Origin of the sequence: Microbacterium elymi, from assembly GCF_021582895.2 — a bacterium.
Classification (GTDB): Bacteria; Actinomycetota; Actinomycetes; order Actinomycetales; family Microbacteriaceae; genus Microbacterium; species Microbacterium humicola.
The window spans coordinates 1,998,215-2,055,885 of the sequence record NZ_CP091139.2 but is presented as its reverse complement, the minus strand read 5'-3'; the positions used below and the strand labels follow the sequence as shown (position 1 = coordinate 2,055,885).

Sequence of the window (57,671 nt, the reverse complement as noted above, 5' to 3'; positions counted from 1 at the left end):
CGTGTAGTCCAGCGTCCACTTCAGCGCGGCCTCGCCGGCAGCCGCGGCCGCGACGCCGATCGACAGCCGCTCCAGCGGCAGGTTCATCATCAGCTGGATGAAGCCCTTGCCCTCGACGCCGCCGATCAGGTTCTCCTCCGGCACGAACACATCGGTGAAGCTGAGCTCGGCGGTGTCCCAGCCGTGGAAGCCCACCTTGTTCAGCTTCTTGCCGTGATCGAAGCCCTCCATCCCGTCCTCGATCAGGACGAGGCTGAACGCGTCCGGGCGATTGCCCTCGCCCGTCTTGACGAACGTCACGACGACATCGGCGGTCTTGCCGCTGGAGATGAACGTCTTCGCGCCGTTGACGAGGTAGCCGCCGTCGACCTTCTTGGCGGTGGTCTTGATGCCGCGCAGGTCCGAGCCCGCGCCCGGCTCGGTCATCGCGAGCGCGCCGAGCACCTCGCCGGTGGCCATCTTCGGCAGCCACTTCTGCTTCTGCGCGTCGGTGCCCATGTGCACCAGGTAGGGCACTGCGAGGTCGTCCTGGATGCCGAACGCGCCGGCCAGCGAGCCGTTGCCGGACTGGATGGTCTCTTCGAGCACGATCGCCCGGAAGCGGTAGTCCTGCAGCATCCCGGCGCCGCCGAACTCCTCCGGGACCGACAGGCCGATGATCCCGGCCTCGCCCGCGGCGAGCATCGTCGCCCGGTCGATCTCACCGTCGGCATCCCACTGCTCGCGCTTCTCGTTCGTGGCGTAGCGCTTGATGAACTCCTTGACGACGTCGCGGAACGCCTCGTGGTCCTCGTCGTAGATCTCCCGGTCCATGGCGGGCAGCCCTCTCTCTTCACCGAGTGTTCAATGGGCGGCGCGCTGCCGCGCCGCGGCACGTCGATCCTACGCGGCATCCAGTGTCATCGTCGATGGCATTCAGTGCCACCGACAAGGAAACGACGGATGCCGCGCCCCGGCCGCACCGGAGTGCACAAACGACCGGCGTCAGCCCGCGTAGTCGGGCGCCGCCGGCAGGTCGAAGAACTCCTCGAGCGTGTGGCAGCCGCCGTCGTGGTAAGCCTTCGCCAAGTCGATGCCGATGTAGCGCAGGTGCCACGGCTCGGGCAGATAGCCCGAGACGTCGGTGTGGCCCTTCTCGTAGCGGATGATCCAGCCGTACTGCCACGCGTGGTCGACGATCCAGTCGCCCTGCGGCGTCCCGGCCAGGTCATCGAGCGTGCCGCAGGTGCCGCCGTCGCACGGCACGAGGTCACCCGCGAGCCCGGACTGGTGCTCGCTGTACCCGGGGCGCGCGCTGACCAGGTCGGCCTTCGCCGTCCCCCGCATCCGGACCTGCTGCCCGTAGGAACTCTGCCTGCGTCTTGTACGAGCGATACCCGCTCTCCAACGCGATCTCGCCGGCGCCGTCGGATTTCGCCGCCTTCACCATCCGGGTCAGGGCGGTCGCGGCATCCGCCCGCAGCCCGTCACCCTCGATGCCTGCGCACGTCGACGGGCCCCCGCACGGGCGACGGCGTGTAGTCGACCGGCTCGAACGGTCGGGTCTTGTCGACCACGGTCCACAACCGGGTCGGGTCGGACAACGACACGCACGGCGCCTGCCCGTCGACGACCGCCGTGCGGAACCGTTCGCCGCCGCCGGCCGCCGCGATCGCGGCGACATCGTCGTGCGCGGCGAGGGCTTTGGTGAAGCTCGGGGTCTCGCACAGGGCGAGGGATGCCGGGGCGGCGACGGTCCCGTCGACCTGACCGGTGATGGGGCTCGGCGTGCGGGCGGCAGAGGTCGGGGCCTGGGCGGCGGTCTCGGTCGGGGCAGCCAGGAGCTTCGAGGCGGTGATGTCTGCGGTTGCCGAGATCGGCTCGTCGGCGGGGCCGGGGCTCAGCGCGAGGGCGCCGGCGGCTCCCCCGCCGCCGATGACGAGGAGGGATGCCGCAGCCATCGCCACCCGGGCTGCCACGCGGTGCCGGGGGCGCCGGGCGTGCCGGGGCCGGCTCGCCTCGGCGGGGCGCATGGCGATCAGCGGCACCGGACGCGTGCGGACGGGCGCGGTCTGCGCGCGCAGCGGCGGGGGCGGCGGCTTGAAGATCGGTGGATGCGACGGGGTGTCGGAACCGGCTGAGACGATCGGAATCGGAGCAGTCGGCGTCTCGGCCGCAGCATCCGCCCTCTCGTGCGCGGCGCGCAGCGCACGCCGCGTCATCGGGGCACGATCGATCGGGGGGTCGTGCGGGTCGGGAACCGTCACCCGCCCCATTCTGCCCCGCTCGGCCTGAGGATGCGAGGAGAACGCGCGCTCTTCGAGAGTCGGATTCCGCTGCTTGACATGCGTTCGTAATTCTGTTCCCATGGGAGCATGCGGTGGCAGGGTCAGGAACTGGGTGCGGTGGACGCCGCCGCGCTGCCCGGCCTCGACCGCATGGACGGGTTCGTCCGCTCGGTGACCACGCCCGACTTCGCCGGCATGACATTCCACGAGGTGATGGCCAAGAGCGCCCTCAACCGCGTGCCCGGCATGTCGGCCATGCCGTTCGACTGGACCGTCAATCCGTATCGGGGATGCAGCCATGCCTGTGCATACTGCTTGTCACCAGACACCCTCGTCCTGATGGCCGATGGACGACAGCGCCCGATCGCCGATTTGCGGGTCGGCGACGAGATCATCGGCACCCAGAGTGAAGGCGACTATCGCCGCTACGTCCGCACCCAAGTGAAGGCGAAGTGGTCCACGCGCAAGCGTGCGTTCCGAATCACACTCGCTGACGGCACGGTACTGGTCGCGAGTGGCGACCATCGCTTCTTGACTGAGCGAGGTTGGAAGCACGTGAGCGGCGCGATGAGTGGGAGTGGCCGGCGCCCTTACCTCACCACGCGCAACCGGCTCCTCGGCTTCGGCATGGCGGCGACGGTCGGAGCCGACGAGTCGAGCTCGGATTACCGGCGTGGATATCTCGCCGGAATGATCCGCGGTGACGGCATGATCTTCCACAAGACGTACGATGACGGCGTTCGGGTACGCCCTGTCCACAGGTTCCGTCTTGCCCTGACGGATGTCGAAGCGCTGGACCGCGTCCGCCTCATGTTGCTTGCGGAGGATGTACAGACGTACACGCGCCCATTCACGCCGGCAACGGTGGTTCGCCGCGAGCTCACCGCTATCCACACCGCGAAGCAACGCGACGTCGCGCGCATTTCCGCACTCATCGCCACCCCACTCAGGACGAATGCCGCATGGTATGCAGGGTTCCTTGCGGGGGCCTTCGACGCCGAAGGTTCCTGCTCTCGGGGAGTGCTTCGGATCTTCAACAAGGACGCGGACTATCTCCGGCTGCTGGAGGAAGCGTTCACCACGCATGACATTCCGTTCGTTCGAGAACCACCCCGCCCGAACGGCGTCCATGTCGTGCGGACCGTGGGTGGCTTGCCAGTGCGACAGCGCTTCTTCCACCTCGTTCACCCAGCCATCACCCGCAAGATGGGCATCATCGGTACTGCGCTGAAGTCCGTCGCCGACCTTCGCATCGTCAGCATCGAGGATCTCGGCACCACCATCGACATGGTCGACATCACGACCGGAACGGGAGACTTCATCGCGAACGGTGTCGTGAGCCACAACTGCTTCGCTCGAGGCACGCACGAGTACCTCGACCTGGACGCCGGGCACGACTTCGACTCGCAGATCGTGGTGAAGGTGAACGTCGCCGAGGTGCTGCGGCGCGAGTTGGCCCGCGGCAGCTGGGCACGCGAGCCGGTCATGCTCGGCACCAACACCGATCCGTACCAGCGCGCCGAGGGCCGGTACCGGCTGATGCCGGACATCATCGCCGCGCTGGCCGACTCGGGCACGCCGTTCTCGATCCTCACGAAGGGGTCGCTCCTGCGCCGCGACCTGCCGATCCTGACCGACGCCGCGTCCCGCGTGCGCGTCTCGCTGGCGATGTCGATCGCGGTGTTCGACGACGCCCTGCAGCACTCGATCGAGCCGGGGACTCCGACCGCGACGGCGCGGCTGCAGACGGTGCGGGCGGCGACCGACGCCGGGTTCGCGGTGACGGTGTTCCTGATGCCGATCCTGCCGCACCTGACCGACTCCATCCCGCAGCTCGATGACGCGTTGTCCCGGATCAGGGCCGCCGGAGCGGTGCGCGTGGTCTTCGGCGCGCTGCACCTGCGGCCCGGAGCGAAGCAGTGGTTCCTGCAGTGGCTCGAGCGCGAGCATCCCGAGCTCGTGTCGTCGTATCGCGGGCTGTACCCGGGCGCCTCCGCCTACGCGCCGAAGGGGTATCGCACCTGGCTGAACAAGCGGGTCCGGCCCCTGCTGCGCGTGCACGGGCTCGGCGGCCACGCCGAAGAGGACGATCCGCCGCGCCGGCCATCGGCCCCGTCGGCCGCGGCGGCCCGGGTCGGGGTCGTCACGACGTCGCGCGGCCGCGCCGTCGAGGCGGACCGGCTCTTCTGAACCGGCCACCCGCCACTCTTCCCCGCTCCTCCGCCTCCCACCCGCCACTCTTCCCGCCCGCCGCCTCGGGCCTCCCACCCGCGACGCTTCCTGCCCGCAGCCTCCGGCCTCCCACCCACCGCTCTTCCTGCCCGCAGCCTCCGGACTCTCGCTTTCTCCACGCGAGATCGGGAAGATGTCCCGCCGCACGCCGGCGTTCGTGACATTTCCCCGATCTCGCACATCCATCGACTTCAGCCTGTGGATAACCGCCGCACGCAATCGGCCGGTTTCGCGATGATCGAGGGATGCCGCGCAGACTTCCGGACGAACCGCTGGGATCGACCTTCACCTACGCCGATGCGCGTCAGGCCGGCGTCTCGCGTCGACGTCTCGCACACGCCGACCTCGGGCATCCGTTCCACGGCGTCTACACGAACGGCGTCGATCTGAGGCCTCACCGAGCGGTGCGAGACGCTGCTGCCGGTGATGCGAGCCGACCATTGGTTCAGTCATCGGACGGCCGTCAGGCTGCGGGCGGCCCGCTCCCCGACGGCGACGATGCTGCCGACGACCTGGACGTGCTCGTCATCGGCTCGCACCATCGGTTGGAGCGTGCAGGCGTCCGCAGGCTGGGGAAGCTCCGACGCGGCGATCGAACGCGAAGTGCGCGGCGGCCTGCCGATCGTCGCCGCGCACGAGGCCTGGTGCCAGCTCGCCGCATTGCCGCCGGAAGACGCCCTCGGCGAGGAATGGCTGGTCGCGGTCGCCGATCATCTCCTCAGCGGGACCTACGACGGTCGGAGGTGGCATCCCCTCTGCACGGCGAAGCAGCTCGCCGACGCCGTCGCCCGTCGCGGCCGCGGCCGCGGCACGCGGGTCATGCGCGCGGCCCTGGCCCGCGCACGGCACCCGGTCGGCTCGGCGATGGAGACCCTGCTGCGTCTCGGTCTCGTCGACCGCGGGCTGCCCGAACCCGACGTGCAGGTGCCCGTCGCGACACCGGTCGGGGTGCTCCACGCCGACCTCGGCTGGCCGCGGGCGAGGCTGCTGATCGAGTACCAGGGCGACGAGCACCGCGTCTCGCGGTCCCGCTGGCTCAAGGATCTCACCCGGGTGCAGATGTTCGAGGATGCCGGATACAAGACCCTGCTCGTCGGCCACGACGACATCTCTCCCGACTGCACTGCCCTGGCCGCACGGATCTCGCGCGCGCTGGCGGCCCGCTGACCCGCGGCATCCACTTCACCTGCGGCATCCATGCCCCTGCGACATCCACGCCCTGCGAGATCGGGAGAATGTCTCATGACAGACGCGAAGGCGAGACATCCTCCCGATCTCGCGTGGTGAATGGATGGATGCCGGGCGGAACGGCGGGTCAGCGCTGCCAGGGACCCCAGACGGGGCCGGGCGTCTGATCGCGCGTCCACCAGCGGGCGGTGTACGTCGCCCCACGGAAGGTGACCTTGTCGCCCGTGTTGTAGACGCGGTCGGCGTACCACGGTTGCACGGTCGACGGATTCACCCCGCATGCGGTCAGGGTGCTCCACGGGCCGGTGTTCGAGGCGCCCGGCACCTGCCGCTTCGCATACCAGCGGGCCTCGTAGACGTGTCCGTCGAGGTACACGCGGTCACCGGAGTGATACGTGGTCTGCGCGTTCCAGGCGTGGGATGCCGCATCCGGCGTGTTCTGGCAGAGCACAGCCGGCGAGCCGCTCACCGGGCCGCGGTCGGCGTGGCGCAGCACGGTCGCCGCGGCCGACGACAGGTTGCCGTCGACATCCTGGGCGAGGTCCCAGAAGTCGATGCCGCCGAGTCCCTGCGCGGTCGCCCAGGTCGTCTTCTCGGCCACCGCGAACGGGTCGTCGAACGACCAGAACTCCTTCGTGGCGGGGTCGAATCCCCACGTCGCGTTGAAGTCGCCCTCGGCGGTGTAGTCGTGATGGATCTGGAGCTTCCGATCCTTCAGCGCGTCCCAGGACTGCTGGGGGATGCCGGTACCCGGCGCCCACGGCTGGGCCGTGGCATCCTTCCACCCCTGGCCGTATGCGGGGATGCCGAGGTTCAGCTTGCGCGGGATCGACGCCCGCGTCGGTGTATGAGGCGACGATCGTGTCGAGCCCGAGATTCCAGTTGTGCGCCGAGTCGCCGTGGATGTTGCCCTGGTAGCCGGTGGTGTCGGCCCACGACCCCCACAGGTCGTAGCCCTGCAGGTTGCCGTAGTCGAGGTATTGGAACAGGTCGGCCGCGTTCCAGCCGCCGGCGGTGATCACGGTCGGACTCGCCGGCAGGAACGCCGAGATCTGGTACGGCGAACCGGTCCGGGCGGTGAGGGCGTTCAGCTGGGTGCGCAGCTCCTTCACGAAGGCGAGGAAGTTCGCGGCATCCTTGTGCTCATCGACCGTGTTGCCGACCTCCTGCGCCCAGTCCGGCGCGCCCGGCCACTCCCAGTCGAGGTCGATGCCGTCGAAGATCCCGGCGGCGGCGCCGTCGCCGCCACGCCCGTCGATGGTCGGCAGATTGCCCTTGATGTACAGGTCGATGCGAGCCTGCTCGCCAGCGCCGCCCGACTCTCGGGGTGGCCACGGCGGTCGAGAACGACTTCGACCACGACCAGCCGCCCAGCGAGATGTTGATCTTCAGATCCGGGTACAGGCGCTTGAGCTCACGCAGCTGGTTGAAGTTGCCGGCGAGCTTCTGCGTCTTCGTGTCGGCCACGCCCAGCACCGACTCATCCGCCGAGTACGCCCGCACGAAGTCGTTGCCCGCATCTCCGGCCGCGTCGGTCTGGCCCGCGGCCGGGGCGGCCTGATCCGAGATGAAGCAGGTGCCGGGCTCGACGTCGTCCAGGCCCTGCGCGCCCGCCGTGCGTGCGGCATCCAGCGCCTTCTGCGTGCCGGCGATGTTGCCGAACGCGTAGTTCAGGTGCGTGATGTTCTTGGCCGCCGGGGTGTCGACGAACAGCTTCTTCACGGTGGCCTTGGCGTCGCCGGTGGCCTGCCACCCGCCGTAGTAGCCGACGTTGCGGTAGCCGTTCAGCGTGGTGGTCACCGCCTGCTCGGAGGCGGCGGCGGGAGCGGAGGACGCCGCCGCGGGGGCCGCCATGAGTGCCCCGCCGACCAGCACGCCCACGACAGCGGTGACCGCTCCGGTGAATCGGGAGGACACGTCCACAAGCTCCTTCGGCTGCGCGCGCTCGGGCAACCGGGTCCGAGCCGGACGCCTGCGCCGGGTAACGCACGCCGTCCTGACAAACGCTCGCGCCCCATCCTGGCAGAGACCCGGCTCGGACGGAACCCCTCTTCCCGCTCCGTGAGAGCGCGCCCACCCGCCCCGCTAGGAGGCGACCGGGTCGACCTGGCGGCCGGCGAGCTCCTCGAGCAGGTCGTCCCCGGGGCGGACCTCGTCGAACGGCGCGTCGATCTCGGCGCGGTCGAGCATCTCGGTCATCCGCCGGCGACGCTGGCGCGGGATCATCGTGACCACCGTTCCGGTGCGCCCGGCACGGCCGGTGCGGCCCGCGCGATGCAGATACGTCTTGTACTCGTCCGGCGCGTCGGCCTGGATCACCAGGTCGATGTCGTCGACATGGATGCCGCGGGCCGCGACATCCGTCGCCACCAGCACGTCCACCTTGCCGTCGGTCAGACGCTTCAGGTTGCGGGTGCGCTTGGCCTGGTTCAGGTCGCCGTGCAGGGCGACGGCGCGGATCCCGGCATCCTCGAACTGCTCGGCGAGCATCTCGGTGTAGGCGCGGGTACGGGCGAACACCAGCGTCTTGCCCTCGCGATCGACCAGCGACGTGAGGATCTCGGCCTTGTCGCGGTGGTCGATGACGAGCACCCGGTGGTCGATCGTGCTCGAGGCCTGGTCTTCGCCGGCGACCTCGTAGACGGCCGGGTCGACGAGGAACTCGTCGACCAGCGCGGCGACCTCGCGGTCGAGCGTGGCAGAGAACATCAGCTTCTGGGCGCCGTTCGGGACGAGCCGCAGGATCCGCTGCATCGGCTCGAGGAACCCGAGCTCGGACATGTGGTCGGCCTCGTCCAGGACGACGGAGTGGATGTCGGAGAGAACCAGTCGACCCTGCTCGATGAGGTCTTCGATGCGGCCGGGGGTGCCGATCACGATGTCGACGCCCTTCTTCAGCGCACCGACCTGGCGCGCCTGCGGCACGCCGCCGTAGATCTGGGTGGTGAACAGGCCCACGCTGCGGGCGATCGGCTTGCACGGTGCGGTCGATCTGCAGCGCGAGCTCGCGGGTCGGGGCGAGGATGATCGCCCGGGGTGCACGGCCGAACTCACGCTTCTGGCCGGCCTGCGCGCGCAAGCGCCTCGACCAGCGGAGCGCCGAAGGCGATCGTCTTGCCCGAGCCGGTGCGACCGCGGCCGAGCACGTCCTTGCCCTCGAGGATCGGGGCGATCGTCGCCGCCTGGATGGGGAACGGATGCGCCGCGCCGAGGTCGGCGAGCGCGCTCACGATGTTCTGGCCGAGGCCCAGGTCAGCGAACGACGCGGTCGCACCCTCATCGGCCTGCACCGCGTTGGCCTGCAGGCGCTCGTGGACGACGTCCACCTGCTGCTCCTGCTTCGCATCGCGCTGCGGTGCACGCGACGCGTCGCGTGCCGGGCGCCTGTCGTCGCGGAACGGCGCACGCTCGCGCCGGTCGTCGCGGAAGGTCGAGCGTGCGGCCGGACGTCCCGTGCGACGCTCGCCACGGTCGTCGAAGGAACGCTGGGGCCGGTCGCCGTAGGAGCGCTGGGGCCGGTCATCCTGCGAACGCTGCGGGCGGTCCCCGTACGAACGCTGCGGCCGGTCGCCGTACGAGCGCTGACCCCGGTCATCCTGCGAACGCTGCGGGCGATCCGCGTAGGAACGCTGCGGGCGATCCCCGAACGAACGCTGCGGACGGTCACCATAGGAGCGCTGCGGCCGGTCATCCTGCGAACGCTGCGGGCGATCCCCGAACGAACGCTGGGGTCGGTCACCGTAGGAACGCTGACCCCGGTCATCCTGCGAACGCTGCGGGCGGTCACCATAGGAGCGCTGCGGCCGGTCATCCTGCGAACGCTGCGGGCGATCCCCGAACGAACGCTTCGGCCGGTCACCGTAAGAGCGCTGGGGCCGGTCATCCTGCGAACGCTCCGGGCGCTCCGCATAGGAACGCTGCGGGCGGTCGCCGTAACGCGCGGTCCGATCATCGGATCGGGGCGCGCGGTCGCGCCGCTCGGCGCCGCCGCGGATGCTGCGGGCCTCGTCGCGTCCGGCGCGCTCCTGGGCGGTCCAGCGCTGCTTGCGCTCCGCGCCCTCCGACTCGGCCGGCCGGTATCCGCGGTGGTGCGGGCTTGCGGCTGCCGGGCTTGCCGGTGGAGGAGTCGCCGGGTCGGCGCTTGGCGGTGCTCGCGTAGCGGGGGTCGAAGTTCTGCGCCGGACGTCCGCCGGCGGGCTTCTTGTTCTTGGGCATGGGAGCGTCCTTCTGGGTTCTCTCGCACGAGAACAGCGCCCGAGATCGTCGCTCGGGCTGCCCGGACATCCGTCGGCCGGGGCCATTCATGTGATGGTCATGTGCGTCGATCGACGCTCACCATCGGCCCCTGAGACTCACAAACCCACCCGCGTTCACCGCGGTGTCTCGAGCCGACCGATCCAGCCTAGCGGCCCCGACCTGTGAGCTCGCCTGGCCGAGGCCGGGCAGGCCGAAATCAGCCCCGCCCGACGATCCCCGAAACATCGGATATCGCGGAAGGGTGCTTTTCTCAGGAGAACCCGCATAATATCGTTTCGACGGCTTGCCGTCGTGCTGGGGAGCTTTGGGACGACTGCTACCCGGCGCCGCATACGTTACCGGGAGGCTGGGGAGCCAGGGGGCCGGGGGCGGATGAGGCGCCCCGAACACTGTGGGCTACCCGAATGGCTCTGCTTCTACCCGTATCGCCGACACCCGTTTCCGGCGACATACACCCCCCGACGTTCGACGTGCGCGCCGCGATGACCAGTCCCGCCCTGGCGGGGATCGTCATCGCGTTCCTCACGCTCGGCACCTCGCTGTCGATCGTGACCACACCCGACCGCAGCTGGTCGGAGCTCCACTTCAGCGAGCTGGGCACCTTCCGCGATTTCTCCGGCGATGTGTTCAATGCCACGATGGGTGCCACCGGCCTGCTCATCGTGGTCCTCGCCGTCCGACTGCGCCGCGACATGCACGCCCTCCAGGACCTGCGGGGCGTCAAGCGCTCGCGGCTTTTCAGCGCCTTCGTCGCCTCGGCCGGGCTTCATCTGGCGGCGGTGGGCGCGATCCCGCTGAACGTGAACGGATTCCTGCACGACCGCGCCGCCTCCGGGATCATGCTGTCATTCCTCGGGTTGCTGATCGTGGTCGCCGTCCGGCGACGCCAGTACTCGGCGCTGATGCTGCGCGTCACCCTCGGCGTGGGCATCGTCCTGGTCGCGGCGATCACCGTGTTCCTGTGCGGCGGACTGACCCTGGCCGCCCTCGAGCTGGTCGGCTTCGTCCTGATCTTCGGCTGGATGGGCGTGTTCTCCACCCGGTTGCACCGCACCCTCGCGCAGGCGCGCCGGACGGCTCAGTCCTCGCGCCCCGTCCGCCGCTCCCGCCGCAGCTTGCCCTCGTTCAACTGGATCGGCGCCGCCGGCGGCAACCCGCCCAGGAACGGCTCCTGCACCGCTCCGCCGTGGTCGACCACGCTCCCGTCGGATGCCGTCGTGCGCCGCGTCGTCCCGGATGAGACGGATGCCGTACCCACGCCGACCTGGACATCCTCCGGCACCGCCTCGGTGTCGCTCGCCGCGCCCGCGGCCCGTCCCGCCCGCCGCGCCGTCCGGCGCTCGCGCGCACCCTCGACCAGGTTGTACAGCGTGGGCAGCACCAGCAGCGTCAGCACGGTGGACGAGATCAGCCCGCCGATCACCACGATCGCCAGCGGCTGGGAGATGAACCCGCCGTGGCCGGTGATCCCCAGCGCCATCGGGGTCAACGCGAAGATGGTCGCCAGCGCCGTCATCAGGATCGGGCGCAGTCGCCGAGAGCCGCCGGCCAGCACCGCGTCGTGCGCGGACAGCCCCTTCACGCGGTACTGGTTGACCAGGTCGACGAGCACGATGGCGTTCGTGACCACGATGCCGATGAGCATGAGCACGCCGATGAGGGATGCCACGCCCAGCGGGACGCCGGTGGCCAGCTTGGAGCAGGATCGCGCCGGTGGCCGCGAACGGCACCGACACCAGCAGGCAGCGGCTGCCGGCAGCGACTTGAAGGTCGCCACCATCACGATGTAGACGATCAGGATCGCAGCGAGCATCGCCAGGCCGAGCTCGAGAACGCGGTGCCCTGCTGCGAGAGCACCCCGCCGATCTGGGCGTCGGCCGACTCCGGCAGGTCGACGGTCTCCAGGGCGGTGCTGATGGTGGCGGATGCCGCGGTCAGGTCGTCGGTGGACGGGGTGACCGTCACCGTGGCGGTGCGCACGCCGCGTTCGGTGCTGATCGAGGTCGGGCCGGTGGTCTGCTTCACCGTGGCGACGCTGTCCAGCCGGACCGGACCGGTCGCGGTGGGCACGGTCATGGCCTTCAGCGCGTCGAGCGAGTCCGGCGTCTCGGATGCCGCGAGGTAGACGGTCAGACCGGTGTCGTCGATGTCGACGGTCCCGATCGACTGCGCCTGCATCGTGTTCGAGACGAGCCCGCCGACGGCGACCTCGCTCAGACCGAGGGCTGCGGCCTTGTCGTGGTCGACCTCCACCGCGATGTACGGCAGCGAGGCCGACAGGTTGGTGGTGACCTGACCGACGCCGTCCTTGCCGGTCACGGCATCCACCACCGCGTCCGTCGCGGTGTTCAGCGTCTGGCCGTCCGGCGCGGTCACGTCGATCTCGACGTCGCTGGAGCCGAATCCGCCACCCGAGGTCGAGACGGTCAGGGTGCCGACGTCGTCGAGGTCGGCGACCGCGGCCTGGACGTCCGCGCGCACCTTCTCCTGGTCGGCGGCGGGGTCGGTGGTGATCGAATAGGTGACGCCGCTGCCGCCGCCCGAGAACGCGTCCCGCAGCGCCGAGCCGGAGGATCCGATCGAGACCTGCACGGTCTGGATGCCGTCCACGTCCTTCAGCGCGTCCTCGACCTTCTTCGCCGCGGCATTCTCCACGTCCAGCGAGGCGGCCTGCCCGAGGTCCTGCGTCATGGTGAACGTGTTCTGGCCCGAGTCGCCGAGGAAGTTCGTCTTCATCTGGGGGGCCAGGGCCGCCGTGCCGCCGAGGACCAGGATCGCCAGCAGCACCGTCACCCAGGAGTGCTTGAGCGTCCACCGCAGGATCGGCAGGTACGACTTCTGGAGGCGGGAGGGCGGGGCATCCGGCGATTCCGGGTCGATCGGGGCCCCGGCGGCGTCGGTGATCGCCTTGCCCGGCTTGAGGAACCAGTACGCGAGCACCGGCACGATCGTCAGCGCCACCAGGAGCGAGGCGACCATCGCGATCGTCACGGTGAGCGCGAACGGGCGGAACAGCTCGCCGGTCATGTCGCCCACGAACGCGATCGGCAGGAACACCGCCACCGTGGTGATGGTGGATGCCGAGACCGCCATCGCGACCTCGCGCACGGCGCGGATGATCGCGGTGAGCTTGTCGGCGCCCTCGACGTAATGTCGCTTGATGTTCTCGATCACCACGATCGAGTCGTCCACCACCCGCCCGATCGCGATGGTCAGCGCGCCGAGCGTGAGGATGTTCAGCGAGTAGCCGAACGCCTGGATGCCGATGAAGGTGATCAGCACGCTGGTGGGGATCGAGATCGCCGTGACGAGGGTGGAGCGCACCGACAGCAGGAAGATCAGGATGATGATCACGGCGAACAGCAGGCCGAGCAGGCCCTCCTGTGCGAGCGCGTCGATCGACTGCTGGATGTAGGGCGCCTGGTCGAACACCACGGTGAACGTGGCGCCGTCCAGCTTGTTCTCCAGATCGGGCAGCGCGTCCTGCACGGCCTTGGAGACGTCCACCGTGTTCGCCGAGGGCAGCTTGGTGATCGCCAGCGTCAGGGCATCCTTGCCGTCGACCCGCGAGATGGTGGTGACCGGGTCCTGACCCAGCACGACATCGGCCACATCCGAGATCGTCTGCTCGCCGCCGGCCGCCTGCGCGGGCGAGGTGGGCACCAGCGGCAGCGCGGCGATCTGCTTCACCGAGTCGAGCTTCGTGCCGGTCTGCACGGTGAGGGTCTTGCCGCCCTCGGTGATGTCGCCGCCGGGGAACAGCATCCCGTTCTGCGCGAGGGCGTCCTTGATCGCCTGGGTGGTGAAGCCGGATGCCGCGAGCTTGTCGTCGTCCGGGGTGATGGTCACCCGCTGCCCGCGGCCGCCGACGATCTGCGCGGCGTTGACCCCGGGCAGGTCTTCGATCTCGGGCACGATGGTGGACTGCAGCCGCGACTGCACCGCCTCTTGATCGTCGTAGCCGGTGACGGCGAGCTGGATCACCGGGAAGTCGTCGATGCTGGCCGAGATGACGTTCGGATCGACCCCGTCGGGCAGCGAGTCCTTGATCCGGCCGATGGCCAGCGAGATCTTCTGCTCGGCGGTGGCCAGGTTCGTGCCGTAGGTGAACTGCGCCTGGACGATCGACGAGTTCGTCGTGCTGGTGGCGCTGGTCTGCTCCAGACCCGGGACCCCCTGGATCGCGGTCTCGATCGGGGTGGACACGTCGTTCTCGACCACGGCCGGCGAGGCGCCGGGGTAGGTGGAGACGACGACCAGCTGGGGGAACTCGATCGACGGGATGAGCTCCTGTTTGAGGTTCACCAGCGCGAGCGAGCCGAACACGGCGGCGACGATCGTCACGAGGGCGATGAGCGCGCGGTTGCGCAGGCTCAGGACGGCGAGCTTCGACACGGAAGACCTTCGATCGAGGGGGATGCGACGGCACGACGGCGCGGCGCGGGCCGCGCTCGGCTCAGTATTCCACGCGGGCATATGTGCGTTCGCCGCGAGCCCCCGTCCCGGCCGGGCAGCCCGGTTCTCCCCCGCTTCGGTGCGCCCCCTTGCGGGGAGGGTCCGGGTTTGCCACGGTGGGTCCAGACCGCGGATCCGTTCCGCGGACGGAACGAGGAGATGCTGCTATGAACATCGCCCTGATCATCATCATCGTGGTCGCGATCATCGTCGCGATCGTCAGCGGACTGAACGCCGCGCTGCAGTGGCTGCTGTGGGTCGCGCTGATCGTCGGGGTGATCGCCCTGATCGCCTTCCTGTTCCGGGTGATCAGCGGCCGCAACCGCACCTGACGCCGCATCTCCCCCGGCGGAACGTCATGTTCCGTCATCTGCGGTCATGCAGTGACAGGGAGGCCGCAGGCGGCGCGCGACCGGAATAGCGTCCTGCCATGGCCTCTCCTGCTGCGCGTCCCGGACCGATCATCGATCGCGCCCTCGGGATGTCGCTGTCGGCGGCCGAGTTCAAGGCGCTGTTCCGCGGCCATCCCGGCGGCGTGGCGGTGATCACCGCCGACGCGGGCGACGGGCCGGTCGCGCTGACCGCGACATCCGTCGCCTCGGTGAGCGCCGAGCCGCCGCTGCTGATCTTCTCGATCTCGGGCCAGTCCTCGGCATCCCCCGTGCTGGCGCGTGCCGAGACGGTCATCGTGCACCTGCTGGATGCGCACGATCTGCCGCTGGCCACCCTGGCCGCCACCAGCGGCGTCGACCGGTTCGCCGACGCCTCGGCCTGGTCGCGTCTGACCACCGGTGAGCCGGTCTATCACGGCGTGCGGGCCTGGGTGCGCTGCGCGGTCATCGGGCGGATGGATGCCGGCGGCTCGACCGTGATCGCCGCGCACGCCCTGCAGTCGCGGGTCTCGCGCGACGTCGAGCCGGGTGCCCACGGCGACGCGCTCGTCTACCACAACCGCACCTGGCATCGCCTGGGCGATCGGTCCCGGATCGACTGAGCGGGGCTCCGCTCCGGCGGATTCGCCGGGCCCCGCGGCCGGGGCATAGCCTGGCACGGTGCCCGACGCCTCCCTCTCCTCCCGCGGGGACGCGGTGGCCCGTTCCGGGCTGATCCTGGCCGGGGTCCTGCTGCTGGCGATGAACCTGCGCGCGGGCATCACCTCGGTCGGCCCGGTGCTGGGCGAGATCCGCGCCGACCTCGGGATCGGCGGGGCCGCGGCATCCTTCCTCATCAGCCTTCCGCTGATCGGGTTCGCCGTGATCTCGCCGATCGCCCCGCTGGTGGCCCGCCGCATCGGGCTGGAGTGGTCGCTCGGCGGCTCGGTGCTGGTGCTGGCGGGGGCCATCGTCCTGCGTTCGATGCCCGTCCCGGGCGCGATCTGGGTGGGCACCGCCGTGCTGGGCATGTCGATCGCGATGCTCAACGTGCTGATCCCGGCCCTGGTCAAGCGCGAGTATCCGGCGCGCGTGGGAGCGATGACCGGCATCTACTCGGCCGCGCAGAGCACGATGGCCGCGCTCGCGGCCGGGCTGGCGGTGCCGATCGCGGGGCTGACCCCGGCGGGCTGGCGGCTCTCGCTCGGCGTCTGGGCGGCGCTGGGCCTCATCGGCTTCGCCGTGTTCCTGCCGCAGATCCGGCGCCGGCACGATCGGGCAGCGGATGCCGCGGCCGTGGCCGCGGCGGATGCCCCGGCCGCCCCCGCGCAGGTCGGATCGATGTGGGGCTCACCGCTGGCCTGGTTCGTGACGGTGTTCCTCGGCCTGCAGTCCACGGTGTACTACACGGTGATCACGTGGTGGCCCACGATCGAGCACGATGCCGGGGTGAGCGTCGCGACCGCGGGCGTGCATCAGTTCGTGTTCCAGGCGTTCGGCATCGCCGGGAGCCTGTCCGGCGCGTGGCTGCTGCATCGGTCTGCGAGCCAGAGCGGACTGAACGCCGTGCTGGCGGTGGTGGCGATGCTGGGCATCGTCGGCCAGATGCTGCTGCCCGCGCTCGGTCTGCTGTGGGTGATGCTGCTGGGCATCGCCGGCGGCGCGGCCATCACCAGCGCGCTGTCGCTGTTCGGCCTGCGCACGCGCAACCACCATCAGGCCGCCGCCCTGTCCGGGATGGCGCAGTCGATCGGGTACCTGCTGGCCTCGCTCGGACCCGTCCTGGTGGGTGTGCCTGCACGATGCGACCGGCTCGTGGACCATCGCCCTGATGGTGGTGGTGATCGGCATCGTCGGCATGTTCTTCTCCGGCATCCTCGCCGGCCGCCCCCGCTTCGTCGGCGACCGGCCCCGCTGAGCCCGCTCACTCCTCCTGGCTGGCCATCGCCGCCGCACGACGCTGGATCTCGTCCACGACGGTCGGGTCGGCCAGCGTCGTGGTGTCGCCCAGCGTGCGGTTCTCGGCGACATCCTTCAGCAGCCGCCGCATGATCTTGCCGGACCGGGTCTTGGGCAGCTCCGGGGTGAACACGATGTTCGCCGGCTTCGCGATCGCGCCGATCACCTTCGCGACGTGGTCGCGCAGCTCGGACGCCTTCGCGGCGTCGCCCTCGACATCCCCCTTCAGCGTGACGTAGGCGACGACCGCCCGGCCGGTGACCTCGTCGGGCCGGCTGGTGACGGCCGCCTCGGCCACTTCGGGGTGGTCGACGATGGCGCTCTCGATCTCGATCGTCGAGAGCCGGTGCCCCGACACGTTCATGACGTCGTCGATCCGGCCCATCAGCCAGAAGTCGCCGTCGGCGTCGACGCGTGCGCCGTCGCCGGCGAGATAGCGACCGGGGAACCGGCTCCAGTACACCTGCTCGTACCGCTCGTTGTCGCCGTACAGGCCGCGCAGCATCGACGGCCAGACGCTCGTGAGAGTCAGGTAGCCGGCGGCGCCTCCCGGCGCGATGGCGTTGCCCTCCTCGTCGAGCACCTCGGCGGTCACACCGGGGAACGGGCGCAGCGCGGCGCCCGGCTTCAGCGTGGAGATGCCGGGCAGCGGCGTGATCATGATCATCCCGGTCTCGGTCTGCCACCACGTGTCGACGACCGGCGTGCGCCCGCCGCCGATGGTGTCGCGGTACCAGATCCACGCCTCGGGGTTGATCGGCTCGCCCACCGAGCCGATCACCTTCAGCGAGCTCAGGTCGTGCTTGTCGGCGTACTGCGTGCCCCACTTCATGTGCGTGCGCACGGCGGTCGGGGCGGTGTACAGCACGGTCACCCGGTAGCGCTCGATGATGTCCCACCACCGGTCCCGCTCGGGGAAGTCGGGGGTGCCCTCGTACATCACCGAGGTGGTCGCGTTCACCAGCGGACCGAACACGATATAGCTGTGCCCGGTGATCCAGCCGATGTCGGCCGCGCACCAGTACACGCTCTCCGGCTTGATGTCGAAGACGTAGCTGTGCGTGGTGGACGTGCCCAGCAGGTAGCCGGCGGTCGTGTGCATCACGCCCTTGGGCTTGCCCGTCGTGCCGCTGGAGTACATCACGAACAGCAGATCCTCGCTGTCCATCTCGGCGCACGGACAGGATGCCGCATCCTCGCTCTGCCCGGCGATCACGTCGTGCCACCAGAGGTCTCGATCCTCGGCCATCACCACGTCGTTGCCCGTGCGGCGCACCACGATCGTCGTGGTCACCGACGGGCATCCGGCCACCGCCGTGTCGACGTTGGACTTCAGATCGACCACCTTGCCGCGCCGCCAGGAGCCGTCCTGGGTGATCACGTGCGTGCACTGCATGTCGTCGATGCGACCGGCCAGCGAGTCGGGGCTGAACCCGCCGAACACCACGGTGAACGGCGCGCCGAGGCGGGCCAGTGCGAGCATCGTCACGACCAGTTCGGGCACCATGCCCATGTAGACGGCGACGTGCGTGCCGCGGGTGATGCCGGCGCTGCCGAAGCCGTTGGCCGCGCGCACCACCTCGCGCTGCAGATCGGCGTAGGTGATCGTGCGCTTGTCGTCGGCCGGCTCCCCTTCCCAGTAGAACGCGACCTTGTCGCCGATGCCGGCTTCCACGTGCCGGTCCACGCAGTTGTAGCAGGCGTTCAACCTGCCGCCGGTGAACCAGGTGACGTACGGGACGGCGCCCTCCTTCAGCGCCGTGAACGGGGTGGACCAGCTCAGCCGGTTCCGCGCCTCGGTCTCCCAGAACTCGTCGGGGTCGCGGTCGTAGATGTCGGGCCGGGCGTTGGCCTGCTCGGCGAGCTCGGCCGGCGGCGGGAAGGTCCGCGCCTCGTGCATCAGGTTGGCGATGGTGCTGCTTCATCAGACATGTCGATGTCTCCTTCCGCGGTCAGCGCGCAGCCGGCGCGAGCGGCCACAGCGGGAGCAGCGTGCGCTTGTAGGTGAAGTTGGTGACGGTGGCGAACGAGCCGTACCAGGCGAAGATCGCGGTGATGATCCCCAGCCAGCCGCCGATGATCGTCCAGGTCGACGATCCGGCGAACTCGCCGGCCGCCAGTGCGAAGTAGGTCAGCGTCAGCGCGATGAACACCAGGAGCACCACGAGGTTCGTGCGGCTGGCGGCGATCGCCATGTACAGCGTGAAGATCCCCCAGGCCAGGAGGTAGATGCCGATCGCCGATCCCGCGCTGTCGGCCGGCAGCTTGGTCGCCGTCAGCAGATACCAGAACGACATCCAGAATCCGCCGTACGAGCAGAACGCCACCGCCCCGAACGTGTTGCGGTTCGCGAACTCCCACAGGCCGGCCAGGATCTGCACGGCGCCGCCGTAGAACAGGGCGAGGCCGAGCACGACGCTGGAGGCCGCTTCGGGGAACCATCCGGCGTTGAAGCTGCTGAGCACGAACGTGGTCAGCGCGAACGCGGCGAGCCCCAGACCGGCCGGATCGCCGAACGCGGCCGGCGGCGGGGCAGGGATGTGGCCCTCGGGAACGTGTGAACGCAGCGGTTGTTCTGATGTTGACATGATGACAACTCCTCATGCCGCCGGCGCCGTCGCCGGCGATCCGACCGTCACGCTACTCCTGTGGCGCAGGCGTGTACCAGGGGTGGTGAAAGCCACAGCAGAGTCATATAGTCCGCGACGCGGTCGGGGCTCAGCGGGCGGACAGGGCCTGGCCCATCCGCTCGATGGCGGCGCGCAGGATCGGGCGGGGTGTCGCGAAGTTCAGCCGGAGGTGCCCGGCGCCGACCTGCCCGCAGTCCGCGCCGTCGGTGCACGCCACCTGCGCCCGCTCCAGGAAGAAGGCGGCGGGGTGATCGCCGAGGTCGAGCGCGCGGCAGTCCAGCCAGGCCAGGTAGGTGCCGTCGGGCGGGCGGTGGACGACCCCGGGCAGATGCTCGGCGACGAGCTCGGCGAGCAGCCGGCGGCTGCCGTCGAGGTAGTCCAGGACCTCGGCCAGCCACGGGCCGCCGCCGGCGTACGCGGCCGTGTTGGCGAGGATGCCGGGGATGCTGGCCCCGTGCTCGATGAAGTGCGCCTTCGCGGAGTCGGCCCAGGCCGCGGCATCCTCGTCGTTGGAGAGGATGAGCTTGCGCGCACTTCAGCCCCGGCAGATTCCATGCCTTCGAGGCGGATGCCGCGGTGATCGTGTGCGCGGCGGTCATCGGCGAGACCGACGCGTACGGAGTGTGGCGGGTGCCTTCGTACACCAGCGGCGCGTGGATCTCGTCCGAGAACACCCGCCCGCCGTGGCGCTCCACGATCTCGGCGACCGCCCCCATCTCGTCGGGCCGGTACACGCGGCCGACCGGATTGTGCGGGTTGCAGAGGATGAGCATGCCCCCGCCCGCGGCGAACGCGCGGTCGATGCCGTTCAGATCGAGCACGAGCTCGCCGTCCTCGAGGAGCATCGGAACCTCGATGACCTCGCGGCCGACCGTGGCCGGGACCGTGAGGAACGGCATGTAGGCGGGCGTGGGCAGGATGATCGCGCTCCCGGGAGCGGTGAACAGCTCGATCGCGGCGGTCAGCCCGGTGAGCACGTCCGCGAGGGGACGCACGCGCTCGGCCGGAACGTCCCAGCCGTAGCGGTCGCGCTGCCAGGCGGCGCAGGCCGCGGACAGCGCGTCCACGATGCGCGGCGGCGGGTAGCCGAACAGTGCGTCGTCGACCGCGCCCTGGACCGCGGCGCGCACCGGCTCGGCGACGCCGAAGTCCATCTCGGCGACGAACATCCCGGTCGCCTCGGGGTACAGCGACCACTTCATGCCGCCGATCTCGCGCAACCGGTCCTCGGTGGTCGCGTCGAACGCTGTCATCTCTGCCGTCATCCCTGCTGTCTCCTCGTGGTCGGCGGCTCGGGCACGCGGATCGCGGCGGTCACGGCATCCAGCGGCACCTCGACGAGGCCGCGGCGGGTGTCCACCACGCAGGTGTCGTCGGTGATCTCGCGCAGGTAGCCGAGTGCGTCCGTGTAGCCGCTGTCGATGCGGCGGCGCACCGTCACCCGGGTGCCGGGTGCGCACGCGCGCAGGAATTCGACCGGGTCGCCCATAGGTCTCAGCCTACGGGCGGCCCGGTCGATCGGCGGCGGCGGACGGCCCGGGGTCACCGGTGATGTGCCGTGGCGCTACAGGTGCGCCTCGGGATTACAGGTGCGCCTCGGCGTACACGCGCAGCGCATCGCGCACCAGGGTGGCGCCGTCGAGCCCGCCGTAGTTGGCGGCGAACCGCGGGTCGGCCACGTACATGTCGCCGAGCCCGGTGACGTATCCGCGGACGTCGCCGCCGGGGGTGCCCGCGGGCGTGCCGGGGATGCCGATGAGCCACTGCACGTGCCGCTCGGCCAAGGCCTGGGCCTCGGCGCTGTCCGGGGCGATGCCGCGGGCCGCGGCATCCGTCCAGTCCCGGCCCAGGTCGCGGGCGCGCCTGCCACGCGGTCCTCTCGTCGGCGCTCAGGCCGCGCCACCAGGCGTCGCTGCGCGCGTACGCGTCGGCGCCCCAGCGGGTCTCGACCTCTTCCCGGTACTGGGTGTGGTCGAATCCGTCGAACATCTTCTCTGCCATGGGGGTCTCTCCTTCGGTCAAGGCGTGGATGGTGGAGGTGACGGCGGCGATGCGCCGGGCCAGCCGGTCCTGCTCCTGCCGCAGCAGGGCCAGGTGGGTGGTCAGCGCGTCGGTCTCGCTCGTCTGGCGGGCCAGGACGTCGGCGATCTGCGGCAGTCCCAGCCCGAGCTCGCGCAGCGGCAGGATGCGCTGCAGGCGCACGAGCGCGCCCTCGTCGTACCGGCGGTAGCCGTTCGAGCCGATGCGGGTCGGGGCCAGCAGCCCGATGTCGTCGTAGTGACGCAGCGTGCGGCTCGTCGTGCCCGCGAGCTTCGCGACCTCCTGGATCGACCAGTCCATGCCCCTCCTCCTCGCCGTGCCCTCGACGCTAAACCTTGCCGCAACGTCAATGTCAAGCCCGCGAAATCGTACGATTTGGCCGAGTGCACATCAATTTCGGTCCAGGGTGATGTGCAGCCGGCCAAATCGTACGATCCCGCGAAGGGAACGGGGGGGTGGTGGGACGCGATATATCGTGTTAGGGTCGGTGAACGCGATATATCGCGAAGTGGAACCAACCGGGAGGAACCCATGACCCTTGAGAAGTGGCTCATCGAGCCGGGGCAGACGCGCGTGATCGACATCGAAGACGTACGCAAGCTCAAGATCAGCCTCGTCGGCGGGCAGGTGGATGTCGTCGCGCACGACGAGCCCGGCGCCCGGATCGAGGTGCACGCCGTCACCGGCAAGGAGCTGCGCGTCGAAGTCACCGGCGACACCGTCGAGATCGACCATCCTCAGCTGCGCTGGGACAACTTCCTCGAGGTGTTCCGCAACTTCGGCTCGGGCGGGCCGAAGGCCGAGATCAGCGTCGCCGTCCCCCGCAGGCATCGCCCTCACCCTCGGCGTGGTCAGCGCCAGCGCGCTCGTGACGGGCATCCGCAACGACGCCAAGCTGAACACCGTCTCGGGCGACATCATCGTGGACGGCCTGGTCGGCGACCTGGGCGTGAACGCCGTCTCCGGCGACGTGCAGGTGCGCGGCCTGACCGGCACGCTGTCGGCCAACAGCGTCTCCGGCGACGTCGCCGCGACCGGCAGCATCCGCAAGACCGTGATCGACACCGTTTCAGGCGGGATGCTGGTGGACTCGACCGGTGAGGTGCACCAGGTGAGCCTGAACACGGTCAGCGGCGCGTCAACGGTGCGGCTCGACGAGGACCTGGCGGTCAAGTACGCGGCCCGGTCGGTGAGTGGACGCGTCCTGGTCGACAACGTCGTGCGCTCGGGCAGCGGGTTCACCACGAACTTCACCGGCTCGACCGGCGAACTGTCCGGCTCGTTCGCGGATGTCCGGGTCAACTCGGTCTCGGGTGACCTGACGGTCGTGCGGCGGCCCGCGCCGGACGGCGGCGCGAACCCGGCCTCGCAGCACGAGGAGCAAGCTGTGATGGCCCCGGTCTTCTCGCACGGCGACCTGCGGCTGTACCTGCTGAACCTTCTCGATGAGGAGCCGCGCCACGGCTACGACCTGATGCAGGCGCTGTCGGATCGCACCGGCGGGACGTACACGCCCAGCGCCGGGACGGTCTACCCCCGCCTGGCCAAGCTCGAAGAGGAGGGCCTGGTCACCAAGGCGGTCGACGGCCGCAAGACGGTCTACCGCATCACCGACGCCGGCCGCGCCGAGGTGGCCGCCCGTTCCGGCGAGCTGGAGGGCATCGAATCGCACCTCGCCGATTCGGTGCGTCTGATCGCGGACGAGGTGCGCGGCAGCGTGCGCGCGGCGATGAAGAGCCTGCGTGCCGATCTGGCCGCCGCCACACAGGAGGAGCGCCGGACCGGCGGCTCCGCCGGCGCGCCGGCCGGAGCATCCCGCTACGACGATGCGCGCGTGATCAGTCGCGAGGCAGCTCAGCGGGCGGATGCCGCGGTCAACGGCTTCCGGGCGCAGGTGCGCGCCGAGCTGCGCGGGCATGTGGCGCGGGGCGGCGAGCTGGCGGCGTCCGTCGTGGACGAGCTCGGTCGCGCCCTGGACGAGGTGAGCCGCACGATCTCGCGCGACCTGCGTCGGTAGGCGTCGGCCGGTGTCGTCAGCGCCGGCCGGTCACCAATCGAAGTCCTGGTCGTCCGGGATGATCTCACTGATCGGCACCACGAGCACGGGCCGGGTCTGACGGTGCGCGAGGCGGACGGCGACCGACCCGGTGAAGAACTCCCGGATCGACTCGCCGATGCCGCCCTTGCGGGTCCCGACCACGATGAGCCGGCCGTGCACCTCGTCGGCGAGCTTCTTGATCGCCAGCGCCGGGTCGCCGACCAGCTGGCGGAACGACCACGGCACGCCGCAGCCCTCGAGCGCCGCGGTGGTCTCGCTCGTGAGCTGCTCGACCTCGCTCTCGCGACCGGCGATGCTCAGTTCCAGCGGGGCGGTCTGCACGAAGCCGTCGGGGTCCTCGTAGGCCACGAACCGGGTGACGTCGACGTTCACGACCAGCAGCGGAGCGCCGAAGGCCTTCGCATAGCGCGCGGCCTCCTTCACGACGCGCGGCGGCTCTCCGGGGACGACGCCGACGATCACCGCACCCGTGAGCGCGGGGTCGACGGGACCGTCGGCGGGGACGTCGGATGCCGCTTCGGACATATATCGCTCACCTCTCGTATCGGCCGGACGAACACCCTGCCAGGACAGGGCCGGTCATCGCCCCGCGTGTTATCCTGAATGCTACTCTTACCGGTTTGAAGCCGGATATCGTGAACGCGTCGGGCCATGCACTGCCCGCGACTTGACCATGAGGGGGTCTCGCATGGGGCGTGGCCGTCAGAAGGCGAAGCACACCAAGATCGCCCGGGAACTCAAGTACGACACCTACTCTCCGAACTTCGGGGCGCTGGAGCGCGAGCTCGGCCATCCCGACGGCTCGGAGAACGAGTACGTCGACAAGTGGGCCGACGAGTACGGTGACGAAGACGAGGACGAGGCCGACCCCTCGTACCCTCAGCGCCAGCAGGCCTGAACTGTCGGCGGCCGCGGACCTCAGGACTCCTGCGAGCCCTCGACCCAGGCCAGGTATTCGTCGGTGACCGTCCCGGTGATGTAGCGACCGTCGAAGCAGCTCATGTCGAGGTCTTCGATCTCGGAGCCCTCGAGGATCGCGGCGCGCAGATCGTCGATCTCCTGGAAGACCATGTAGTCGGCACCGAGCTCCTCGGCGATCTCGGGGATCGTGCGCCCGTGCGCGACCAGCTCGAGCCGGGACGGCATGTTGATGCCATACACGTGCGGGTATCGCACGGGCGGCGCAAGCAGAGGCGAACGTGACCGATTCTGCCCCGGCATCCCGCGCCATCTGGATGATCTGCTTGCTCGTGGTGCCGCGCACGATCGAGTCGTCGATCAGCAGCACGTTCTTGCCCTTGAACTCGCTGGACATCGCGTTCAGCTTCTGTCGCACGCTCTTCTTGCGCACCGCCTGCCCGGGCATGATGAACGTGCGCCCCACATAGCGGTTCTTGTAGAAGCCCTCGCGGTACTCGATGCCGAGCTTGCGGGCGACCTGCATCGCCGCCGGTCGCGCCGAGTCCGGGATCGGCATGACCACGTCGATCTTCTCGCGCGGCACGTGCTTGGCGATCGTGTCGGCCAGCCGCTCCCCCATCCGCAGCCGTGATTCGTACACCGAGATGCCGTTCATCACCGAGTCGGGGCGGGCCAGGTACACGTACTCGAACGAGCACGGGAACAGCTGCGGGTTCGCGGCGCACTGCCGGGTGTGCAGCTGTCCGTCGAGGTCGATGAACACGGCTTCGCCAGGCTCGACATCCCGCACTACCTCGAAGCCGGCGTTCTCCATCACCAGCGACTCACTGGCCACGATCCACTCGTACCCGCCGCCGGCCGCCTCGCGCACGCCGAGGATCAGCGGACGGATGCCGAACGGATCGCGGAACGCGAGCAGTCCGTAGCCGGCGATCAGCGCGATGGCCGCGTACGAGCCCTCGGCCCGCTCGTGCACGCGGGTGACGGCCTGGAACAGCTCGTCCGGTCCGAGCTCGAGACCCGAGATCGAGGACTGCAGCTCGTTGGCCAGCACGTTGACCAGCAGCTCGGTGTCCGAGCTCGTGTTCAGATGGCGCCGGTCCTTGTGGAACAGCTCGTCGGTCAGCTCACGGGTGTTGGTGAGGTTGCCGTTGTGCACCAGCACGATGCCGTAGGGGGCGTTCACATAGAACGGCTGCGCCTCTTCCTCACTGGATGCCGTGCCCTTGGTCGCGTACCGGCAGTGCCCGAGTCCGATGTTTCCCAGCAGGGTGCGCATGTCGCGGGTGCGGAAGCCCTCGCGCACCATGCCCTCGGCCTTGTGCAGGTGGAACACGCCCGACGGCTCGGCCGTGGCGATGCCGGTCGAGTCCTGGCCGCGGTGCTGCAGGAGGAGCAGCGAGTCGTAGATGTCCTGATTGACCGGGCCGCGCCCGACCATGCCGACGATGCCGCACATATGCTCTTACTTCGCCCCGTCTTCCGCGTCGTCCGCGTAGCTGCCGACCAGCCGCACCGCGCCGCCGTCCACGCCCTTCGCGCCCTGGCTGAACTGCCCGGCCGGGCGCGCGCCGTCACCGACCACGCCCACCTGCCAGGTGGCGATCCCCGCCGCGGAAAGGGCGGATGCGGCATCCGCCGCGGTCGCCGCGTCCACGACCGCGAGGAACCCGATGCCGAGGTTCCAGGTCTCCTCGGTCGCCTGCAGCGCGATGTCGCCCAGCTCTGCCAGCACCCGGAAGACCGGCGCCGGCGACCAGGTCGCCCGATCGAGCTCGACCCAGGTGCCCTGCGGCAGCACGCGCGCGAGGTTCGCGGCGATGCCGCCCCCGGTCACGTGGCTGAGGGCGTGGATGCCGTCGCCGAACTGATCGATCAGCGCCAGCAGCGGGCTGGTGTACAGGCGCGTGGGCTCGAGCAGTGCCTCACCCCAGGTCGTGCCCAGGTCGGCGGAATGCTGCCCGTACGAGATGCCGGCACCGGCGGCGATGTGGCGCACCAGGGAGTATCCGTTGGAGTGCAGTCCGGAGGATGCCAGGGCCAGCACCGCGTCGCCGGGGCGGACCCGGTCCGCACCCAGCACGCGGTCGGCCTCGACCACGCCGGTCGCGGCCCCCGCGACGTCGTAGTCGTGCGCGCCCAGCAGGCCCGGGTGCTCGGCCGTCTCGCCGCCGACCAGGGCCGTCCCGGTGAGCTCGCAGCCGCGCGCGATGCCGGACACGATGTCGGCGATGCGCTCCGGCACGACCTTGCCGCAGGCGATGTAGTCGGTCAGGAACAGCGGCCTGGCACCGACCACCACGATGTCGTCGACGACCATGCCGACGAGGTCCTCGCCGATCGTGTCGTGCTTGTCGAGCGCCTGGGCGATGGCGACCTTGGTGCCGACGCCATCGGTGCTCGAGGCCAGCAGCGGACGGGTGTATCCGCGCAGGGCGGACGCGTCGAACAGCCCGGCGAAACCGCCCACGCCGCCCATCACCTCGGGGCCGTGGGTGCGGCGGACGGCCGACTTCATCAACTCGACCGCGAGATCACCGGCGGCGGTGTCGACTCCGGCTTGGGCATAGGGATTCGCAGAGGGGGATGCGGCCACGTGACCAGCCTACCGGCGCGGTGGCTGGACGGATGCCGCGTGACCGGCCCCGCCCTACAATGGCGGCATGCAGAGCGCCGGCGGTCCGGAGTGGGTGATTCGCGAGGACGCGAGTCACCCGGTGCTGCTCGCCCTGTGTCTGCGACAGCTGGTGGGGATCCGCGCACCCGACGAGCTTCCGCACCTTCGCGGCATCCGCCCTCGCGTGAACGACCGCAGCCCCGACGCGCAGGCGATCCTGGAACGGCAGTGGAGCGCGTACTGGGACCTCACGGTCGAGCCGCAGGCCCACCCCTCGGCGGTGCCGCTCGAGCTGGTCGACGGGTTCGAGACGCTGATCGCGCTGCCGGTGGACGGCTTCGACGAGCTGCGGGCGGCGATCACGCCGCACGCCGCCGAGGCGCTCGCGGTGTCGCAGACGATGCACGCCCGGCACACGAAGAACGCCGGGGCGAATCCGGGCACGTCCTATCGCGCGTACGCGAGCGCGATCGCCGAGCACGAGCGCACGGTCGGGCGGCGGGCGCATTCGTTCGAGCTGAACGTGCAGGTGCTGCCGCTGACCCAGCGGGGCGTGTGGTGGATCGGCGCGCTGACCATCGCCGTGACCGACGGGCTTGCGTCAGGATGTGGCGGCGTTCGACGCCGCCATCCATCCGATCATCGCCGAGCTGGCGTGAGCGTCACTCGACGTTGGTGACCGTCTCGCGGTCGACGCGGACCCGGCGCGCACGACGGCCGGCGGTCCAGTCGAAGACCAGCGCGACGATGCCGCCCAGCGCGACTCCGGCCACACCGCAGACCAGCACGAGGAACCCGAACACCTGGCCCTTCGAATAGCTGACGGCGCTCATGCTGCTCGCCTCCATGCCCGACCCGTCGGCGATGCCGAACGCGAAGGTCAGGATGGCGGCGACGATGACGCCGAGCGCTGCTCCCAGGACGAGGAACACCGCGATCTTCGGCGCGCGCCGCAGGGTCGCCTGCTCGAGGCTCTCCTCGATCAGCTCCGCGGATGCCGTCGGTCGGCGCTGCGCGGGCGGGGAAGGACTCACCGGATCGGCCATGTCTCCATTGTCGCACCAGGCGCGAGCACTGTCCCCTGCTCTTCGTGACGGAGCTCTTCGTGACGGAGCTCTTCGTGACGGAGCTCTTCGTGACGGAGCGGGCGTGCAGAACTCCGGAGATTCCCACGCCGACCGCGGTGAGCGACGGCGCGTCGCGGGCGCGGGCGCGATTGTTCCGGAGTTCTGCACACGGCAGAACTCGCGGCAGTGGCCTCAGGGGCGCAAGCGGCAGCAGGTCCGAGATGTCGGCGCGCACCCCGGAGCTGAGGATCCGGCCGTCGCCGGCGGCATCCTGCCACTGCTGATTCCCGAGGGCGAGCGAGATCCACGTCATCGGGTCGGTCTCCACGACGTTCGGCGGGGTGCCGCGGGTGTGGCGGGGGCCCTCGATGATCTGGACCGCGCCGAACGGCGGAACCCGCACCTCGACGGTGTGGCCGGGTGCCTTCTCGGCCAACAGCTCGAGCAGGTAGCGCACGGCCGTCGCCAGATCCGTGCGCCCGGGGTCGCCGCTGTTCACGCCGGCGAGGGCGGCTCTGCCCTCCTCCGTGTCGATCTTGCGAGGCATGCGTTCACGCTACTCCGGATGCCGTCACGACCGGGCGGCGGATCGGCCCCGCCGATAGGCTGAGGGGTGAGAATCCTCGTCCTCGGCTCGGGCGCGCGCGAGCACGCCATCATCCTGGCGCTGCGCGCGGAGGGCACCGCGCACGAGATCTTCGCCGCTCCCGGCAACGCCGGCATCGCGCAGGACGCGGTCGTCGTGGCGCTCGACCCGAACGACCCGGGTGCGGTCACCGGATATGCCAACGACGCACGCATCGACCTGGTCGTGATCGGCCCCGAGGCTCCCCTGGTCGCCGGTGTCGCCGACGCGCTGCGCGAGCGCGGCATCCCGGTCTTCGGGCCGGGCCGGGCCGCCGCGCAGCTGGAGGGCTCGAAGGCCTTCGCCAAGCGGATCATGGATGCCGCCGGCGTGCCGACCGGTCGTGCAGTGCGCGCGCACACGGCCGACGAGATCGGCGTCGCGCTGGACGAGCTGGGTGCCCCCTATGTCGTGAAGGCCGACGGGCTGGCGGCGGGCAAGGGCGTCATCGTGACCTCCGACCGTGACGCGGCGCTCGCGCACGCCGCGCAGTATCTGGGGTCTGCGCCGGTGCTGGTCGAGGAGTTCCTGTCCGGTCCCGAGGTGTCGCTGTTCTTCCTGGCCGACGGCGACCACGTGCTGCCATTGAGCCCCGCCCAGGACTACAAGCGTCTGCGCGACGGCGATGAGGGACCGAACACCGGCGGCATGGGCGCTTACTCGCCGCTGCCGTGGCCGCTCGAACACTTCGGCGGAGAGGACGCGTTCGTCGACCTGGTCACCCGCACGATCGCCGAGCCGGTGATCCGGCAGCTGGATGCCGAGGGCACGCCGTTCATCGGACTCCTCTACGCCGGACTCGTGCTCACCGACGGCGGCGTGAAGGTCATCGAGTTCAACGCCCGCTTCGGCGACCCCGAGACCCAGGTGGTGCTGCCCCGGCTGGTCGACCCCCTCTCGGAAGCCCTGCTGGCTGCGGCATCCGGTCATCTCGAGGACTGCCCGCGACCGGCCTTCGCCGACGCGACCGCGGTCAGCGTCGTGCTGGCCAGCGAGGGCTATCCGGCTGATCCGATCACCGGTCGGGCGCTGCGGGGGCTGGATGCCGCGGCCGCCGTGGACGGCGTGCATCTGGCGCATGCGGCCACCGGGAGGAGCGATGAGGGGATCGTCGCGACCGGCGGACGCGTGCTGAACGTCGTCGCGCTGGGCACGACGTTCGCCGAGTCGACGCAAGCGCGCATACGAGGCGCTGGCGAAGATCGAACTCGCCGGCGGCCAATACCGCACCGACATCGCCGCGCGCGTCGTCGAGGACTGACGCGGCCCCGTCAGGACTCGACGAGTGTCAGGCCGTGAGCCTGCGCGGCGGCGTTGAGCTCGGCGTCGTATGACAGGAATCCGGTGACGATATCGCCCAGCTCCAGCGCGGTGGCCAGGTGCAGCGCGTCGAGCGTGCGCAAGCCCGAACGAAGAATGATCGCTCGATCAGCGACGGCATCATCCAGTGAGGCGAGCGCGATCCTGTCGACCACGCGGGCTGCCGCATCCGCGTCGATACCTCGCCGATCGACGACCGCCTGCAGTTCGACCGCGAACAGCCGCGATGAGATCAACGGCGCATCGCCCGAGAGCAGCGCGCGCATCTGCACGCTGCCGGACTCGTCGACGAGCGCCTTCACAGCGGCCGACGTGTCGAGATAGATCACGAGCGGTCCGCGCGGATGTCGGCGATGATCTCCTCTGTGCTGGCGTCGACTCCGCCACCGACGACGGTCACGCCACCGGGCACACGAGCCGGGATGATCTTGCCCGCCGCCACGAGTTCATCCCAACGCGATCGCAGCGGAGGAGTCAGTTCAGCGATCGGTCGGCCGCGATCGGTGATCGTGATGCGCTCGCCGGCCACGACCCGCGCGAGCACCCGCGCGGTCTGCTGATTCAACTCGGTCCGACTCACCCTGCCCACGCCAATGAGTCTACTACTTCTAGTATTCGGCGGTCAGAATGGTGCGGGGTCGCGGGCGAGGGCGTTCGCAGTGATGGGTTGGAATCTGACGGTGCCGGGTGGTCGGGTGTGGTGGATGCGTCCGGTGGGTGCGGTCCATTCCAGGATCCCGCCGGGCCGCTGGATCACGGTCCAGTCGGTCTCGTGCTTGAGGGTGTGGTGCCGTTTGCACAGGTGTGCCAGATTGCACAGGCACGTCTGCCCGCCCTCGGCGTACGCGAGGGTGTGGTCGATGTCGCATTTGTGGGCGGGGCGGCGGCAGGCCGGGGAACCGGCAGTGCTCATCCCGCACCTGCAACAACAGCCGTTGTCGCTTCGAGGGCCGGTACCGGTCCACACGGGTGGGGACCCCGGTGCACGGGTCGGTGAACACCCGGGTCCACGCCCGCGCCGCCCCGGCCAGGTCCCGGGCGGTGTCATCATCGATCGCCCCGAACCCGACCACGGTCGCCCCGCCGACCGTCTGCCCGGTCAGGGTGCCGGCCGGGATGGTGACCTGCACCGTCCCGGTGATCGCCCCGAGGTTCTCTCTGGCCTGGTCGGTGGCACCGTGCCCGTCGGGGATGTTGGTCAGCAGCAGGTCGCTGAACACGTCCGCCATGATCTGCGACCGCGTCCGCTCATCAACCACCAGGCCGCCCGCATCGACGCCGGCGTCGGCTTGAGCTGCGGCTTGGTCGGTTTGGTTCTGTTCGTACAGGTCGGTGGCCATCTGCTGGACCCGGTTGTATGCGCCCACGGCCTGCACGGTGGGCAGGTCGGCGGTGATCCGGGCAAGCCCCGGTTCCAGCTCCCGCACCGTCACCTTCCGGCGTTTCACGGCGTCCCGGACCCGCTGCTGGGTGCCTTCCGGGTCCAGCCGGGACACCAGCCCGGACAGCGCCGGCCGCAACTGGGCCGGGGTCATCTCCCCCGCCATATCCACCGCGACCGCCTCGTACTGACGGCGCACCTGATCGTCCTCGATCACCGCACCGGTCTCCGCGATCAGGGTCGCATGCTCCAGCCAGATCCGGCCGTCGCTGGCCTCGCACAGCGTCTGGTAGAACCGGTGGGTCAGGCTCCACGCCTGTGACACCTTCCGCGCCACCTGCCACTCACTGAGCCGCAACGCGGCCGCGACCTCGGCATACACCTCCCGCATCCCCAGCTGCGACGAGCAGGTGACCGCCCCGTCCCCGTCCCGTGCGGCGCGTTCCCGTTCCCGCTCCTGGACCACCCCGGCGACCCGTTCGAAGAAGAACATCTCCGCCGCGAACGCCCGCGCCGCCAGGGCCCGCGACCCGGTCAGGTCCTCGACCAGCTGATCCAACTCCGACAGCACCGCAGACCGGCCCGCAGACGATGATGACATCAGCGAAACCTCCGGTCTGCTCCTCGGGTGAACTACCCCCAGTGTATCGAACGCACCTTCGCTATGTCAATGGTCTACCGCTGATTATCCTGCCGAATCCGTCACCCTCGACATCCCCGTCCTTGCCCTGAGATCTGGCCCAGATACGAACACAGCAGCGGCTCACCGAGCCCCATCGCGCCGACGTCAGAGCTCGCGCAAGCCGCGGCAGCACGTCGGCGGCGAGCGTCTCCACCGACGCGAGCTGACGGTCAGGCCGCACGCCGAACACCACCAGGTCGATGCCGAGAGCGGCGAAGCGCTCCATGGTGGGCCAGAACTCCGGGCTCGACGGGTCGAGTCGGCTGCCCATCACCTGCTTCTCGATCGCGTCGTAGTCGGTGCCGACCGCGTCGCAGTGCCGCCGCAGCACGTCCAGCAGGTGCGCGGTCTCATCGGGGTCGCCGGTCATCAGATTGACGATCTGCCCGTACTGGGCGGCGATGCGCAGGGTCTTGCGCTCGCCCTTGCCGCCGATCATCAGGGGCGGATGCGGCCGCTGCACCGGCGCCGGACTGTTGAGCGTCTCAGCCAGCGCGTAGTGCTTCCCCTCGAACGGACCGGTCTGATCGCTCCACATCTGCAGCGCGATCCGGATCGCCTCCTCCAGGCGTTCGAAACGCTCGGCGATCGCCGGATACGGCACGCCCAGCGCATGGTGCTCGCGCTCGTACCAGGCCGCGCCGATGCCGAGCGCCGCCCGGCCGCCGCTGAGCACATCGAGCGTGGTGACCGTCTTGGCCAGCAAGCCCGGGTGCCGATACGTCACGCCGACGACGAGCGGGGCCAGCCGCATCCGCTTGCGTCTGCCCGGCGACGAACGCCAGCGCCGAGAACGCCTCGAGCATCGGCTCGGCGGGGTCGCCGGCAGCCTCCATCTGGAACCAGTGGTCCATGACGGTGAACTGTTCGAAGCCACCGAATTCGGCGGCGCGGGCGGTGTCGGCGAGCACCGTGGGGATGGATGCCGACGCCTGCGGCATCGTGTAGTTCCAGAAGTGGATTCCTGCATGCATGTCGTCAGGCTATGCCCGGGTACGACCGGTGTCACTGACAGTCCGCCGCGCGCTCCACGCATCCGCGCATCCGGGTGCGGACCTCCCCCGGCTCCGTCGCTGTCTCATTCAGTGCGGCGCCGGCGCACGGCGACCAGCAGGACGAGGCCGGCGCCGAGTGCCACCGCCAGCGCACCCAGCGTGGCAGCCCCACCGCGTTCAGAGCCGAGCCGGTGATGGCCAGGATGCCCGGCGTGGCGGGGTCTGCACCGGCCGAGCTCCCGGCACCGGCACCGGCCGAGCTCCCGGACGACCCGGCCGGCGCGGCCACGACGGTCAGCGGCGCGGTCTGCTCGAGCTGCGTGCCGTCGGGCAGGGTGGCCACGGCCTGCATCTCGTGTGCCCCGGCGACCGTCCCCGCCGGCACCGTGAACGGGCGCGCGAACGTGCCGTCCGAACCCGTCCTCGCGACCCCCGCGGCGACCGGGTCGGAGTGGAACGTGAACGCCACCGTCGTGCCCGGAGGCAGCACGCCGCCGCTCATGTCCACACCATCCCCGTCGAAGACCGTGGACGGGGCGACGAACAGGCGGAACGAGGTCGGGTCCAGGATCGTGAGCGTCGCGGGGTCGGCGAGCCCCACGAACACGTAGTTCGCGGCATCCCCGCCGTTGCAGGTGATCGGGTAGACGCCCGGCCGTGACAGCGGTGTGATCGGGGTGAGTGCGGCATCGAACACGGCGCACGTCGATGCTGTCGTGACGACCGTGGCGTCGTCGCCGGCGACGAAGCCGTCGTAGCCGATCGTCAGCGGCGGCACGGGAGAGTTGAACGCCATCGTCACGTCCGCCGGATGCACGGTCAGCGGCGCGGGCACCACCGTGAGGTGCCCGACCGCGTAGGTGATCGTGTAGTTGTCGGATGTCGCGCCGCTGCACGTGCTCTCGTAGTCGCCGATCGCATCGCCGGCCGCATACGCCGTCGTCTCGCAGGTCGGCGATGTCGACAGGTCGGCGGCGTCGTCCGAGTTGACGAACCCGCTGTAGACGGGGTCGACCGGCGGGGCGGCGTCACCATAGGTGGCCTGCGTGCCCGACGCCGTCACCGTCAGGGGTGCGCGCGTCACCTGCAGAAGTCCGCCCACGTAGGTGTAGGCGTAGTTCCCGTCGGCATCCGTCGCGGGGCCCGTGCATGAATCGGTGTCCATGCGGTAGAACGCCACGCCCAGACCAGTCATCGACTGGCCGTCGACCGTCGTGCACGACACGGCGGCGTCACTCGGAAGGGCGGCGCGGTCAGACGGGTCGCTCGACGACACCTTGGCGGAGAAGACCGGCGTGCCTCCATATGTCTGGGTCGCACTGATCGTCACCGACAGCGACTTCGCTGCCACGGTGAAGTTCGCCGAGTTGTAGTGGAGCGTGTAGTCGTTCGCGGAGCCGCCTGTGCAGTTCGCCGTGTAGGAGCCGATCGGCATTCCCGCCGCGTAGTCGGACGAGCAGGTGGGGGCCGGGTCCAGCACCGAGGCATCCTCGCCGTTCACGAACCCGCTGTAGCTGGGGGTGACGTTCGCGTCCGAGCCGTACACCGCATCTGTGATGCTCGGGGTGACGGACAGGGGTGCGGTCGTGACGGTGAAGGTGCCGCTCGTGTAATTGGGGCTGTAGTTGCCGGTCGTGTCACTGGCAGGTCCGTTGCAGGAGTTCGGATCGATGCGATAGCCGCCGAGCAGGTAGTGCAGGCCGGTCAGCGTGTCGCCGTCGGTGTCCTTCGTGCAGGTGAGACCGTCAGAGAGGTCGAAGGAGAGCCCCGTATACGCGGGGTACAGATGGAACTCCGGAGCCTCGCCGTAGCGCATGGTGCCGCCGATGCCGACATCGACCGACTGCGGATCGACGGTGACGTGGCCGGTGCCGCTGACGATGACATAGTTGCGCGCTGCCGCGCCCGTGCATGAGGTCGCATAGGTCCCGACATCCGATGCCCTGGTGTAGTCGGTGCTGCACGAGGTCGGCGCGGTCAGATCGCCGGCATCGATCAGGTCGGCGGCCGTCTCGTCGTTGACGAAGCCGCTGTAGACCGGGGTGATCGTCGGCACGGCGTCCTGGTAGGTGACCGTCGCGTCCGAGCCCGAGACCGTCAGGGATGCCTTGCCCTGAGTGAAGCCGCCGTCGGTGAACGTGAGCTGGTAGTGGGTCGCTCCCGTGCCGTCCAACGACCCGCTGCAGGTCGACGGATCGATCGCGTAGTCGTCGGCATCCAGCGAGCTTGCTCCACGTGACGCCGTCCAGATCGCACGATACAGTGCCCTGGCTCAGGCCGTCGGGGATGTCGCTGGACCGGATGCGGAAGACCGGGGCCTGATCGCCATACGTCGCAGAACCCGACACCTGCACGTCCAGGTCCACGGACTGGGTGGATGCCTGCACCGCGCCGATGTCACAGCCCGAGGTGGGCTTTTCCTGCCCGGCCTGATCGAGACCGGCGTCGCCGTCGGCAGCGCCGTCGGTGCATTCGCTGCCGTTGCCGAGGGCGGCCGCATGCGGCGTGTAGCCATAGGCCTCCCACCCTCCCGGCAGGGCGTACGTGGTCAGCAGGGTGTCGTACTCGGCCGGCACGACGGCCGGGTCAGCGGCATCCGCCGTCAGGTGCGTGTCGCCGCTGCCACCGGTCATACACGCTGCGGAAGCGTTCGCAGATGCGGCGTAGATGACGTTGTGCCCGCCGGAGGACACCGTCATCGACCGAACGCCGTAGCCCGGATCGGCGTTTTCGGTGCCCGGGTCGCCGCCGGTCTGATCCACGACCGTGCGGCAGTCGGCCGGCAGGTGCCGCGCCCCGTCCGTGGTCTTGAGGTAGTTCGGACCGACGATGCTGCTGCTCACCGACACCGACCGGGTCGGCACCCAGCCCAGCGGCGTCCAGGGCTTGCTGTGCCAGTTCGGGCTGTCCGGACCCCGAGCCAGGATGAAGGTGTCGGAATCCCACGCCTGCATGATGCCGGCGTTCAGCTGCCAGGCATCGTCGAACTCGTCGGCGTCCAGCTTCAGAGTCGTGGTGTTGTCGGTGATGGTGGATGCCACGACCGACATCGCGCCGTCACCGGCGACCGCCGAGCCGACGCCGTGGTCACGCCACATCGCATCGCAGACCTGCATGTTGTGCGTGGTGGACTGTCCGGATTCCTTGTACTTCTCGCAATCGGTGTACCGGTTCGGGTTGCTGGCACCCCCACCCGGCTCGGCGGCCGTCTTGGCGACGGTCGACTCGGCGAGCGTGAAGCTCCCAGGGCATTGCCCGTGGTCGCATCGTCGGAGTATCCGTCGAAGAACACCGCCGCGCCCAATGCGTCGCCCGCGATGCCAGGTGCCCCCGTGTGCCCATCGTCGCCCGCCGTCCCGGCGGCACCGCCTGCGGCGCTCGTGCCGCCGGCGCCGACCCCGGCACAGGCGATGTCCTCGCCGCCACTCACGTCGCCGGCGGCGCCCGCCGCGCCACGGGATCCGGCGTCGCCTGCGTGCGCCGTGTTCTGGACGATCGAGGTGCGCTCGATGCGCACGTCGCCGAACCGCGCATAGACGGCCGCCCCGAACGCGCGGCCACCGAGGCTGCCGGCGCCGCCGTCGCCGCCCCAGCCGGAATCGCCGCCGTCGGTGCCGGAGTGGGCGCCCCCGAGGGAGGTGCAGTACGCATCGGTCCCCGGGGCACCGTCGCCGCCATCGCCGGCGTCACCACCGGCACCGCCGTCACCGCCGGTCACCGTGTTGTCGGAGAACACCGAGTCGGAGATCGTGACGGTCGACCGAATCGCGTACAACCCGGCGCCGAAGGCCGACCCACCGCCGGCGCCCTCTCCGCCCCAACCGCCCCAGCGGCCGGAGTCGGTGACGGTCCCGGCCGTCCCATCGCGCCCGATGCCGCCATCACCACCCGCGCCGCCGACGGCAGTGCTGCCGGTGACGACGACGCGGGTCAGCGTCAGGGTTGAACCGTCGACCGAGATGGCCCCGCCGTACACCGAGGCGCCGTCCGCCCCGTTCTTCCCCGAGCATCCCGAGGGGTGACCGCCGTCGACGGAGCAGAGCAGATCCGGGTCGCCGTCCGCCCCGTCCGTGCCGGACGCGCCGGTCACCTTGCCACCCTTCAGCACCGCATCGGTGATCGTGAGGTCGCCGGGGTTGTTCACCGCACCACCATCAGTGACCGTGAACAGACGGAAGGGACCCGCACTCTGGGCACGCGCGATCGTGTGACCGTGGCCCTGGATCACGACGGGAGCGCCGAAGAGTTCAGGGAGCGGGCTCGTCAGGGTGACATCGTCGGTGAGACTCATGATCACCGGCGTGGCCTGGTTTCCCGCGCCGTGTTGGGCGCCGCACGAGACCGCCTGAGAACCGCCGTAGTAGCGGCTCAGAGCGACCGCGACCGCCATTCCCCGCGACAGCGTGCAGTCGCCGTCGATCGTGAAGTGGATCTCGTCCGCCGCCCGCGCCGGCGCGGCGGGGGCCACCAATGCGAGGCCGGCAGCGGCCGTGAGCGCGGCCGTGCCGACGATCAATGCGCGGTGCAGCATCCGACGGATGCCGCGGACAGACGATCTCGGACGCGTGCGCACGTATGCTCCCCAGCTCGGTGACAGACGGCTCACACGGTACGCACCGCCGGCCTTCGGCACCTCAGTAGTCCGGTACTGGTTTCCTCCGACCCGATAACAGCCCCGTAACGGCCCGGTGCACCCGAAGGCGGCTCACAGCGCATCGTCCTACGCTCGGTTGTCGTGAGACTTCCCCTGCCCGGTCGCCTGAACCGCTACGTCGCGCGCGCCGGCCGGGCGGTGCAGTCCGAGCGGATCGCGTACAGCCGATCCAAGCCGATCCAGCACGACGTCGTCCTGTACGAGTCGTTCGCCGGCAACGGAGTGCTCTGCAACCCCGAGGCGATCTTCCGCTACCTGCTGAACCGACCCGAGTTCGACCATCTGTGGCACGTCTGGTCGATCGCCGACGAGGCCGCGATCGCCCGGTTCGAAGCGGAGTTCGGTGCGCATCCCCGTGTCTCGTTCGTCCACCGGGCAGCTTCGAGTACTGGCGGGTGCTGTCCACGGCCGGCTACCTGGTCAACAACGCGACCTTCCCGCCGGCGTTCGGCAAGCGCCCCGGCCAGGTGTATCTGAACACCTGGCACGGCACCCCGCTGAAGCTCATGGGCTTCGATATGCCGGACGGCGCCATCGAATCGGCGAACACGCTGCGCAACCTGCTCGCCGCCGACTATCTGCTCGCGGCGAATGCGTTCATGGCCGAGACCATGTACGAGGACGCGTACCGGCTGCGCAACGTCTACCAGGGTCGCATCATCGAAGAGGGCTACCCGCGCATCGACCGGCAGCGCCTCACCGACGCGCAGACCGCCGATGTCCGGCTCGAGCTCGAGCGGGCCGGAGTCGAGCTCGGCGAGCGCCGCATCGTGCTGTTCGCTCCGACCTGGCGCGGCGCCTCCTTCAGCGACCCCGACGCCGACCTCGACGAGCTGGCCGCGCAGGTCGCCGCCATCCAGGCCCGTCTGGACGACGACACGGTGGTGCTGCTGAAGACGCATCAGATCGTGCACGCGCTGGCCGCCGCCCGGCCCCGGATGCGCGAGATCCTGGTGCCGAACACGATTCCCACCAACGTGCTGCTGGGTGCGGCATCCGCCCTCATCACCGACTACTCGTCGATCTTCTTCGACTACCTGGCCACCGGGCGCCCGATCGTGTTCTTCACACCGGATGCCGATGCCTACGCCACCGGTCGCGGCACGTATCTGCCGTTGGACGAGCTGCCGGGCCCGGTCACCGCCGATCCGGTCGAGGCCGGCCGGCTGACCGCCACCCTGCTGGCCGGCGCCCGGGCGCACCCGCGGTATGACGAGTGGGCGCAAGCGGTTCGCCCCGTACGAGGACGGAGAGGTCACCCGACGCGTGACCGACATCGTCTTCCGCGGCCGCATGGTCGGCCGCCGCGTGCGCACCGCGCGCAACGACGGCCGCACGCGCCTGCTGTTCTTCCTGGGCGGGATGCGCTCCAACGGCATCACCACGTCGGTGCTGAACCTGCTGAACGCGATCGACCACTCGCGGTACGACGTGACCGCGCTGATGCCGCGCTTCCGCGCGGAGGACCCGCTGGCCAACCGGGCGCTGATCCACCCCGCCGTGCGGCAGGTGTTCCGCATCGGCGGGATGAACGGGTCGAAGGCGCTGCAGCTGCGCCGGCACGCCCGCGACCGCCGAGGCCTGCCGCCCGCGCCCCGCGACGAGCGGTGGCACGCCCAGCTGTGGGACAGCGAATGGGCGCGCGTCTTCGGCTCGGCCACGTTCGACTGGCTCGCCGACTTCAGCGGCTACAGCCCGATCTGGACCAACCTGCTGCTGCACTCGCCGTACGCCGCCCGCGCGATCTGGCTGCACAACGAGATGGCCGCCGATCAGCAGCGGACGGTGGCCGGCAAACAGCCGCACCGCCGCTCGCTGGGACTCGTGTTCGCGCAGTACGCCGCGTTCGACCACCTGGTGTCGGTGTCGCCGAGCCTGACCGAGCTGAACCGCGCCGAGCTTGCCGACTACGCCGCGCCGGAGAAGTTCGTGACGGTGCGCAACCTGCCCAACGTGGCGCGGGTCTCGGAAGGCATGCGGGCGCCGCTCGCGAGCGTGCTGGACCCGGACGAAGTCGCCCCGGAGTGGCTGACACAGCTGGAGCAGCCCGGACACGACACCGTCTGGTTCGTGACGGTGGGGCGACTGTCCACCGAGAAGGACCATGCGCGGCTGATCCGCGCGTTCGCCCAGGTGCACGCGCAGGACGCGCGGGCCCGGCTCCTGATCGTCGGCACCGGGCCGCTCCAGGACGAGCTCGAGCGGCTGATCCACCACCTCGGCCTGGGCGGTGCGGCGTTCCTGGCCGGCCTGCGGCGCAATCCGTTCGCGATCCTGGCGGCGGCCGACTGCTTCGTGCTCTCCAGCACCTACGAGGGCCAGCCCATGGTGCTGCTGGAGGCGGCCCTGTGCGAGCTGCCGATCGTCTCGACCGCCTTCAGCTCGGTGCGCGATGCGCTGCCCGGAGACACCATCCGCATCGTCGCGCAGGACGACGACGCGCTGCGCGACGGGATGCTCGCCCACCTGGCCGGCGAGGTCCCGGTGACCCGATTGGATGCCGCGGCCTACGCCGCCGAGGTCGCCACCGAGCTGGCGGCCGTGATCGACGCCGGCCGCGCGGCGGCCGCGACCGGGTCGATCCGCACGATCCGGCACAGCTGAGGCATCCGCCCGCCCCGGCACCGCGATTCGCCGAAACCGGGTGATCCCCGCGAAACCGGGGACACCACCCTCGGCCTCGCGAAGAATCCCCGGTCTCGACGCCGGCGCCCGCCCCGTCGGGTCTCATGATTGGCTAGGGATGTCGCGATCTGCGCGGCACGAGGAGGGATGTCATGACGGATGTCGTTGCCGACGAGTCGGCGCTGTTCCACCGTGAGGGCGGCCGCAACCGCTTCACCGCACGCGAGGCGACGGTCGTGGCGGTCAGCACCCCGGCGCCGGAGTACATCCGGGTCACCCTGACCGGCCCCGACTTCGGCGACTTCGTCAGCGCCGGCCCGAGCGACCACACCCGCACGTTCTTCCCCGACCCGTCCACCGGCGAGCTCGTCGCCCCGCACGCCGCACCCGACGGGGACGGCATCGTCCGCCCCGCCGAGGCGACGTTCGGGCGCGATTTCACCCCGCTGAACGTCCGCGACGAAGACGGGTCGCGCCTGGTCGACCTCGACATCCTGCGCCACGCCGATGCCGGCCCGGCCGCGCAGTGGGGAGCGAAGGCGGCCGTCGGCGACCGCCTCGTGCTCGTCGGCCCGCGCGGTTCCAAGCGCGCCACCCAGAACGCCCCGCGCATCGTGCTCGTCGTGGACGGCACGTCGCTGCCTTCGGCGGGACGCTGGCTGGCCGAAGTGCCGACCTCGACCGCCGTGGAGATCATCGCGCAGGTCGACGACCTCTCCGCGGCGCGCGGCTACCTCGCCGGATTCCTCTCCCGACAGGGCTCCGACCGCACGTTCGGCCTGCACTCCCCGAGCCCGGCGCCGACCTCGTCGGCACCCTCACCGCGGTGGGGGTGGATGCCTCGACCTACGTGTTCGCGGCGGGCGAGGCATCCGCTCTCGTGCCCGTGCGCCGCCACCTGCGGCACACTCTGCATCTGCCGCGGGAGCAGTACAGCGTGTCCGGCTACTGGCGGGTCGGCGTGCAGGCGTGGGATCACCACGCCCCGATCGACCCCGTCGACCCGGACTGAGACCGAGCGAAGCGGCCCCGCTTTGAAGGGCCGGCACCCCGCACAGCGGGGGCCGGCCCTTCGCGTCGTGCGCTACTGGTGCGCGTCGTGCCAGGCGGCCGAGTCGGTCGGCTTCATGAACAGCACGACGATGACGCCCACGGCCATCACGATCGCCGGCAGCAGCATCGCCTGCGCCATCGCGTCCGAGAATCCGCCGGCGATGACCGCCGGCAGCTGGCCGCCCGTCCCCATCGCGCCCGCGTGCTCGCTCGCGCCCGGCAGGTTGGACTCGAGCCGCGCCTGCATGAACGAGGCGATGGCCGCCGACCCGAGCACCGAGCCCATGGTGCGGGTGGTGTTGTAGATGCCGGCACCGGCCCCCGCCTGCCGCGGCTGGAGGCTGCGCGTGGCGGTGGTGGCCAGGGGTCCCCAGACCCCCGCGCTGCCCAGGCCCATCAGGGCGGAGGGGAGCAGGAACATCCAGATCGGCGAGTCCATGTTCATCAGCGCGGCGTACCAGAACAGCGCGGCCGCGAACAGGCCGACGCCCGGAACGAGCAGGAATCGTGCGTCGATGCGGTCCAGCAGCCGCCCGGCGAACGGGGCGAGCACGCCCGCGAGCACGGCCATCGGGATCATCAGCAGCGCCGACTGGGTCGGCGTGAGCCCGCGTGCGAGCTGGATGAAGAACATCATCGGCAGGGTCATCGACGTCACGGTGAACCCGACGATCGCGATCCCGAGGTTCGACACCGAGAAATTGCGGTCGGCGAACAGCACCATCGGCACGAGCGCTTCGCTCTTGGTCTTGGCCTGCTGCCAGATGAACACCCCAGCAGCACGGCGCCGAACAGGATCAGCTCCCAGACCGTGATCGGTCCCCAGATGGCGCCCCAGTCGTACTTCTCGCCCTCCTGCAGGCCGAACACGATGAAGAACAGCGCGGCCGCCGACAGGAACACCCCGACCATGTCGAACCGGTGCGGATGCGTGGGCAGCTTGGGCACGAGGATCCAGGCCAACACGAATCCGATCACGCCGACCGGAAGGTTGATGAAGAAGATCCACTCCCACCCGAAGCCGTCCACGAGCAGGCCGCCGGCCAGCGGCCCCACGAGCATCGCAACGCCGGAGGTGGCGCCCCACAGCCCCATGGCGGCACCGCGCTGGTTCGGCGGGAAGGTGCGGGTGATCACGGCCATCGTCTGCGGGGTCATCAGCGCAGCGCCCAGGCCCTGCACCGCGCGGAACGCGATCAGCATCGGCAGCGTGGCCGACATCCCCGCGCCGAACGAGGCGAGGGTGAACACGGCCAGACCGATGAGGTAGATGTTCTTCGGGCCGAACCGGTCGCCCAGGCGCCCGGTGATCAGCAGCGGGACGGCGTAGGCGAGCAGGTAGGCGCTCGTGACCCAGACCACGTTGTCGAGGTTGTTGGTGTCCGGATCCAGCGCAGCCTTGATCGCGGGGTTGGCCACCGAGACGATCGTGGTGTCGACGAGGATCATGAAGAACCCGATGACCAGGGCCCACAGGGCCGGCCACGGGCTTGCGCGGAGTGGCGCCGCGGCGGACGGATGTCGTCGGGGCGGTGCCGTTCGCGGCGGTGCCGTCGGGGACGGATGCCGTCGGCGGGGGCGTCTGTGTCATTTCTGGGCTGCCTTTCGCAGTTCCTGATGGTGCGCGATCTGAGCGGGGCTGAGATCGGCGACGCCCCAGAGGTAGTCTTCGTCGGCGAGCCGCGCGAGGAAGGAATCGGTCCACTCGAGTTCGGCCCCGAGCAGATGCAGATGGCGTTCGACCTCGACCATGAACTGGCCGGCCGTCCCGCGCGCACGTGCAGACTGCAACCCGATGCGCAGCGCCTCGTATTCCTCGGCGAGTCCGGCGCGTCGCGTCGCGAGCTGGGCGGCGACCTCCGTCCGGCTGAGGTTGTGCGCCTCGGCGAGCGCGACGCGGAAACTGGCGGCGCCGTCCGTGCGCGAGAGGTGGGCGCTCACCCACTCGGCCAGCGCCGGCGGGCCCGCCGGCGTCAGCGCGTACGTCGTCCGCTCGGGGCGGTTGCCCTCGCGGTCGGTGCCGGCCTCGGCGATCAGCCCGTCCCGCTCGAGGCGGGCGACCGTGTGGTAGAACGTGCCGTTGGTGAGCTTGACCATCCGGTCGTCGCGGCGGTGCCGCAGCATCCGGATCATCTCGTACGGGTGCATGTCGCCCTCGTGCAGCAGCGCGAGCACCATCGCCCCGAGGGGCGTGAGCGCGGCATCCGTCACCATATGCTCCTTATCGACTAGTCCAGATGGACTATACACGTTCCGACCCCTCGCTGAAAGTGCGGTCCGACGGAAGTGGGAGGATGGGCGGGTGACCGCCCCTCTCGAACTTCCCGGCTGGACGCACACTTACTCCGGCAAGGTGCGCGACCTCTACGTCCCCGCCGATCTGCCGGCCGGCGGCGAGCCGGACCGGATGCTGGTGGTCGCCAGCGACCGGGTGAGCTCGTTCGACGTGCTGCTCGAGCCGCCGATCCCCGGCAAGGGCGAACTGCTCACGACGCTGACACTGTGGTGGTTCGATCGACTTGCCGGAGGCGACGGCGGACCCGGCATCCCCAATCATCTGATCCCGGATGCCGAGATCCCGGCCGCCGTCCGGGGACGCGCGATGGTGGTGCGAGCGCTGCGGATGCTCCCGATCGAATGCGTGGTGCGCGGCTACCTCACCGGATCGGGATGGGGCGAGTACCAGGCGAGCCAGACTGTGTGCGGCATCCATCTGCCGGACGGTCTGCGCAACGGCGACCGGCTGCCGGCGCCGATCTTCACCCCCGCCTACAAGGCCCCGCAGGGCGCCCATGACGAGAACATCTCGTTCGAGCGGACCGTCGAGCTCGTCGGCGTCGAGCACGCCGAGCGGATCCGGACGCTGTCGCTGCAGATCTACGAGCGGGGGGCCGCCACCGCCGATGCGCGCGGCCTGATCCTGGCCGACACGAAGTTCGAGTTCGGCGTCGACGCCGACGGCGTGGTCACGCTGGCCGACGAGGTGCTCACCGCGGACTCGTCGCGGTATTGGGATGCCGCGGCCTGGGCGGCCGGCCAGACACCGGCCGAGCGGATGGCGAGCTTCGACAAGCAGATCGTGCGCGACTGGCTCGCCGCACACTGGTCCCGGGAAGGCGAGCCGCCGACGCTGCCCGCCGACGTGGTCGAGCGGACCGCCGCCCGCTACCGCGAGCTGATCGAGCGCCTCGCCGGATAGTCGGGCTCAGGAGGTGCGGCTCACAGCATCCTCCCAGTAAAGTCGTCTGGGCGGCATCTGCGTCGTCCCCCGACCCCCTGGAGCCCGCATGCCCCTCTGGACCCTGCACGGAAACGGCCGCACCGTCGCCCCCGGCGAGGTGGTGCACCCCGGTGAGCGGCTGAACTGGCCCGCGACCATCGCGATCGGGGCGCAGCACGTCGTCGCGATGTTCGGCGCGACGTTCCTGGTCCCGATCCTGACCGGCTTCCCCGTCTCGACCACGCTGCTGTTCTCCGGCATCGGCACGATCCTGTTCCTGCTGGTCACCCGCAACAGCTGCCCAGCTACCTGGGATCGTCGTTCGCGTTCATCGCGCCGGTGACAGCGGCCACGGCATCCGCCGGCATGGGCACGGCGCTGGCCGGCATCGTGGCCGTCGGCATCCTGCTGGCCGTCATCGGTCTCGTGGTGCAGTTCGCGGGGATCTCGTGGGTCGACCGGTTCATGCCGCCGGTGGTCGCTGGTGCCATCGTCGCCCTCATCGGCTTCAACCTCGCGCCGGCGGCGTGGGGCAACGTCGAGAAGCAGCCGCTGACCGCCGGGATCACGCTGGCCGCCGTCATCCTGTTCAGCGTGCTGTTCCGGGGATTCCTCGGACGCATCTCGATCTTCCTCGGCGTGCTGGTCGGATACGTGGCCGCCGGGATCCAGGGGCAGATCGACTGGAAGGCGGTGTCGGATGCCGCGTGGGTCGGGCTGCCCGAGTTCCACTTCGCGAACTTCGCCGCGCCCGGCACCTGGGCTGCGATCGCGATGTTCCTGCCGGTCGTGCTCGTCCTGATCGCCGAGAACGTCGGGCACGTGCGCGCGGTGGCGACCATGACCGACAACTCGGTGAACAGGCAGACCGGACGGGCCCTGATCGCCGACGGCGTCTCGACCGCGATCGCGGGCACGTTCGGCGGCTCGGGCACGACGACCTACGGCGAGAACATCGGGGTGATGGCCGCGACCCGCGTCTATTCGACCGCGGCGTACTGGGTGGCCGGCATCGTGGCGATCCTGCTGGCGCTGTCGCCGAAGATCGGCGCGCTGTTCAACACCATCCCGGCCGGCGTGCTGGGCGGGGCGACCACGGCGCTGTACGGCCTGATCGGGATCATCGGGATCAAGATCTGGGTCGACAACCGCGTGGATTTCTCGCGCCCGGTCAACCAGTACACCGGGGCGGTGGCCCTGGTGATCGCGATCGCGAACTTCACGATGGGCTGGGGCGACTTCCAGCTCACCGGGATCGTGCTCGGCGCAGCCGCGGCGCTGGTCATCTACCACGGGGGCAACGCGATCGCGCGGGCTCGGAAGACCGGCGCCGACGATGGCGGACCGATCCCGGCCGTCGGCCCGCTCGGCGGCGACCCCGAGTAGCCTCCCGCCTCGTCGAAATCGTACGATCCGGCCGAGTGAACATCATTCTGGGCCGAGTTTCATGTGCAGTCGGCCAGATCGTACGATTTCGCGGACAGGAGGGCGGGGAATGCGGGGGGCGGGCCACCGGTTGTCTATTCATATGAATACGCAGCTCGCCGCGGCCGACCGCATCGCCGCCGCCACGGCCATGGGGGCGGTCACCCTGCTGGTGGCCGACCTCGACGCACAGACCCGCTTCTACCGCGATGCGGTGACGCTGCAGGTGCTGGACGCCTCCGGCGACACCGTCACGCTCGGACGCGCCGGCCGCCCGATCGTCATCCTGCGGCACGAGCCGAGCCTGCGCCACGCGGCCGCCGGGTCGGCCGGGCTGTACCACACCGCCATCCTGTTCGAGTCGCAGCCGGCGCTGGCCGCCGCGCTGTACTCGGTCGCCCAGCATGCCCCGGGCACGTTCACCGGCAGCGCGGATCACCTGGTCAGCCAGGCCTTCTACTTCACCGACCCGGAGGGCAACGGCGTCGAGCTGTACTGGGACCGCGCCCGCACCGAGTGGTCGTGGACGCACGGGCAGGTCGAGATGTCCACGCTCTTCCTCGACCCGAACGGCTATCTGCGCGAGCATCTGACCGAAGAGGTGCTGGCCGGATCCACCGCGCAGGACGCGGCATCCGTCGGCCACGTCCACCTCTCGGTGGGGGATGTCGCGACCGCCCGCGCCTTCTACGTCGACGCGCTGGGGTTCGACACGACCGCCACGCTCGGCAACACCGCCCTGTTCGTCAGCGCCGGCGGGTACCACCATCACATGGCGATGAACGTCTGGGATTCGCGCGGCGCCGGCCCGCGGATGCCGGCGCTCGGCCTGGGCCGGATCGACCTGACCCTGCCGGACGCCGACGCGCTCGGCGCGCTGCACGAGCGGCTGCGCCACTACGGCTTCGCGGTGCGCGACGACGGCCGCACGCTCGGCTTCGACGATCCGTGGAACAACGCCCTGCACGCAACGGTGCAGGCAGACTTTGCAGCGGGCGGCATAGACCCGCGGAAGCCCCCTCAGGCCGAGGCGCGGACCACGAGCTCGGTGGGCAGGACCGTCTCGTGCGGCGGCTCGCCGCCGGCCAGGATGTCCAGCAGGACGGCGGCCATGCTCTCGCCCTGCTCGAACGACGGCTGCCGCATCGTGGTCATCTGCGGTGAGACGGATGTCGCGACCGGCGAATCGTCGAAGCCGATCAGCGCCACCTCCTCGGGGATCCGCACACGCTGTTCGGCGAGCACGCCGAGGGCTCCGCGTCCCATCAGATCGCTGGCCGCGAAGACCGCGTCGGGCCGGTTGCCGGACTGAAGGATGCCGCGCATCGCCCGCGCCCCGCCGTCCGAGGTGAACTCGCCGTCGACCACGGCGACCTCGGTCAGCCCGGCCGCGCTCAGCGCGTCGCGGAAGCCCTGCAGCCGGTCGCGCGACGCGGCCATCGTCAGCGGGCCGGTGATCATCGCGATCCGCTGGTGCCCCTGCGCGATCAGATGGTTCGTGGCATCCCGCCCGCCGACCAGGTTGTCGACGTCGACGTAGTAGTCGGATGCGCGGTGGCGGATCGGACGCCCGCCGTACACCACCGGCATGGTCGCCGCGATCCGGTCGATGAAGGTGTCGCTGGTGTGGTGCGAGACGATGATCGCGCCGTCGACGTTGCCCCCGCGCATGTAGCTGGTCATCTTGTCGCCGGGGTCGTCGCTGGCGATGAAGAGGTTCAGCACATAGTCCGAGCGCGTCAGCCGCGCGTTGATCCCGGACACGATCGCGGCGAAGAACGGGTCGCCGAAGAACTTCGTGGTGTCCTCGGGCACGACCAGCGCGATGGCGAGGGTCTGCCGGCTCGCCAGCGAACGGGCCGCCCGGTTGGGCACGTAGTTCAGCTCGGCGATTGCGCGCCGCACCGATTCCAGGGCCGCCGGGCTGACCGACGTGGATCCGTTCACCACGCGCGAGACGGTGGAGCGCGACACCCCGGCGGCGGCGGCGACCTCTTCGATCGTCGCGCGCGTGCTCGGTGTGCTCATCGGATCCCCTCCCGTCGGATGTTAGCGCGCGGCGACGGCGGCGATGTCATCCAACTCCCGGGCGCCGATGATGCGAGCGTATTCGAGGCCGCTGTCCTTGACCGTCCGCTCCTGCGTGTCGTAGTCGACGTGGACGATGCCGAACCGCTTGTCGTAGCCCCACGCCCACTCGAAATTGTCCAGCAGCGACCAGTAGAAGTAGCCGCGGACGTCGGCTCCGGCATCCACCGCATCCAGCACCGCACCCAGGTGCCCGCGCACGTACTCGGTGCGCTCGTCATCGTGGATGCGAACCCCGCCGTCCTCGACGACCGGCTCGTCGTCGTAGGCCGCCCCGTTCTCGGTGACGTACAGCGCGGTGCCGGCCGCGCCGGCATACTCCTGCTGCACGCGCACGAGCAGGCGGGTCAGCCCCTCGGGCTGGACCTCCCAGTTCATCGGGGTGCGCGGCAGGTCGCGGTCGTGCCAGAAGATCCCGTCGTGCGAGGGGAAGGGGGATGCCGTGGCCCGGGCGGTCGGCGCGTCTCCGCCGGTGACCGCCTCGGCCGGGGCGTGCCCGCCGACGAACTCGCCGTGGTAGTAGTTCACGCCGAGCGTGTCGATGGGCGTCGCGATGACCGGCAGGTCGCCGGGCCGGATCGCGTCCTCGAGGCGGGCGACGGCGTCCGCGTCGACGGCGCGGATGTCGTCCACGACGTCGGCCGGGTACCGGCCGAGGAACACGGGGTCCAGGAACCACCGGTTGAACTGCCCGTCGATGCGCCGGGCGGCATCCCGGTCGGCCGGATCGGCGGGGTCCACCGGGTCGGCGACGGTGAGGTTCAGGGTCAGCCCGAGGTTCAGCGCGGCATCGCGAGCCCGCAGCTCGCGCACGGTCTGGCCGTGCCCGAGCAGCAGGTGGTGCGCGGCGAGCAGCCCCTCGGTCACGCTGGTGTGCCCGGGCGCGTGCACGCCGGCGGTGTGGCTCAGGAACGACGCGCACCAGGGCTCGTTCAGCGTGGTCCACACGTTGACGCGGTCCCCGAGCGCGTCATGCATGTCCAGCGCGTACTCGGTGAACCGGTCGGCCGTCGAGCGCACGGTCCAGCCGCCCTGCTCCTGCAGCGCCTGCGGCAGATCCCAGTGGTACAGCGTGAGCCACGGCAGGATGCCGGCATCCAGCAGCTCGTCGACCAGCCGCCGGTAGAAGTCCAGGCCGGCCGCGTTGACCGCGCCGCCGTCGGGCCGGACCCGCGCCCACGACGTGGAGAACCGGTACGTCTGCACGCCCATCCGCTTCATCAGCGCGACGTCGTCGCGGTAGCGGTGATAGTGGTCACACGCGACATCCCCGTCGTCGCCGTTGATGACGGCGCCGGGGACGCGGCAGAACGCGTCCCAGATCGAATCGCGGCGGCCGTCCTCGTGGGCGGCGCCCTCGATCTGGAACGCGGCGGTGGCGGCACCGAACAGGAACTCGGTGGGGAAGGGCCGGGCGGGCGTATGGGTCATGGCGTGGAGATTCCCTGTCGTGGCGGACGTCGTGGTGGTGGTCGTCGTCGTATCCATCATCCCTTGACCGCACCCGCCATGATCCCCGACACCAGCTGCTTGCCGGCGACGACGAGCACGACGATCAGGGGGAGGGTGGCCAGGACGGCTCCGGCGAGCACGACCGCGTAGTCGACGTACTTCGCACTCTGCAGCTGGCTGAGCGCCACCTGCAGCGTCGGATTCTGCGGCACCACCAGCAGGGGCCAGAGGTAGTCCGTCCACGCGGTCATGAAGGTGAACAGGCCGAGGATGCCCATGGCCGGACGCGCGGCGGGCACCCCGACGTGCCAGAACGTGCGGAACATGCTGGCGCCGTCGATGCGGGCGGCCTCGATCAGCTCGTCGGGGATGACGTCGACGAGGTACTGCCGCATGAAGAACACACCGAACGCCGTGACCAGCGTCGGGATGATGACGGCGCCGAGGGTGCCGGTCCAGCCGAACTGCTTCATCAGCATGAACATCGGGATGATGCCCAGCTGGGTCGGCACGGCGAGCGTGGCGATCACGAACACCATGAGGCCTTCGCGCCCGCGGAACCTCAGCTTCGCGAACGCGTAGCCGGCCAGCGTGGAGAAGAGGATGACGGATGCGGTGATCACGCCGGCGACGATGATCGAGTTGGCGAGCGCCTTCCAGAAGTCGATGGTGTCGAAGACCTCGGCGACGTTCGTCCAGAACTGTCCGCCCGGCAGGAGCGGTGGCCAGGTCTGGGTCAGCGCGGCGTTGTCGCGCGAACCCATGACGAACGACCAGTAGAGCGGATAGGCGCCGGCGATGAAGAAGACCGCGACGAGGGTGTAGCTGAACCATCCGGGCCGGCGCTCGATGCCGAAGCCGCCACGGCGGTGCCGCCGCGAGCGCGCGGGCGCCGCGGTGAGGGTCTGCGCGGTCATTCGATGCCCCTTTCGGTTCCGGCTGGCACGACGGGTGCGGCGGGTGCGGCATCCGATCCGGCAGCCTGCGCGGCACGCACGCGGTCGAGGCGGCGCTGGCGGCGCCGTGAGACGGCCTTGGCCTCGACGCCGGAGATGCTGCGGGTGATCAGGAAGTTCACGATGCCGATCGCGACGATCATCAGGAACAGGATCCAGGCGACCGCCGCGGCCTTGCCGAACGATCCGCGGTTGAAGGCGAGATCCCACAGATACAGCACGGTGGTCTGGTACTGCCGCTGCGGCCCACCGGGGGTCGAACTGGCGGCGTTGAACAGCTTCGGCTCGGTGAAGATCTGCAGGCCGCCGATGGTCGCGGTGATCACGACGAAGATGAACGTCGGCCGGATGCTGGGGATCGTGATGGAGAAGAACCTGCGCACCGCTCCGGCGCCGTCGATGGCGGCGGATTCGTGGATGTCGCGCGGCACCGCCTGCATGGCGGCCAGCAGGATGAGGGCGTTGTAGCCGGTCCAGCGCCAGTTGACCATGGTGGCGATCGCGAGGTGGCTGGGCAGGGTGTCGGTCTTCCACATCACGTCGGGCAGGTTGAGCGCCTCGAGGAGGTTGTTGATCAACCCGTACTTCTCGCCGAACATGTTGCTGAAGATCAGGGTGACGGCGACCGGGGTGACCACGTACGGCAGGATCACGCTGATGCGCCAGAACGTCTTCGCGCGCAGGTTCTGGTCGAGCACCGCGGCGATCACCGTGGCGGCGATCAGCTGCGGGATCGCCGACAGGAAGAAGATGCTGAAGGTGTTGAACACCGAGTTCCAGAACAGCGGGTCGGTCAGCTCCGTGCCGAAGTTCTCGAAGCCCACCCAGTCGCCGGCCCCGGTGAGAAGGTCCCAGTCGTTCAGCGAGACCACGAACGTGTACACCAGCGGGAACAGGCCGACGAGGCCGAAGAGAACGAAGAACGGCGCGACGTAGAAGTACGGCGAATAGCGCACGTCCCAGCGGCTGAGCCGCTGCCGGAACGTGAGCGCCGGGGTCGGACCGGCGGGTCGCCGGACGGGCGATGACTGCTGCCGAGTCGGCGGTTGGAGCGTGGAGGTCATGTCTGCTCTCTACCTCTGGCGGGATGCGGGGGCGTGGTGAGCCCGGTGGGATGCGGGCGGGCCCCCCGAGGGATGTCCGGAGGGCCCGCCCGGTGCTCGAGCGTCGAGCGCTACTTGTTGATGACGAGCTGGTCGAGCAGCTTCATGGCGTTGTTCCACGCCTTGGTGCCGTCGGCCTTGCCGGAGTCCAGCTGCTGGATGCTCGGGCCGAACACCTGCTCCTGGATGACCGCGTCGTCCGGACCCTTGTACTGCGCCTTCACACCCTCGGCGCGCTTGGCCAGGATCTCCCCGATCGGCGCGTCGTTGAAGAACTTCGTCAGTTCGCTCTCGCCGGTCACGCCGGGGTCGCTCTGGGCCTTCACGACGCTCGGGAACGCGCCGGCCTTCTGGAACTCGGCGACCTCAGACGAGGCGCTGGTCAGGTACGCCGCCAGCTCGGCGGCCTCCTTCGGGTGCTTCGAGGTGGTCGGCACCGTCAGGAACGAGCCACCCCAGTTGGCGGGGCCGCCGGGGAAGACATCGGCGAAGTCCCAGCCGGTGCTCGCGTCGCCGCCGGCGGACTCTGCCCCGCCCTTGACGTTGCCGAGCATCCAGCCCGGGCAGACGAAGACGGCGAACGAGCCGTCGGTGAACGCCTTGCCCCCGCCCCAGTCCCACTGGGTCTGGTTGCTGCTCAGACCATCGGCCGCACCCTGCGCGAGAAGGGCCCAGCGCGCCTTCAGATCGGCGTTGTCCTTGACGTTCAGCGTGCCATCGCTCTTGTAGTAGCCCTCGGGCAGCTGGTTGACCATCGAGTTCCAGACGAAGCCGGACTGATCGTACCACGCCTTGCCGGTCTTGTCGTGGTAGTCCTTTCCGATCTGGAAGAACTTGTCCCACGTCGCATCGGCGCCGCCGAAGTATTCGGCGACCTTGTCACGGTCTGTCGGCAGTCCGGCCGCAGCGAACAGCTTGCTGTTGTAGCAGAGCCCCTCCGGTCCGATGTCGGTGCCATAGCCGATGATGCGGCCGTCCTTGTCGGTGGCCTGCTGCACCTTCCACGGCACCCAGTCGCCCTTGGTGTCGTCGGCGCCGTACTTGGTCAGGTCGGTGAAGCTGTCGCTGACCTGCATGACCTTGCTCAGCCAGCCCTCTTCGACGGCCTGCACATCGGGAAGACCCGCCCCGGCCGCCTGCTTGGTCTGCCAGTCGGTCAGTGCGTTGCCACCGGTGTCGATGTTGGTCGCCTTGATCGTGATGCCGGGGTGGTCGCTCTCATACTGCTTGTAGAGGTCGTCCATCCCCATCGCGCCGAACGTGGTGACGGTCAGCGTGATCTTCTCGTTCGAGTCGCCGGAGTCGGAGCCACCGCTGCCGGCGCAGCCGGCGAGGGCGAGAACAGCAGTGGATGTGGCGGCGATCGCGACGGCGGTGCGTCGCAGTGCACGTGATTTCACGGGTCACTCCTTTGTGGTGTCGGGTTCTTGCAAGTACGGGCTTCCTGCACGGCTCGTGTCGCAGGCTCTAGATGGGAGCGCTCCCAAGCACGCGACCGACTTTATGGGACCGCTCCCATCTGGGTCAAGGGAGCGCTCCCACGAAATCGGTCACGATTTGATCACGGCGCCATCGGTGCCGCTTCGCGCGGCCGGAATCGGCATCCGCTGTCGCTTCTTCCGGGCGCGGATGCTGATTCCGCTAGCGTGAGCGTGTGGGAGTGGGCGGCCGGGTCGGCATCATCGGGGGCGGCATCGTGGGCATCGCACTCGCCCGCGCCCTGGCGGGCCGCGGCGACGAGGTCACCGTGCTGGAGAAGGAGGCGCGCCTCGCTCAGCACCAGACCGGACACAACTCGGGTGTCGTACACGCCGGGCTGTACTACGCACCCGGTTCGCTGAAGGCCACGCTGTGCGCGGCCGGGCGCACGTCGATGCGCGAGTTCTGCCAGGACAAGGGCCTGCCCTTCCGCGAAGTCGGCAAGCTCGTGGTCGCGGTGGATCCCTCCGAGATCCCGGCGCTGGACGAGATCGAGCGGCGCTCCCGCGAGAACGGCGTCCCGAGCCTCGCCCGCATCGACGACGTCACGCGCCTGCGCGAGATCGAGCCGCACGCGGCGGGGGTGGCCGCGGTGCACTCGCCGCACACCGCGGTCGTGGACTACTCCTCGATCACCGAGGCGATGGCACAGGACGTCCGCGCCGCCGGGGGCCGGATCCTGCTCGGCCACGAGGTCACCGCGATCGCCGACGAGCGCGGCCGGGTCCGGGTGACCACGCCGGTCTCGAGCCACCTGTTCGACCGGGTGATCGTCTGTGCGGGCTGCAGTCCGACGTCGTCGCACGCTTCGTCGGAGCCGACCCGTCGCCGAAGATCCTGCCGTTCCGCGGCGAGTACTGGAAGCTGCGGCCGGAGCGCACCGGTCTGGTGAACGGGATGATCTACCCCGTTCCCGATCCGCGCTTCCCGTTCCTCGGCGTGCATTTCACCCGCGGCGTCTACGACAACGTCCACGTCGGACCGAATGCGGTCCCGGCCCTGGCCCGCGAGGGGTACACCTGGTGGCAGTGGTCGGCCCGCGACACCTGGCAGTCGCTGGTCTGGCCCGGTGCGTGGCCGCTGGCCAAGGAGCACTGGCGGATGGGTGTGGACGAGATCAGCGGATCGCTGATCAAGCGCCGCTGGTTCCACAAGGCCCGCCGGTTCGTGCCCGAACTGACGATGTCCGACCTGACGCACAAGTCCGCCGCCGGGGTGCGCGCCCAGGCATGGGCCCGGGACGGCGCACTGGTGGACGACTTCGCGGTCGACCAGGTCGGGGCCGTCACGCTGCGCAATGCGCCCTCCCCGCGGCCACCAGTTCGCTCGCGATTGCGGAGTACGTCATCGAGAATCACCTGGCGGCCGCACCGTAGACTGGCGGTGCCCCTTTTCCGCGACATCCGGAGCCTCGAATGCCCACCATCGTCGTCGACGTCATGCCCAAGGCCGAGCTGCTCGATCCGCAGGGGAAGGCCGTCGCCGGCGCTCTCGCGCGGATCGGCGAGACCCCGTTCCGTGCGGTGCGCATCGGCAAGCGCTTCGAGCTCACCGTGGACGGCGAGGTCGACGACGCCACGCTCGCGCAGGCGCGACAGGTCGCCGCCGACATCCTGTCCAACGCGGTGATCGAGGATGTCGTGGGCATCGAGGTCGTGGAGTGACCACGCGGATCGGGGTCATCACGTTCCCCGGATCGCTCGATGACCGCGACGCGCAGCGCGCGATCCGCATCGCCGGCGCCGAGCCGGTGGCCCTGTGGCACGGTTCGCATGACCTGGAGGGCGTGGACGCCCTCGTCCTGCCGGGCGGGTTCAGCTACGGCGACTATCTGCGCTCCGGCGCCATCGCCGCCCTCTCGCCGATCATGGCGGAGGTCAAGGATGCCGCGGCCGGCGGCCTGCCGGTGCTGGGCATCTGCAACGGCTTCCAGATGCTGGTCGAGGCGCACCTGCTGCCGGGCGGCCTGATCCGCAACGCCGGCCAGCAGTTCGTGCGCCGGGACCAGCGGCTGCGGGTGGAGAACGCGGCGACGGACTGGACCGCCGAGTTCGCGGCCGGCGAGGAGATCGTGATCCCGCTGAAGAACGGCGAGGGCGGCTACATCGCGGACGCCGAGACGCTGGCGCGCATCGAGGGCGAGGGCCAGGTGGCGTTCCGCTACGTGGGTGTGAACCCGAACGGCTCGCTGAACGACATCGCAGGGCTGTCCAACGAGCGCGGAAACGTGGTCGGGCTGATGCCCCACCCCGAGCACGCCGTCGAGCCCGGCTTCGGGCCGAACACGCCCGACGCCATGCGCTCGGGCACCGACGGGCTTGCGCTTCTTCTCCGCGGCGATCTCCGCAGTCGCCCGCGCCGCAGCCTGACCCTCCCGCCGAGACGGGGAACGTGCTTGACTTGCGGCACGGAGGTGTCCCCGGTGTCGCAGAAGATCTCCCTGATCGCGCAGGCGCGTCAGCAGCTCAGCCTCGCCGCGCACGCGCCCAGCGGCCGCAGCGCGAAGACGATCTTCGGCGGGCACGAGCGGATGCTCCGGCAGACCGTGATCGCACTGTGCGCCCGCCGCGAGCTCGAGGAGCACAACAACCCGGGCGAGGCGACCCTGCACGTCATCCAGGGGCACATCCGGCTGATCGCCGGCAGCACGGTCTGGGAGGGCCTGCCCGGCGACTTCCTCATCGTCCCGACCGCGCGCCATTCGGTGCAGGCGGTCGAGGACTCGGCGTTCGTGCTGACCGTGGTCAAGACCGTCTGAGGCAAGACCGTCTGAGGCGGCGCCTTCTGAGTCAGGGCCTTCTGCGCCGGCGGTAGCGTGGGAGGATGCCCCGTCTGGTCGTGTCCGTGCCCACCGAGTCGCTCGCCGAGGACCTCGCCGATCTGCCCGACGACGTCGAGCTGATCGTCTGGCCGATGGATGCCCCGACCGACCGCGAGGCGATCGACATCGTCGTGCCGCCGTACATGGGCGGCAGCGCCGCCGCCGTCTTCGCGCAGCTGCGCGACGTGCGCACGCGGCTCATCCAGGGCCAGTCCATCGGCTACGAGCACGTGGTGCCGCACCTGCCGGCCGGCCGCGTCTTCGCCAACGCCGCCAGCGTGCATGAGACCTCGACCGCCGAGATGGCGCTCGCGCTGACCCTGGCCGCCCAGCGGCAGATCCCCGACTTCGTGCGCGCCCAGGACGAGCGGCGGTGGCAGCCGGTGTTCGCTGCGAGCCTCGCCGACCGCCGGTTGCTCGCCTCGGCTACGGCGGCGTGGGCAAGGCGACCGCGGCGCGCCTGGCCCCGTTCGAGGTGCGGCTGACGGTGCTCGCGCATCGGGCACGCGTCGAGGACGACATCCCGGTGCATGGATCAGACGAGCTCGCGGCGCTGCTGCCGGATGCCGAGATCGTGATCGCCACGCTGCCGGGAGGCGACCAGACCCGCCACCTGATCGACGACGCCGCGCTGTCGCTGCTGCCCGACGGTGCGCTCATCGTCAACGTCGGGCGCGGGGCGATCGTCGACACCGACGCGCTGGCCGACCACGTGGGCCGCGGCCGGATCCGGGCGGCGCTGGATGTCACCGATCCCGAGCCGCTGCCGGCCAACCATCCGCTGTGGACGCTGCCCGGTGTGCTCATCGCGCCACATGTGGGCGGAGCATCCACCGCCATGGCGCCGCGGATCGCGCGGCTGATCCGCCGGCAGGTGGAGCGGATGCTCGCCGGCGAGGCACCGGTGAACGTCGTCCTCCCGGCATCCTGATCCGGCGCGGGCCGACTCAGGCGCGGAAGACGGTGTGCACGTCGCCGACCAGGGCGCGGCCACCGAGGGCGGTGAGCTCCATCAGCACCGACGTGCCGACGACCGTGCCGCCGAGCTCGGCGACGAGGGTGTGCGCGGCCTGCAGGGTGCCGCCGGTGGCCAGCACGTCGTCCACGAGCAGGAGGCGGACGCCGGGACGGATGTCGTCGTGCGCCTCGATGGTCGCGGTGCCGTACTCGAGGGCGTAGTCGACGGATGCCGCGGGCCGGGCAACTTGCCGGCCTTGCGGATCGGCACCAGTCCGACGTTCGCCGCGATCGCCACGGCGCCGGCGAGCAGGAATCCGCGTGCCTCGACCCCGGCGACGACGTCGAACTGCCCGGCGAAGGGCGCGATCATCGCGTCGATGGTGGTCCGCAGGGCACGGCCGTCCGCCAGCAGCGGCGTGATGTCGCGGAAGAGGACGCCCGGTTCGGGATAGTCCGGGATGCTGCGGATCAAGCTCTCCGCGCGCGCAAGCTCATCGGGCACCCGTCCACCCTACGCGGCCCCTTCCCTCCCCCGTTCCATCCCCGACTCTCCCCGTTCCCTCCCCGGTCCGTCCCGCGAAATCGTACGATTTGGCCGAAACCACATCAATTTCGGCCCAGGATGATGTGCAGTCGGCCAAATCGTACGATCCCGCGGAGAGGAAGGCGGGCGCGGCGACATGTGTAAGCGCTTGCACTACGCTGTTCGCATGACTTCGCCCGCGCTCGACACCGCCCGCGCCCTGCCCACCGCCCCGGGGTCGGAGTG

At 70.1% G+C, this 57,671-nt stretch carries 41 protein-coding genes and 19 pseudogenes (2 of these 60 running past the window's edge); 26 read left to right on the top strand and 34 right to left on the bottom strand.

The annotated features are described in order from the left end of the window. The 3 genes and pseudogenes from L2X98_RS11180 to L2X98_RS11165 all read right to left on the bottom strand — a co-directional run. Window positions 1–813, bottom strand: a pseudogene (locus tag L2X98_RS11180) (acyl-CoA dehydrogenase family protein); it reaches 350 nt to the left of the window's first position. Between the two features lie 171 nt (window positions 814–984). Next, window positions 985–1,326 carry a M15 family metallopeptidase gene (locus tag L2X98_RS11175; protein ID WP_259610954.1) on the bottom strand — a complete coding sequence of 114 codons (342 nt, stop codon included), beginning with the start codon at window positions 1,324–1,326 and terminating at the stop codon, window positions 985–987. A 140-nt stretch (window positions 1,327–1,466) separates the two neighbouring features. After that, window positions 1,467–2,201: a hypothetical protein gene (locus L2X98_RS11165; protein ID WP_259610952.1), complete on the bottom strand. Its 735-nt coding sequence runs from the start codon at window positions 2,199–2,201 to the stop codon at window positions 1,467–1,469. A 153-nt stretch (window positions 2,202–2,354) separates the two neighbouring features. Here L2X98_RS11165 and L2X98_RS11160 point away from each other — a divergent pair, with 153 nt between their 5' ends. Together L2X98_RS11160 and L2X98_RS11155 are read left to right on the top strand one after the other, a co-directional pair. After that, the gene (locus tag L2X98_RS11160) at window positions 2,355–4,457 is read left to right on the top strand and encodes an intein-containing Rv2578c family radical SAM protein (RefSeq protein WP_259610951.1); all 2,103 of its coding nucleotides are present in this window, start codon (window positions 2,355–2,357) and stop codon (window positions 4,455–4,457) included. Between the two features lie 594 nt (window positions 4,458–5,051). After that, on the top strand, window positions 5,052–5,666 hold the full coding sequence (locus L2X98_RS11155; RefSeq protein ID WP_259610950.1) for a putative endonuclease domain-containing protein: 615 nt from the start codon (window positions 5,052–5,054) through the stop codon (window positions 5,664–5,666). A gap of 148 nt (window positions 5,667–5,814) precedes the next feature. Here L2X98_RS11155 and L2X98_RS11150 read toward each other — a convergent pair whose 3' ends face one another. The 5 genes and pseudogenes from L2X98_RS11150 to L2X98_RS11135 all read right to left on the bottom strand — a co-directional run bounded on the left by L2X98_RS11150 (window position 5,815) and on the right by L2X98_RS11135 (window position 9,902). Continuing rightward, window positions 5,815–6,063: a carbohydrate-binding protein gene (locus tag L2X98_RS11150; protein WP_259610949.1), complete on the bottom strand. Its 249-nt coding sequence runs from the start codon at window positions 6,061–6,063 to the stop codon at window positions 5,815–5,817. Window positions 6,064–6,276: 213 nt separating this feature from the next. Continuing rightward, window positions 6,277–6,492, bottom strand: a pseudogene (locus tag L2X98_RS20995) (hypothetical protein); the annotation flags it as partial. An 85-nt stretch (window positions 6,493–6,577) separates the two neighbouring features. Further along, window positions 6,578–6,898 (bottom strand): annotated as a pseudogene (locus L2X98_RS20990) (glycosyl hydrolase family 18 protein); the annotation flags it as partial. Beyond that, window positions 6,831–7,604: a glycosyl hydrolase family 18 protein gene (locus L2X98_RS11140; protein WP_259610948.1), complete on the bottom strand. Its 774-nt coding sequence runs from the start codon at window positions 7,602–7,604 to the stop codon at window positions 6,831–6,833. The gene L2X98_RS11140 and the pseudogene L2X98_RS20990, both read right to left, overlap by 68 nt. 168 nt (window positions 7,605–7,772) lie before the next feature. Further along, window positions 7,773–9,902: pseudogene (locus tag L2X98_RS11135) on the bottom strand (DEAD/DEAH box helicase). 446 nt (window positions 9,903–10,348) lie between these two features. Between L2X98_RS11135 and L2X98_RS11130 the strand changes: the two are divergent. Then, window positions 10,349–10,921: pseudogene (locus tag L2X98_RS11130) on the top strand (DUF998 domain-containing protein); the annotation flags it as partial. A 101-nt stretch (window positions 10,922–11,022) separates the two neighbouring features. Here L2X98_RS11130 and L2X98_RS20985 read toward each other — a convergent pair. Together L2X98_RS20985 and L2X98_RS11125 are read right to left on the bottom strand one after the other, a co-directional pair. After that, window positions 11,023–11,724, bottom strand: coding sequence for an efflux RND transporter permease subunit (locus L2X98_RS20985; RefSeq protein WP_354003043.1), 702 nt, complete (start codon window positions 11,722–11,724; stop codon window positions 11,023–11,025). A 14-nt stretch (window positions 11,725–11,738) separates the two neighbouring features. Continuing rightward, on the bottom strand, window positions 11,739–14,339 hold the full coding sequence (locus L2X98_RS11125; protein WP_354002752.1) for an efflux RND transporter permease subunit: 2,601 nt from the start codon (window positions 14,337–14,339) through the stop codon (window positions 11,739–11,741). A gap of 227 nt (window positions 14,340–14,566) precedes the next feature. Here L2X98_RS11125 and L2X98_RS11120 point away from each other — a divergent pair, with 227 nt between their 5' ends. The 3 genes and pseudogenes from L2X98_RS11120 to L2X98_RS11110 all read left to right on the top strand — a co-directional run. Further along, window positions 14,567–14,731, top strand: a complete 165-nt coding sequence (locus L2X98_RS11120; protein ID WP_259610947.1) for a hypothetical protein — start codon at window positions 14,567–14,569, stop codon at window positions 14,729–14,731. 98 nt (window positions 14,732–14,829) lie between these two features. Beyond that, entirely contained in the window at window positions 14,830–15,393 is a 564-nt protein-coding gene (locus L2X98_RS11115; RefSeq protein WP_259610946.1) for a flavin reductase family protein, read from the top strand. A 139-nt stretch (window positions 15,394–15,532) separates the two neighbouring features. Further along, window positions 15,533–16,537 (top strand): annotated as a pseudogene (locus L2X98_RS11110) (MFS transporter); the annotation flags it as partial. 157 nt (window positions 16,538–16,694) lie between these two features. On the opposite strand, the gene acs reads toward L2X98_RS11110, so the two are convergent. The 5 genes and pseudogenes from acs to L2X98_RS11085 all read right to left on the bottom strand — a co-directional run bounded on the left by acs (window position 16,695) and on the right by L2X98_RS11085 (window position 21,699). Then, the gene (acs, locus tag L2X98_RS11105) at window positions 16,695–18,629 is read right to left on the bottom strand and encodes an acetate--CoA ligase (protein WP_259610945.1); all 1,935 of its coding nucleotides are present in this window, start codon (window positions 18,627–18,629) and stop codon (window positions 16,695–16,697) included. A 52-nt stretch (window positions 18,630–18,681) separates the two neighbouring features. Then, window positions 18,682–19,317 (bottom strand): acetate uptake transporter, encoded by a 636-nt coding sequence (locus L2X98_RS11100; RefSeq protein WP_259610944.1) that lies wholly within the window; start codon window positions 19,315–19,317, stop codon window positions 18,682–18,684. A 47-nt stretch (window positions 19,318–19,364) separates the two neighbouring features. Then, window positions 19,365–20,612: an aminotransferase class I/II-fold pyridoxal phosphate-dependent enzyme gene (locus L2X98_RS11095; RefSeq protein WP_354002751.1), complete on the bottom strand. Its 1,248-nt coding sequence runs from the start codon at window positions 20,610–20,612 to the stop codon at window positions 19,365–19,367. 8 nt (window positions 20,613–20,620) lie between these two features. Beyond that, entirely contained in the window at window positions 20,621–20,848 is a 228-nt protein-coding gene (locus L2X98_RS11090; protein WP_259610943.1) for a hypothetical protein, read from the bottom strand. A 94-nt stretch (window positions 20,849–20,942) separates the two neighbouring features. Beyond that, window positions 20,943–21,699: pseudogene (locus L2X98_RS11085) on the bottom strand (MerR family transcriptional regulator). A gap of 231 nt (window positions 21,700–21,930) precedes the next feature. On the opposite strand from L2X98_RS11085, the pseudogene L2X98_RS11080 reads away from it, so the two are divergent. Both L2X98_RS11080 and L2X98_RS11075 read left to right on the top strand, forming a co-directional pair. Further along, window positions 21,931–22,768: pseudogene (locus L2X98_RS11080) on the top strand (DUF4097 family beta strand repeat-containing protein); the annotation flags it as partial. A gap of 21 nt (window positions 22,769–22,789) precedes the next feature. Beyond that, a complete protein-coding gene (locus tag L2X98_RS11075) occupies window positions 22,790–23,416 on the top strand; it encodes a PadR family transcriptional regulator (protein ID WP_259613288.1) in 627 nt (208 codons plus the stop codon). Window positions 23,417–23,446: 30 nt separating this feature from the next. On the opposite strand, the gene L2X98_RS11070 is transcribed toward L2X98_RS11075, so the two are convergent. Beyond that, window positions 23,447–23,983, bottom strand: a complete 537-nt coding sequence (locus L2X98_RS11070; RefSeq protein WP_259610942.1) for a universal stress protein — start codon at window positions 23,981–23,983, stop codon at window positions 23,447–23,449. A 163-nt stretch (window positions 23,984–24,146) separates the two neighbouring features. Between L2X98_RS11070 and L2X98_RS11065 the strand changes: the two genes are divergently transcribed. Beyond that, the gene (locus L2X98_RS11065; RefSeq protein WP_259610941.1) at window positions 24,147–24,356 is read left to right on the top strand and encodes a DUF3073 family protein; all 210 of its coding nucleotides are present in this window, start codon (window positions 24,147–24,149) and stop codon (window positions 24,354–24,356) included. Between the two features lie 20 nt (window positions 24,357–24,376). Here L2X98_RS11065 and purF read toward each other — a convergent pair. After that, a pseudogene (gene purF, locus L2X98_RS11060) lies at window positions 24,377–25,838 on the bottom strand (amidophosphoribosyltransferase). 6 nt (window positions 25,839–25,844) lie between these two features. Then, window positions 25,845–26,975, bottom strand: a complete 1,131-nt coding sequence (purM, locus tag L2X98_RS11055; protein ID WP_259610940.1) for a phosphoribosylformylglycinamidine cyclo-ligase — start codon at window positions 26,973–26,975, stop codon at window positions 25,845–25,847. A 67-nt stretch (window positions 26,976–27,042) separates the two neighbouring features. Between purM and L2X98_RS11050 the strand changes: the two are divergent. Then, window positions 27,043–27,655: pseudogene (locus L2X98_RS11050) on the top strand (zinc-binding alcohol dehydrogenase). 3 nt (window positions 27,656–27,658) lie between these two features. Here the strand turns inward: L2X98_RS11050 and L2X98_RS11045 are convergent. Further along, a complete protein-coding gene (locus tag L2X98_RS11045; protein ID WP_259610938.1) occupies window positions 27,659–28,042 on the bottom strand; it encodes a potassium transporter Trk in 384 nt (127 codons plus the stop codon). A 217-nt stretch (window positions 28,043–28,259) separates the two neighbouring features. After that, a pseudogene (locus L2X98_RS11040) lies at window positions 28,260–28,610 on the bottom strand (sterol carrier family protein); the annotation flags it as partial. A 66-nt stretch (window positions 28,611–28,676) separates the two neighbouring features. Between L2X98_RS11040 and purD the strand changes: the two are divergent. Continuing rightward, window positions 28,677–29,949, top strand: a pseudogene (purD, locus tag L2X98_RS11035) (phosphoribosylamine--glycine ligase). Between the two features lie 10 nt (window positions 29,950–29,959). Here purD and L2X98_RS11030 read toward each other — a convergent pair. The 6 genes from L2X98_RS11030 to L2X98_RS11005 all read right to left on the bottom strand — a co-directional run bounded on the left by L2X98_RS11030 (window position 29,960) and on the right by L2X98_RS11005 (window position 37,639). Then, complete coding sequence (locus L2X98_RS11030) at window positions 29,960–30,337, bottom strand: type II toxin-antitoxin system VapC family toxin (protein WP_259610937.1); 378 nt, start codon at window positions 30,335–30,337, stop codon at window positions 29,960–29,962. Next, complete coding sequence (locus L2X98_RS11025; RefSeq protein WP_259613287.1) at window positions 30,334–30,588, bottom strand: type II toxin-antitoxin system Phd/YefM family antitoxin; 255 nt, start codon at window positions 30,586–30,588, stop codon at window positions 30,334–30,336. The genes L2X98_RS11030 and L2X98_RS11025 overlap by 4 nt, the downstream gene beginning before the upstream one ends. Window positions 30,589–30,616: 28 nt before the next feature. Further along, a complete protein-coding gene (locus L2X98_RS11020; protein ID WP_259610936.1) occupies window positions 30,617–31,990 on the bottom strand; it encodes a 13E12 repeat family protein in 1,374 nt (457 codons plus the stop codon). Window positions 31,991–32,051: 61 nt separating this feature from the next. Then, window positions 32,052–32,825, bottom strand: coding sequence for a TIGR03560 family F420-dependent LLM class oxidoreductase (locus L2X98_RS11015; protein WP_259610935.1), 774 nt, complete (start codon window positions 32,823–32,825; stop codon window positions 32,052–32,054). Between the two features lie 251 nt (window positions 32,826–33,076). After that, a complete protein-coding gene (locus L2X98_RS11010; protein WP_259610934.1) occupies window positions 33,077–35,122 on the bottom strand; it encodes an MBG domain-containing protein in 2,046 nt (681 codons plus the stop codon). Between the two features lie 948 nt (window positions 35,123–36,070). Continuing rightward, window positions 36,071–37,639 (bottom strand): hypothetical protein, encoded by a 1,569-nt coding sequence (locus L2X98_RS11005; protein WP_259610933.1) that lies wholly within the window; start codon window positions 37,637–37,639, stop codon window positions 36,071–36,073. Window positions 37,640–37,801: 162 nt separating this feature from the next. On the opposite strand from L2X98_RS11005, the gene L2X98_RS11000 reads away from it, so the two are divergent. From L2X98_RS11000 to L2X98_RS10980, 5 genes and pseudogenes are all read left to right on the top strand, one after another. Continuing rightward, window positions 37,802–38,197 carry a CDP-glycerol glycerophosphotransferase family protein gene (locus L2X98_RS11000; RefSeq protein ID WP_259610932.1) on the top strand — a complete coding sequence of 132 codons (396 nt, stop codon included), beginning with the start codon at window positions 37,802–37,804 and terminating at the stop codon, window positions 38,195–38,197. Next, window positions 38,116–38,817 (top strand): annotated as a pseudogene (locus L2X98_RS10995) (CDP-glycerol glycerophosphotransferase family protein); the annotation flags it as partial. The gene L2X98_RS11000 and the pseudogene L2X98_RS10995, both read left to right, overlap by 82 nt. A 169-nt stretch (window positions 38,818–38,986) precedes the next feature. After that, entirely contained in the window at window positions 38,987–40,324 is a 1,338-nt protein-coding gene (locus tag L2X98_RS10990; protein WP_259610931.1) for a glycosyltransferase, read from the top strand. A 173-nt stretch (window positions 40,325–40,497) separates the two neighbouring features. Next, window positions 40,498–40,869: pseudogene (locus L2X98_RS20980) on the top strand (siderophore-interacting protein); the annotation flags it as partial. Between the two features lie 302 nt (window positions 40,870–41,171). Next, window positions 41,172–41,357 carry a siderophore-interacting protein gene (locus tag L2X98_RS10980; RefSeq protein ID WP_259610929.1) on the top strand — a complete coding sequence of 62 codons (186 nt, stop codon included), beginning with the start codon at window positions 41,172–41,174 and terminating at the stop codon, window positions 41,355–41,357. 72 nt (window positions 41,358–41,429) lie between these two features. Here the strand turns inward: L2X98_RS10980 and L2X98_RS10975 are convergent. Next, window positions 41,430–42,847: pseudogene (locus tag L2X98_RS10975) on the bottom strand (DHA2 family efflux MFS transporter permease subunit). A 138-nt stretch (window positions 42,848–42,985) separates the two neighbouring features. Continuing rightward, on the bottom strand, window positions 42,986–43,576 hold the full coding sequence (locus L2X98_RS10970; protein WP_259610928.1) for a PadR family transcriptional regulator: 591 nt from the start codon (window positions 43,574–43,576) through the stop codon (window positions 42,986–42,988). 124 nt (window positions 43,577–43,700) lie between these two features. Between L2X98_RS10970 and L2X98_RS10965 the strand changes: the two genes are divergently transcribed. The 3 genes and pseudogenes from L2X98_RS10965 to L2X98_RS10955 form a co-directional block, all read left to right on the top strand. Next, window positions 43,701–44,597 carry a phosphoribosylaminoimidazolesuccinocarboxamide synthase gene (locus tag L2X98_RS10965; RefSeq protein ID WP_259610927.1) on the top strand — a complete coding sequence of 299 codons (897 nt, stop codon included), beginning with the start codon at window positions 43,701–43,703 and terminating at the stop codon, window positions 44,595–44,597. Window positions 44,598–44,685: 88 nt separating this feature from the next. After that, a pseudogene (locus L2X98_RS10960) lies at window positions 44,686–46,004 on the top strand (uracil-xanthine permease family protein). A gap of 142 nt (window positions 46,005–46,146) precedes the next feature. Next, window positions 46,147–47,022 (top strand): annotated as a pseudogene (locus L2X98_RS10955) (VOC family protein); the annotation flags it as partial. 41 nt (window positions 47,023–47,063) lie between these two features. On the opposite strand, the gene L2X98_RS10950 reads toward L2X98_RS10955, so the two are convergent. The 5 genes from L2X98_RS10950 to L2X98_RS10930 form a co-directional block, all read right to left on the bottom strand. Further along, window positions 47,064–48,071, bottom strand: a complete 1,008-nt coding sequence (locus tag L2X98_RS10950) for a LacI family DNA-binding transcriptional regulator (RefSeq protein ID WP_259610926.1) — start codon at window positions 48,069–48,071, stop codon at window positions 47,064–47,066. A 21-nt stretch (window positions 48,072–48,092) separates the two neighbouring features. Next, complete coding sequence (locus tag L2X98_RS10945; protein ID WP_259610925.1) at window positions 48,093–49,562, bottom strand: GH1 family beta-glucosidase; 1,470 nt, start codon at window positions 49,560–49,562, stop codon at window positions 48,093–48,095. Between the two features lie 56 nt (window positions 49,563–49,618). Next, entirely contained in the window at window positions 49,619–50,500 is an 882-nt protein-coding gene (locus tag L2X98_RS10940; RefSeq protein ID WP_259610924.1) for a carbohydrate ABC transporter permease, read from the bottom strand. Continuing rightward, window positions 50,497–51,603: a carbohydrate ABC transporter permease gene (locus L2X98_RS10935; RefSeq protein WP_259610923.1), complete on the bottom strand. Its 1,107-nt coding sequence runs from the start codon at window positions 51,601–51,603 to the stop codon at window positions 50,497–50,499. The genes L2X98_RS10940 and L2X98_RS10935 overlap by 4 nt, the downstream gene beginning before the upstream one ends. A gap of 110 nt (window positions 51,604–51,713) precedes the next feature. Further along, window positions 51,714–53,042, bottom strand: a complete 1,329-nt coding sequence (locus tag L2X98_RS10930; RefSeq protein WP_259610922.1) for an ABC transporter substrate-binding protein — start codon at window positions 53,040–53,042, stop codon at window positions 51,714–51,716. 254 nt (window positions 53,043–53,296) lie between these two features. On the opposite strand from L2X98_RS10930, the gene L2X98_RS10925 reads away from it, so the two are divergent. From L2X98_RS10925 to L2X98_RS20970, 6 genes and pseudogenes are all read left to right on the top strand, one after another. Next, a complete protein-coding gene (locus L2X98_RS10925; RefSeq protein WP_259610921.1) occupies window positions 53,297–54,013 on the top strand; it encodes an FAD-dependent oxidoreductase in 717 nt (238 codons plus the stop codon). Between the two features lie 523 nt (window positions 54,014–54,536). Beyond that, complete coding sequence (locus L2X98_RS10920; protein ID WP_259610920.1) at window positions 54,537–54,785, top strand: phosphoribosylformylglycinamidine synthase subunit PurS; 249 nt, start codon at window positions 54,537–54,539, stop codon at window positions 54,783–54,785. Next, window positions 54,782–55,490 (top strand): annotated as a pseudogene (purQ, locus tag L2X98_RS10915) (phosphoribosylformylglycinamidine synthase subunit PurQ). The gene L2X98_RS10920 and the pseudogene purQ overlap by 4 nt, the downstream one beginning before the upstream one ends. A 53-nt stretch (window positions 55,491–55,543) precedes the next feature. Next, window positions 55,544–55,879 (top strand): cupin domain-containing protein, encoded by a 336-nt coding sequence (locus L2X98_RS10910; RefSeq protein WP_259610919.1) that lies wholly within the window; start codon window positions 55,544–55,546, stop codon window positions 55,877–55,879. A 65-nt stretch (window positions 55,880–55,944) separates the two neighbouring features. Beyond that, a complete protein-coding gene (locus L2X98_RS20975; protein WP_354002750.1) occupies window positions 55,945–56,427 on the top strand; it encodes a Rossmann-fold NAD(P)-binding domain-containing protein in 483 nt (160 codons plus the stop codon). Continuing rightward, a complete protein-coding gene (locus L2X98_RS20970; protein ID WP_354002749.1) occupies window positions 56,379–56,873 on the top strand; it encodes an NAD(P)-dependent oxidoreductase in 495 nt (164 codons plus the stop codon). The genes L2X98_RS20975 and L2X98_RS20970 overlap by 49 nt, the downstream gene beginning before the upstream one ends. Before the next feature lie 16 nt (window positions 56,874–56,889). Here the strand turns inward: L2X98_RS20970 and L2X98_RS10900 are convergent. Further along, window positions 56,890–57,404: pseudogene (locus L2X98_RS10900) on the bottom strand (adenine phosphoribosyltransferase). 208 nt (window positions 57,405–57,612) lie between these two features. Here L2X98_RS10900 and L2X98_RS10895 point away from each other — a divergent pair. Beyond that, a protein-coding gene (locus L2X98_RS10895) for a glycoside hydrolase family 13 protein (protein ID WP_259610918.1) crosses the window boundary here: on the top strand, window positions 57,613–57,671 show its 5' end (the start). Its footprint extends 1,618 nt past the window's final position; the window shows 59 of its 1,677 coding nt (coding positions 1–59); it begins with the start codon at window positions 57,613–57,615; its stop codon lies off the right edge, out of view.

What these genes read in the sequence shown, in the direction of transcription:
- L2X98_RS11090 (WP_259610943.1), bottom strand. Translation starts at nt 20,848, where the DNA reads ATGGGCGACCCGGTCGAATTCCTGCGCGCGTGCGCACCCGGCACCCGG.
- L2X98_RS20985 (WP_354003043.1), bottom strand. Translation starts at nt 11,724, where the DNA reads ATGGTGGCGACCTTCAAGTCGCTGCCGGCAGCCGCTGCCTGCTGGTGT.
- acs (WP_259610945.1), bottom strand. Translation starts at nt 18,629, where the DNA reads ATGCACGAGGCGCGGACCTTCCCGCCGCCGGCCGAGCTCGCCGAGCAG.
- L2X98_RS11045 (WP_259610938.1), bottom strand. Translation starts at nt 28,042, where the DNA reads ATGGCCGATCCGGTGAGTCCTTCCCCGCCCGCGCAGCGCCGACCGACG.
- L2X98_RS11015 (WP_259610935.1), bottom strand. Translation starts at nt 32,825, where the DNA reads ATGCGGCTGGCCCCGCTCGTCGTCGGCGTGACGTATCGGCACCCGGGC.
- L2X98_RS10940 (WP_259610924.1), bottom strand. Translation starts at nt 50,500, where the DNA reads ATGACCGCGCAGACCCTCACCGCGGCGCCCGCGCGCTCGCGGCGGCAC.
- L2X98_RS10945 (WP_259610925.1), bottom strand. Translation starts at nt 49,562, where the DNA reads ATGACCCATACGCCCGCCCGGCCCTTCCCCACCGAGTTCCTGTTCGGT.
- L2X98_RS11160 (WP_259610951.1), top strand. Translation starts at nt 2,355, where the DNA reads ATGCGGTGGCAGGGTCAGGAACTGGGTGCGGTGGACGCCGCCGCGCTG.
- L2X98_RS11115 (WP_259610946.1), top strand. Translation starts at nt 14,830, where the DNA reads ATGGCCTCTCCTGCTGCGCGTCCCGGACCGATCATCGATCGCGCCCTC.
- L2X98_RS10920 (WP_259610920.1), top strand. Translation starts at nt 54,537, where the DNA reads ATGCCCACCATCGTCGTCGACGTCATGCCCAAGGCCGAGCTGCTCGAT.
- L2X98_RS11100 (WP_259610944.1), bottom strand. Translation starts at nt 19,317, where the DNA reads ATGTCAACATCAGAACAACCGCTGCGTTCACACGTTCCCGAGGGCCAC.
- L2X98_RS10950 (WP_259610926.1), bottom strand. Translation starts at nt 48,071, where the DNA reads ATGAGCACACCGAGCACGCGCGCGACGATCGAAGAGGTCGCCGCCGCC.
- L2X98_RS11075 (WP_259613288.1), top strand. Translation starts at nt 22,790, where the DNA reads ATGGCCCCGGTCTTCTCGCACGGCGACCTGCGGCTGTACCTGCTGAAC.
- L2X98_RS11065 (WP_259610941.1), top strand. Translation starts at nt 24,147, where the DNA reads ATGGGGCGTGGCCGTCAGAAGGCGAAGCACACCAAGATCGCCCGGGAA.
- L2X98_RS20975 (WP_354002750.1), top strand. Translation starts at nt 55,945, where the DNA reads ATGCCCCGTCTGGTCGTGTCCGTGCCCACCGAGTCGCTCGCCGAGGAC.
- L2X98_RS11095 (WP_354002751.1), bottom strand. Translation starts at nt 20,612, where the DNA reads ATGACAGCGTTCGACGCGACCACCGAGGACCGGTTGCGCGAGATCGGC.
- L2X98_RS11120 (WP_259610947.1), top strand. Translation starts at nt 14,567, where the DNA reads ATGAACATCGCCCTGATCATCATCATCGTGGTCGCGATCATCGTCGCG.
- L2X98_RS10970 (WP_259610928.1), bottom strand. Translation starts at nt 43,576, where the DNA reads ATGGTGCTCGCGCTGCTGCACGAGGGCGACATGCACCCGTACGAGATG.
- L2X98_RS11165 (WP_259610952.1), bottom strand. Translation starts at nt 2,201, where the DNA reads ATGACGCGGCGTGCGCTGCGCGCCGCGCACGAGAGGGCGGATGCTGCG.
- L2X98_RS11070 (WP_259610942.1), bottom strand. Translation starts at nt 23,983, where the DNA reads ATGTCCGAAGCGGCATCCGACGTCCCCGCCGACGGTCCCGTCGACCCC.
- L2X98_RS11020 (WP_259610936.1), bottom strand. Translation starts at nt 31,990, where the DNA reads ATGTCATCATCGTCTGCGGGCCGGTCTGCGGTGCTGTCGGAGTTGGAT.
- L2X98_RS11175 (WP_259610954.1), bottom strand. Translation starts at nt 1,326, where the DNA reads ATGCGGGGGACGGCGAAGGCCGACCTGGTCAGCGCGCGCCCCGGGTAC.
- L2X98_RS10935 (WP_259610923.1), bottom strand. Translation starts at nt 51,603, where the DNA reads ATGACCTCCACGCTCCAACCGCCGACTCGGCAGCAGTCATCGCCCGTC.